Origin of the sequence: Lactobacillus sp. ESL0228 (assembly GCF_003692825.1) — a bacterium.
Taxonomy (GTDB): domain Bacteria; phylum Bacillota; class Bacilli; order Lactobacillales; family Lactobacillaceae; genus Lactobacillus.
The window spans coordinates 113898-171568 of sequence record NZ_REHJ01000007.1; the positions used below are offsets into that span (position 1 = coordinate 113898).

Consider the following 57671-nt stretch of genomic DNA (forward strand, 5'->3'; position numbering starts at 1 on the left):
AACGGATGGAAGACTATCTTTTAAGTGGATTATTAGAGCTAAAAGACTATGCATCACTTCGAAATAAGAGATTAATGCAGCAAGAAGATAATACGTTGATTTATCAATTCGAAGTCTGGGGAAGATTCTATCCAGACAAAAAGGACGAAATTAAATTACAAAATCAAGAAGTGAAAGGAAATATTAAATGAGTTGGAAAACACAGAACAAACGCCGTCCTGGTGCCTACATTAATGTTGTGGGTAAAGGCAATAACAATAATGGCGCAGATATTGGGCGGACATTGCTACCAGTTAGCACACAACTAAACTGGGGCGCAAAAGGCATTATCAAGCTAAATAGTGATTCAAACTTTAAGGCACTGCTTGGCCATGATATTGACGAACCAGAACTGCAAACACTCCACGAGGTGCTCAAGGGTGCCAATACAGTCCTATTGCTAAATAACAATGATGGTACTGCTGCTAAGGCAACGGAGGCTACACTACCATGGACAATGACTGCTAAGTATCCTGGTACGCTAGGCAACAACTTGCATGTAACTGTTAAAAAAAATGATAGTAAGGTGACTGTATCAACACTTTTTGGCACAAAAGTGGTTGACCAACAAGTAATTAGCGTTGATAAGCCTAATACGCTATTTGACAATGATTATGTCAGTTTTAAGTTGACTAGTGAAATGACACCGCAGCCACCATCATCAGGCAGTGATAGTGGTGATAGCAACGGTAGTGATGGTGGTAAAACTACTAGAGCAAGCAAAGCACCAGTAGTAATGGCGTCTAAGTTAGACCAGTTATCAAGTGACGTAACTGTTGATTTGACAGGTGGAACAACTACGTCAGTTAAGATTAGCGACTTACTTAACGATGTACTTGAAACAGAAGACTATGACGTAGCTACTACGGCAGGTTTTCCAGTTGATAGTCCACTACACAAGCAATTAGTTGATGAGATTAAGCATCTGCGTGAGGACAACGACATCAAAGTACGTGGTGTTATTCCATATACCGGCGACAAGGTTAATTATGAAGGTATTTCAACCGTGGCGAACGGTGTTGTGTTGGGCGATGGTACCGAATTAGATGCCACAGTAGCTGCAGGTTTCTTTGCAGGTGCTTCAAGCTCAGCTGATGCAGCTAAATCACTTACTTATGTAGAATACCCAGATGCGATTAGCGCTTATCCGAAGTTTAGCAACGACAGAACGATTGAAGCTTTAGAAAATGGTGAAATTGTCTTTACGACCAAACGCAACGAAACGGTTGTAATTGAACAGGATATTAATTCCTTAACTAAAGTCACTGCAGAAAAGCCAGTCTTCTTCAGCAAAAACCGTGTAGTTAGAACAATGGACACAGTTGTTACATATGCTAAACGAACTTTTGAAGATATGTTTATTGGAAAAATCACTAATAATGCAGCTGGACGTGATTTGTTCAAGGCAAACATAGTCAGTTATTTGCAGGGGTTGTCAAGTTCTGGTGTAATCACTGACTTTAAGGAAGATGACATTTTTGTAGAAACAGGTAATGACCGCGACTCAATCGTTGTTAACTTAGCAATTACTCCATTAGATTCGATGGAAAAATTATATATGACAATGGTCGTTCAATAATAGGAGGTAAAGTAAATGGCAGATGAAACAGTAAGCACAGTTGGCAGTTTTTTAAATGGTCGAGACACCATTTCGACTAAAGACGCCAAAGTATATGTCACGATTGAAGGCAAAGTTATTCCGCTCATTGAATGTAAAAAATTTAGTGCAAAGTTGGAAAAGAACAAAGAGGATGTTCAGACATTGGGTAGTCGTTGGAAGCATAAGAAAGTAACTTCGGTAGAAGGTACTGGAACACTTGGAGGTTACCTAATTAGTTCAAATTGGACTAAATACGCCCTGCCTTATATTAATGGTGGTAAAGATTTATACTTTGAAATCACGCTAACAATCAACGATCCAACTAGCCGTGCAGGAACACAAACACTACATTTTGGCGAGGTAAATTTAGATGACATACCATTTGCAGATTTTGAAGCAGATGATGGAGTAATGGATTGGGAATCAGACTTTACTTTTGAACAGGTAAACCTAGTAACACCATTTGATGGATTTAAAATTTAACACAGGAGATAAAATAACATGGCATATAATGTTGAAGACTTTTTAGCAGAAAACGTAAAGAGCAAGGTTGAGACTAAGGATGTAAAATTCAATGGCTTTAAATCGCCGTTCGTTATTAAAGCACTAACTGCGGATGAGTTTAGTGACTTACAAAAACAAGCCACTACAAGTTACATCAATAAGAAAACGCACCAACGGGTGCAAGAGTCAGATCAAAATAAACTAGTAGATCTAATGATGTCAAAAGCAGTTATTCAGCCAGATTTAAATGATGAGAAACTGCAAAAATCTTGGGGATGTATTGCCGACCCAGCTGGTGTTTTGAAAAAAATGTTAAATGCTGGTCAATATACTGAATTAGGTAATGCTATCCAAGAGCTATCAGGATTTGATATTGATAGCATTGATAATTATGTAGAACAAGCAAAAAACTAATTGAAGAGTCTTATGGTGACTTCAGCATTTATTACTATTGTCTTAATGAATACCATTGGACTCCAAGAGAGTATGCTAATTTAACAATTAAGGAAAAGGCACTAGTAATAGCTTCAATTCAAATTCGTCAAAACGAAGAAAAGAAGCAAGAACGTGAAGCTAAACGTAAAGCTAGGTCTAAACATATATAGAAAGGAGGTAACACGTGGCAACAGTTAGTGGGACACTACGCATTAATGATGCATTCAGCAACATGCTTAGCCGCTTTAACGCTGGTGTGACTCGTGCATCAGAAATGACAGGACGTCTTAAAGCGGCAATGTCTGGTGGGTCTAGCAGCATTAACTCACTTAACAAAGGGCTGGGTTCCGCTCATGTGGGCATGAAAGAGTTGATTGCAGGTTCAGCCATTGGTGGGATGATTAGTTCCGCAATGGGTGTTGCTGGCACAGGTGTCCGTGCTTTTGTGGGCGAATTAAACGAGTCTACTAAGGCATGGTCAACATTCGAAGGTAATATGCATCAAATTGGCAAAAGTCCAGCTGCTATTGCTAGTGCAAAAAAATCACTACAGCAATTCGCTCAGGACACCATTTACTCATCCTCAGATATGGCTCAAACATATAGCCAATTGGCTGCTGTTGGTACCAAAAATACCACAAAATTAGTTAAGGGTTTTGGTGGATTAGCAGCAGCAGCGACTGACCCACAACAAGCCATGAAAACCTTGTCGGAGCAGGCTACGCAGATGGCTGCTAAGCCCATGGTGCAATGGCAAGATTTCAAATTAATGCTTGAACAAACACCAGCAGGTATGGCTGCAGTCGGCAAGACCATGGGTATGAATACTAAGCAATTAGTTAAAGCAGTACAAGATGGCAAAATCAAGACTGAGGACTTCTTATCAGCCATTGCTAAAACTGGTACTAATGCCAATTTTAGCAAAATGGCAACGCAATATAAGACTATCGGTCAAGCAATGGATGGGCTTAAAGAAACTATTGCTAACAAAGTTCAACCCCAGTTCAAGAAGTTGAGCGACATTGGAATAAAAGCTATTAGCGGAATTACTGACAAACTAGGTAATGTCAACTTTAAACCATTCTCTGACAGATTATTGAACACAGTTAATTACGTCAAGCCTATTTTGGACAAAGTAAAACTAGGTATTCAGGACGTTGTAGACGGCTTTAATTCTACGGGTACAGGTACTGAAATCAGTCAAATGTTTCAGCAAATCGCAGATTCAGCAAGTAATTTAACCGATACATTTAGCGGGAGTGGTATCTATTCATCGATTGGCACGACTATAGGCAATATTGCTGGAGGACTAGCAAAATTTATTGGAACACTGGCAAGTGTTACAGGTAAGCTTGATCCAGGCGCTTTGAAAGCTCTAGGAGCTGCATTATTAGTTCTAAAAGCAGGAACTAAAGGTCTGGTATTAACAGCAGTTGTTGTTGGGCTTAAGGCATTAAATAAGTTAAATCCAAGTCAATTACAATCGCTTGCAAAAGCAGTGACAGCTTTAGCGATTGCCTTTGCTGCATTCAAGGTTCTGAAAGGCATTAAAGATGTTTTCAGTAGCCTAAAAGGACTAGGTGCTCTGGGTAAAATATTTAAACGTACACCTAAAACTCCTAATTTGCCGGCATTGCCTGAAGCTCCAAAATCGGGTGGCAACGCTGCCTCAACATTTGCAACAATGGGAAGTGCAATGCTTAAACTAGGTGCAGCGGCTCTTACAGCTGGTGCCGGTTTTGCTTTACTTGAATACGGCATTAAAACCATTGCACAGGGTGGTTCAACAGCAATAGGTGTCTTAATAGGTGTAGGCGTAGCAATTATCGTGATATTAGTGGCAATTGCTGCACTTTCAAAGCCATTAGATGTTGCAGCGGTTGGACTTTTTGCAATCGGTGTTGCAGCGCTTTTGGCTCGTGTCGGAATATTGGCAGCAACCTTTGGCATGTCGTTATTAGCTAAAGAGTTGCCAACAATAGCACAATATGGGCTCCAAGCAGCATTTAATATCTTGGTATTGTCAGCAGCAATGGCTGTCTTTGCTTTGGGTGCAATAATTGCTACAGTTGGTTTGATTGCATTGGCAGTTGGCCTAGTAGTATTAGCGGTTGGCATGGGAGTCGCAGCAATCGGTGGACTGCTATTTGCAGCTGCATTAATTGCTATTGCTATCGGTGCAACAATCGCCACGGTGGGCGTTGCACTGTTAGCTGTAGGTGTAATGATTTTGGCCGCGTCATCCATAGTTGCAGCAATAGGCTTGATTATGATGGCTGTCGGTATAACTTTAATTGCAGCAGTTGGAATAATAGCCGCACTGGGCTTAATGCTCTTTGCAGTTGCATTAATGATAGCAGCTCCATTGATGATGATTGCCGCAGTTGGTGCATTACTATTAGGTGTAGCTGCAATTATCCTAGGCGCAGGATTATTGGTAGTTGGTGCTGCTTTGTTAGTTGTTGCAGGTGGTTTGATAGCTGTAGGTGTAGCTGTGATGGTACTGGTAACCATGTTTATCATGGCGGGAACCATGATGGTTACAGCTATCACTAGTGCAATGAGTAATGTTGTAAGTAGCGTTAGAAATGGTGTCTCAAATGCAGTCAATGCTGCTAGAAGCTTTGCAGGGGCTTTAGTAAGTGTAGGACGTGACCTAATTCAAGGATTAGTCAATGGTATCAAATCTATGGTTGGCGCAGCAGTTAATGCTGTGTCAAGTGTAGCAAGCAGAGTTGTAGGCGCAGCTAAGAGCATACTGCATATTGGCTCACTATCTAAACTATTTAACCAATACGGTCGCTGGATTGACCAGGGGCTAGCAATTGGATTGGCCCATGATGCTGATTTGGCAAGTAATGCTTCTGCCGAAATGGCAGCGGGAGTTGTAGCAGCAGCTTCAGATATGACGCCAACACTTAACCCTTTATCAATTGGCAAAACTAATGTAGGTGACTTGCTTGCAAATGGTTTTGATAGAGCAGCAACAGCTGTAAATAGCGTTGCCAATGCGCTAAGTGGATTGGATGGCACTACAGCAGGAATTGGTATTAATGAACAAGATCAATTTGATGCTTCAATCAGTAGCAATGACGCTAATGGTTCGAATTTAATTGGAACTAAATTCGGCGGTAGCAGCGCAAATAATGACAATCGGAGTTCAACTGTCACAATTGAAAGTGGCGCTATCCAGATTAACAGCACAGGCAATACTGACTATGATGCTGATATGCTTTTAGAAGCAATTGAAAACAGAATAATGTCTCAAAGCGAGAAAGCTCTGAGTTAAAAGATAGAAGGTGATATTAATGGATGGTTTTGGTATTTTCTTGACAGATTATAAGACGAGTAAAACTATCCAGTTGCCGGTTAACCCGGCTGAATTAAAGCTCAAATACGAAGGAGACAACTCTAGTCAGTCAGTTGTTAATTTGGGTGAGATTAATCGGCTGGGCAACTTAAAGTTGGTTGGTACAACAATAGAAAGCACACTTCCATGTGATACAACAACATATTTGGCAGATGATAATTTGCAAGAGCCACAATTCTATATCGACTACATTGAGAAAGTTCAAAAAGCAAAGGGTCATATGCAGTTTGTAGTTGCTAATACAAAAATCAGCATGCCAATGACGGTTGAGAGTTTCGAATATGGTTTTGCTGATGGATATGACGAAGAGTATGTCTACACATTGGATTTAAAGCAATATCGAGAGTTTTCAGCTGTTAAAGTTTCTAAATCAAAAAAGAAAAAGAAGAAGAAATCTAAAAAAGGTAAAAAGCGGATTTCTCCACCCAAGAAATTTGGAGTTGGTTCAAATGTTGTGGTTAACGGCAGATTGTATATGGATTCTAACGGAAATGGACCAGGTGCTTACGAAAAAAACGCTAAGCGTAAAGTAATCAACATTGCAACGGGACACAAATATCCTATCCGTGTTGGCGTTAACGGTGCTGCACGTGGTTGGGTTAAGAAATCGGATGTGAAGAAAGCATGAAAGCTACTACTTTTGAATTAGTTCGCCGAAGTAATATGTATCGTAAATCTAAGAAAAACGGTAAGGGAACCACTTATGATTTGCGAGAAGTTGTGACAAACATTAAATGGACAACTGATTTAAATTTTAGCGCTGGTGAATTATCTTTTGACTTAATCCAAAATGCTCATCCGATTATCCCTTACACTGGAGACATCATTAAGTTCAAGTGGGATAAGCACAAAATCTTTTATGGTTATGTATTTAAATACGAAGTAAAAGAAGACAATACGGTTAGCGTGACCTGTTACGACAAGGAACGCTACTTAAAGAACCAAGACTCAATAGTCTGGCAGTCTGGTACCATTGCTGACCGTTTTAACAATGTCTGCAAACGTGCTGGTATTAAGCATAAAGTGGTTAATAAACCTAAGCACAAAGTATCTGCTGAAGTCTGCGACGGTAAAACTTACTTTGACATGCTCAAGAGTGCTATTACTAAGACAAAAACAGCAACAAAGCACATGTATTATGTGTATTGTAATTACGATACTGTAGAGCTTCGTAGGGCACCGTATAAGAAACTGAAAATCATAATTGGTAGTAAGTCCGCAATGACGGGCTTTTCTTATGCCGTTGACATTAACAACACGGCAAATGTGGTTAAAGTTATTCAGAAAGACACAAAAAAATCCAAGTCAAAATCAGCCACTGCTAAGCAAGACGACCCTAAACGTACCAGTTTTAAATCAACTAGTGCAAAAGGGAAGTCCACTGAACAATGGGGCAAATTGCAGGTTACAGTAAACAAGAAAAACAAAGCTAATCATGCCCAAATGGTTAAGCAAGCTAAGGATGAGCTACGTAAGCGCAATAGAGCTAATAAGACATTGACCATTGACTGTATTGGCAATGTTGACCTTGTTGCAGGTAATGCCGTTACTATTAAAATTAACGATATTAATAAGACGTTGAAGAATTGTCCAATATTAAAGGCAGAACATAATTTTGGTACAGATTATAGTTGTCATCTAACAATGAAAGTAGGTGCAGAATGGCTGGAGAACTAATAATTGAAATGCTAAAAAACCGCGGTGGCAAAGATAGTGATTATGCTGACGTTGTTTATGGCGAAGTAATCAGTGCCAAGCAATTAAAAGTGCAACTATCTAATAATATGGTTATTGATGATAATTTTATCGTTGTTGGTCGAAATATTGGAAAGTACAAGGTAACTGGTAAAGGCGAAGTCAATGGCCAGAAGATTAGTTTTAAAGGGCTAGAAATTGACAACAGTTTAAAAAAGAACGACAAGGTGACCATGATACGCATGGACGGTGGCCAGCAATTTTATTTATTTGAACGAGAGGAGGGATAAAGATGGACGACGACAGTAATATCATCGTTACTGAAGATGATGATAACGATGCCGAACTAGAAGACAATGATGTTGATACCGAAGAAGATGACGATGAAGTCCTGGAAGATGAGCCAACTTTAACGTTTAAGGTTGAAAATGGTCGTATTAGGGGCAAGGTTGACGAACAAGCAGCTATGGTTCAAGCAATTGACAAAATACTGCAAACTGAACGTTTAGTCTATCCGATTTACTCTGAACAGTATGGCAATGACTTTAATGACCTAATTGGGAAAAATATGGGTTATGCCAAAGTTGAAGTTGACCGAATGCTGAAAGAGGCATTATTAGCTGACGACCGTATTACTGATGTTCAAATTGATGAAATAGAACAGATTAGCCGTGATACTTTGCAAGTTAAAGGTACATGTTTCACTGTTTTTGGGAAAATCAATATAGATAGTGAGGTGAGCGTTGATGAATCCTGATGAATTAGCTACTAATTATGTGGCGCAAGATTTTGAATATTGGCTTAATCTGATGCTAGATAATGTACCAGATGATATTGATCAACGAGAGGGCTCGATTATATATGATGCAGTTGCTCCAGCAGCTATGGTAATGGCGCAACAGTCACTGTCGTTAGCAAATATTGTCAAGCAAACTTATATCAAGACAGCTCAAGTCCAATTTCTTGACTACAGAGCAGCTGAACACGGCACAGCCAGATATGCAGCAACCCAAACGGAAGTTAAGGTTAAATTCTTAGATTCAGACGGTAATCCAATTAATAACGTACAGATGGGCGACCAATTCGCAAGCATTGGTGAAACGCCTATTTTTTATACCGTGAAAAAAATCAATGATGATTTAACAGGCGAATTAACTGCCGATGATCCAGGGACTGCAGCAAACTCATATATCGGGCAAATACTGCCGGTAACCAGTAACGACAGCCTATCATGGGCTGAAATCACTGAAATAGTGGCTCCTGCTCGTGATGAAGAAACAGATGACCACTTGCGTGACCGTTGTTAAGAGCAGATGACTGGATTGCCTACGGTGGTAATATTACTGATTACTTAGCTATGCTTGCAAAAATAAGCGAAGTTGGCGCTGAACAGGTTTATCCAGTCTGGAATGGTGCGGGCACTGTTAAGCTTGTTATTGTTGACAATAATCTAATGCCTGCTAGTGCCGACTTAGTTAAAAAGGTTAAAAACATAATTGATCCTACTGACAATGAAAGTCAAGGTTATGGTCTAGCGCCAATCGACCATCAAGTAACTGTAGTTGCACCAACACCATTGACAGTTAGCATAGCAGCAACAGTCAACATTGATGGCACGCATGGGGCAGACATAGTTAAAGCTAAGATTAAGACCGCCATCGAAGAGTATTTCAAGTTGCTAAGACAGAGTTGGAACAACATTGATGCAAAAACTGGGCGAGGATATTCTCAGACTATTTATCGCTCCAAAATCCTATCTCAAATAATGATGGTTGATGGAGTAATCAATGCGTCTGTACCAACTTTGAATGGTGCCGACCAAGACATTACGCTTGTGTTTAACAATCAAACATCACAGCTGCCAGTTCTAGGGGAGGTAAAGTTAGATGGTTAATAATTTAATGGACTATCTGCCCGAATATTACAGTGATGTTTACGAGATGCAGGCAATCATGCATGCACAAGGAGAAGTGCTTGATAAAGCTGAAAGTGAACAGTTTCGACTGCTTTTAAATCAGTTCGTCACACAAACAGATGCAAAAGGAATTTCCGTTTTCGAAGATCAAGTAGGAATTAAGCCTGCTCCAAATGATGATTTGGAGACAAGGCAAAACAAGGTACTAATGCGTTTATTGCCACCAAGACCAATTACTATTGGCTACTTGCGTGACTTATTTGCAACTTTGAAGATACCTGCGACAATCACAGTTATTCAGAGGGATACAATAGTAGAAGCTAATAGTGCCGAAATTGATAGTAGCCAAATTGAAAACATTAAGTATCTACTTAACATCTATCTGCCAGCGAATATGATCTACGAGATTAGAGTGGCATTGAACAAAGCAAAAATATCAAGCGACATAAAAATTGGCATTGTCATGTGGTCTAAAGCAACAACTACAGCGCAAGCCAATGTATCTCAATTTGTTAATTAGAAAGGAGAGGCAATTTGTCAAAATATAATAAGACGATATTAACCAATGCAGGGCTTGATTTAGCTGCTAGAGCCAGTTCTGGAAAAGCAAAGTTCACAATTACACGAGCTGCAACTTCAACCGAAAAGTTAGCAGATAAGAGTATTAGTGAGCTGCAAAAACTTACCACACTGCCTAGCCTGATGCAATATGGCGAGATTAACAATGTAGCTGATTCTGCCCAAGATAAAAATATTGTCATTGGTACAGAGTTGATTTTTAACAATAAAGATTTGACCACGAGTTACAATGTCAACACTATTGGGCTTTTTGCTAAAGAAGATGGCAGCGACAAAGAGATTCTTTACGCATTAACTACTGCAGTTGAGCCTGAAACGATGCCTGATTTCAAAGATAAGGTATTGTTCAAATTCAACATGACAATGTTTGTGGTAGTTGGCCAAACTGATAACGTATCAGTTAATGTTACAGATAATGGTGTAGTTACACAGCAACAGTTGTCCGATATTGTTGCTAAGTTATCGACTAAAGACGATTTAGCAAAAGTTCGTAAGGATAGCAATGATTTAGCGGTGCTTACAAATCCCGATAGCATAGTATCCAATCAGACAATCAACTTAGATACCTTTACCACAAAAGGTATAACTAAGTTTCAAAATGCACAGTTGTCGTCAGCTGGTTACATGCAGGCTTTTGACCAGTCAACCACTGGGTTAAATGGCTGGATTTTTAACATATATAGCAATGACGCTGCTAGCTATATCCAGATTGTGCATATTACTAATACTACGTATAACCAAGGTGCTATGTACTTTTTAAGGACCAAGGCTAATGGAACGAGTACAGAGGATTTCGCTCGATTGTCGACTGTAAAAGATCACGCTCAATTCTTTCCCTTAACGCAAAGGGACGCTAAAGAGGTTATTGCAAGGGACGAAAACAAGAGCTTTAATCCAGACAATGTAGTGGGGTCAGGTGTCCACAGAATATCTAGCACTAAAATTATTGCTAAGTATGATGTTACTGATCCTAAAGACCCCAACAGTGGTTATAGCTTTTCAGGTTATTATTGGGGTTGGTTATTCAACTTTAATTTTGACGACACGCCGGATAGCAATGCAGTCTATCAACTGTTATTGGTAAACAGTGGTATGTATTATCGTGAAATTTCAGTAAAAACAGGTGATTTTCCAGCTTTCAATAGTTTCAGTTTTGCCAAAGACATTGCCAAGCTTCAAACAGCGATTGCTAATGCCGGTTCGATTAAAACTATTGGTGACAAGAAGCCTGATGATAAAGGTAACATTAATTTGTCTTCATTCGAGAATCCCGACTTCGTTTACAAATACAAAGACACGCTTGACGTTGATAAAGCCACTACACCAGGTATCTATTCGTTGATGGATACTACATTGACATGCTCAATTAACACTAATGCGCTAAGTGCAGTTCCAAGAAACACAGACGGTACAACATATACAGGATATTTGGTTGTCTATAAGCACGATGCTGCCAACATTACGCAAGAGTTACGGATCTATACAGGACGGACAGTTCCAGATTTTACTATTAGTACAAGAGGCATCTATGGCAATGGTAAATATCGTCCTAACTTTCAACGATTAGCAGCTACACCTGATTTGCAAAACTTGCAAAGCCAGATAACTACTAATTATCAAAACACAATGAAAACATGGGTAGGAACCTTAGAGCAGTATCAGTCAATGGCAACTCATGAACCTATGACGGTCTACTATATAATCAGTGATTACGAGGTGGTTGTTAAGTGACACAATTAAACAATATTTTTATAGGTAAAAAAGTCGTTAAGCAGGCCTTTTTAAATGATGCAGTAATATATCAAAGCAAGGGCTGGGAGCCAACTCCTAGTACAATGCAACAGGTTTTTACAAAAAGTTATACGGAAATTCCTGATCCGGGTAGCACGGTTAGTGTAAAAGTGGACTCTAAAGGTAATATTGTTATTGCAGGAACAAGGGTAGTCTATAAAACCGATTCAGATGGGAAACTGTTGTGGCAAAAAACAATATTTACTAGTAACTCTAATTTTCGGATTACTTCAATGATTGTAGCTAAAAATGACAATATTTTTTACAGTGCATCTGATACTTCTTTCGCGCAAATTGATTCAAATAGTGGAGAAATCGTTAAAAAAGTAGATTTAAGTAGTAAGTATAATATTAAAAGTATATCAGTAATGTCAGCTGATAATAATCAAATATATGCTATGGCTGGTCCACCCATTAACTTCTTAGATATAGACTTTAATGGAAATATTGTTAGAGTTACTCCTTGGAATAGTACTGATAATAATTTAACCCTAAGGTCAATGGCTACAGGAGATTCCAAATATAATTATGTTGTGATGTATGACGCAGGATATACAAATAACGCTTACGCATTTAAATTAGATAAAAGCAATCCAAACAGCTATGTGAATATAGTTTATAACAAAAGTGCGTCGTCTTCGTCTGAAATTGCTGTTGATTCACTAGGCAATGTTTATATAACTTACACTGGCGGGCTGTACAAATATCTATCAGAGTCTGGTTCGGGCCCCGTTTGGGGAGTTGAATCGCCATTTTCAAATCATGGTGGATATTTTGAACAGTTGGCAGTTGATCAGCAGGATAATGTTTATGCTTTCGACCGATACAATATATAAATACAGTTCTGATGGCACATTTCTTTGGAAAAGCAGCGTAAACCCTGGTGTTTCGGAAATGGTGTGCGATAAAAACAACCTTATCACATCAGGTGGTAATTTGACTAAATTTTTAAGTCTAGTAAAGAAATCGTAATAGAAAAGAGGTACAAAATGGGAAATGAAGTAATTAACAGCCAAAACAGTAGTGGTACTAACCAAGTAACTGATAATGATGAAAAGGGCTTTGTACAAGTCTACAAATCAACTGATGAAGTACCGTGCGAGGTATGGTTTGCGCCTAAAGATGCGCAGATTAACAGACCTTTTACACAAATACCACCAGATCCAAGCTTAAAAAATCCAAAGTTCGATTTTATTAATTTTAAATGGATTGATTTAAATGGAGCAACACAGGCTCAAAAGCTGGGTGAAATATCGGATAAAGTAAAGATTTTGCAGCAAAAGCTTGATAATGGTACAGCATCCAAGGAGGACATTGACAGCATTAATGAGCAACTTGGTACATTAACTGATTTAGTTTCGGCAGTGGCTGGTGTTGAAACCGGGGAAGAGGGTATCAGCAATGAACAAGGCTAAGATTTTCGAAAAACTGTACAGCTACCTATATACTGTTGGTACTTACGACAAAGCGAAAGTTGCTAGTTTTGTTGGAAAGACAATTGATGCCGCTGCTTACAAAAGGATTACAGGTGATGAATATGTCAAAACGACTGAAGCAGCTAACTAAAAATGCTGACAACAACTTCAACCAAATGCTAATAGGGGTGCTAATCATATTGATTGGCATTTTTTGGTGGGCTGATAAGAATTACTTTTTCTGGCCACCGCAACTTCGTCCACTAATGAACAGCGAATGGTCGGATATCATCTTTATCATTTTAGGCATATGTTTGCTATTTACTGCTTTAACTGGCAATCGTAGCAGGCGGTTTCAAAGCATCTTGCTGATAGTCGCAAGTGCAGCTGTGGCCATGCTGCTGGTTGAGCAGGTTTGGCATGTGTTATTTGCACATAAAATTGAAATGATAATGGCTGTAATCTTAGACGCAGGATTATTAGTAATGCTTATCAGGTGCGCATACGAGAATTAAGGGGGCGATCACTTGCACAGTTCAAATGAGTGGATACAAGTGTTCGCTGGCGCAATTAGTACGTTAATAGCTGTTGTTGCGGTGTCTCACAAGACCAACAGGGCAGACTATGATGCAATAATCAATGAACATAAATCTGAAAGAGATGAACTCAAAAAAAGCTATTATGAAGAGCGAGAATTGAGAATTAAAGCTGAAACCGAAGCTTTGGAATATAAAACAAAATGCAAAATTCTATCTAAAGAGCTAAAACAAAAAAATGAGCACTAAGACAATGTCTGAGTGCTTTTTTATTGAAAGGAATATAAAATGAACCAATTAACTAGTATTTTTAACAGCGTATTACCATACGTAACAGTAATTGCAATTATCTTTGTAGCAGTATATCCGACTATTAAGCAGCGTAATCCAAGTATTGCCGAAAAAACGGAATGGCTCTATAAGTTAGCACAGTCACTTGTCATTAATCAAAATACAAATGATGCTCCTGGTAAAGAAAAGAAAGCAGAAGCAACTAAGCAATTACTTGATCAAGCAAAAGCATCTAAGACCAAACTGACTAAGAGCGCAGCAGAAGCAATGATTGAAGACGCCTACAATAGTAATGTTAATGGCCAAAAAGATAGCAGCCAAATTTCCGACCTGCAAGGTTTCGCGGAAGAAGATGATGAAGCAGACCAGGTAACTAATAACATGGCTAATGAACCAGATGATGCAGAAGAAAACGGAGCTGATAACGATGACACAGTTGCCTAGTAGAAGCTACTTAACTGACATTTCGGAATTTCAGGGTGATAACGCGGCATATCCGTATTCAAGAGGTACGATTGTTAAGCTAATGCAGTATAACTACCCTAGCTATAACTATGCTCGAGCTAGGGCACAGATTGCATCAAGTAAAGCTCATGGTCTAATGACGATGGGCTATTTTTATGCGACTTTTTCTAACAACGCTGCTCAAGCTAAAACTGAAGCAGAGTTTGCTTGCAAGAAAGCAGATGAACTAGGTTTGTCTAAAGGTACCTATTTAGCAGTTGACTGGGAAAATGGTAGTGGCAATAACATTTATTGCGGTGTATCAAGTAGCACGTCTGCTGTTTTAGCTGCAATGGCCGTGATTAAAGCACATGGCTATCAACCACTGTTTTACTCAGGTGCTTCAGCAATGCACAACAACATTGATACCAAGAGTATTGTTAAGGATTATGGTAATTGTCTATGGGTTGCTAGTTATTCAACTATGGAAGCAGTCAACACTGCTAACATGGCTTACTTCCCGTCAATTGATGGTGTAGCCATTTGGCAATTTACTGACAACTATCGTGGATTACACGTTGACGGTAATATTTCTGTTTTGCCATTAAAGACTGGTAGTTCGGCAACTAAATCAAAAAAGAAAGGTAGTGGTGACATGAGCTTACACCCAGTGGCCAAGTATGATGTTGAGCGTGTTTTTGTAGTAACAAATAAAAAGGGATGTGGGCTATACGATAGTGCAAATCTAAGCAATAAAATCAGAACGTTAAAAACTGGCAGTATGTTCAAAGTGCTAGACGAAAAAAACGGTGCTCTTAAGCTTGGTAAAAACCAGTATGTAGACGGTCGTGCAGGCTACACAAAGTCAAATCCGATTGCCACACGAGACAATGTTGGTGGCCGAGTTAAGATTGTGCTGCCACACACGCATGCATTATATGGTGCCAAGGCAGATGCCAAAAAGGCATACGAGCTAACGACTAATAAAATCTATCGAATCGTAGGACGAAAGGGGAGATTTTTGCAGCTAAAGGATAAATATAAAGGCAAGACAGTATATGTAACAGGTAACAGAGCATACGTAGTGCTCTAATTTTAAGTAAACAATATTATTAACGATCTTTTTTCTATAAAAATAGCCACTCTAGATTAATTTCTGGAGTGGCTTATTTTTGTGCAAAAAAGACAGAATATTTTTAATAATTAGTTGACATTACACTTACGTAAGTGTATTATATAATATGTAAGGAGGTGAGAGAAATGAAGAAAAGAAAGCACAAAAAAAGTTCTAAAGCGTCAACTTTAGAACTTATAGGAGCAGGTGCATCAATTATATCAGCAATCATAGCACTGCTCGAATACTTAGGCATTAAACCTTAGTAGCAAGGGGAATCGGAAGATTCCCTTATTGCTATACTATAAAACAGTATGGAGGAAATATCAATGAGTAAACGTACCGCATGGATTATAATTTTAGTATGTGCAGTTATAGTTATTGTTTTAAGAACGCTAATGATGCTGAAAGGATAATTATGGTTACTGAAGCAAAAAAACGTGCAAACAAAAAGTGGAATGATAAAAATAAAGATAAAATGACTTACTTTCGGAGAAAGTCCGATTCTAAAAATTTCATTTTGAAGTATGCTACTGAAGAAGATTTAGACAAGACCCTAGAGTATATTCAGCAGCGAAGGGATGAATTAAAAAGCTAAACCATAAAAATTGCTTTTTAATTGCTCTGGTTTTACAATTATACCAAACTAATGTTTGGGTGATGTGCAATGACCAAAGAATTTGACAAACGATTAGATGATTTTTTTAGAACATACCAAGATCGTGGCATGAAAAAATGGCAGGGATTTATGCTAAGCGACTTTACTTCTAAAGTTGGTAAGATTGACAAGGAACGCGCACAGGTTTATGAAAAAAAGAAACCAATGTCTCTTGAATCAATCAGTGAAATATTGATGATTGCTTATTATTTAGCTAAAAATAAATCCTTTGAAAATCCTATCTCAGCATCTGCTGTTTCGTTATCAGCTGTTTTTATTATGCTCGCTATTAATGTTAGTCTAACACCTTTAAATTCCCAAAAGCCGGTCACCGTAACAGGAGCAGTATTGTATTCTCAAGTGGGTACAACCGGTATGTTTGCAGGAATTATTATTGGGTTACTTGCAACAGAAATTTATATGAAGTTATCGAGTATTAAAGCTTTAAAAATAAATTTGGGTGATCAAGTCCCTCCAGCAGTTGGACAAAGCTTTTCTTCATTGCTACCATCATTATTGACGCTTAGTATATTTGGAATTTTAGCTGCGATTTTTGCTTACTTTAAGACAGATTTAGTAACTTTAATTTCAAGATTAATTCAAGAGCCTCTACGGGCAGTTAATACGTCTTTGCCAGGGTTTTTATTGATCTATTCAACTGGCAATTTCTTATATACTTTAGGAATACACCAGACCGTTATAAATGGATCATTGCTCGATCCGCTAAATTTAGTCAACATGAATGAAAATATGGCAGTAGTTGCAGCCGGAAAGCAACCAATGCATATCATAAATACTGATTTTGTAACTGTGTATTCTCAAATGGGTGGTACCGGACTAACGATTTCGTTAATTTTAGCTGTATTATTAGTATCTCATTACAAGCCTTATAGAGATGTAGTTAAATTGGCAGCATTTCCAGGTATTTTTGAAATTAATGAACCGATTATTTTTGGTTTTCCAATTGTATTTAATATTCCGATGATTATCCCATTTGTTTTAAGCCCAGTAATAGGTTCATTGATCGGTTATTTTGCAACAGTAATTGGTTTTGTTAAGCCGCTAAGTGTCTTGGTACCGTGGACAACGCCGCCTATATTAAGTGGTATTTTAGCTAGTGCAGGAGATTGGAAAGTTGTTATAGTTCAAATTGTTATTTTAGCAGTCTGTACACTATTTTATATTCCTTTTATTAAAATTTCGGAAAGAGTAGCTATAAAACAAGCACAATTGTCACAAGATTAAAATAAATAGCTTATATTTCGTAAAAAACCTGTTAATCAAGTTGTTTAATATTGATTAACAGGTTTTTTAGATATTAGTTAACCCTTAACGTTAGGATCATCATGACCATAAGAATTTTTTAGATTAATTTGGCCATTTCTTTTTTGGCTAATCAATTCACTTTTTTCTTCTTGGGCTCTATTTTTAGCATATTTTAAAGCATCTTCTTTGCGATCAAATAATTTTGAAGGCTTTTTATTGCCTTCTAAGCGCACTCCCCATTGTTCTCCATGGGTTACTACCCAAACATTTTTACCAATTTTTTCTTCACTCATAGTGTTACCTCTTTTCGTAATATTTAAGATAATTATACAACCATCTTTTAGAAAGCGGTAACATTTGAGCGCGGTAGTGTATTTTATGTTGACGAATACTTCATAATAAATAAAATCACAATCAAAACTAACCGAGATTTTGTTTGTTCAAAACTAAAAACTAGGCAAAGACATCTGATTACGATTAATACACTACATACTAATAAAATAATACTAACTTTTATTTGCTTACCAACCTTGCTTTTCACCTTAAATTAAACCATATTGACTTGTTTTTTGACTAGTAAATCTTTAAAATCTAATTGGAGGTTTTTATGAATAAAATAAAGGTAATGTCGGTTTTTGGTACTAGGCCAGAGGCAATTAAAATGTCTCCCTTAGTGTTGAAATTGCAGTCTGATGATCGTTTTGAAGCTGTGACAGTTGTTAGTGCACAACATCGAGAAATGTTAGATCAGGTTCTTGATATTTTTAAAATTACCCCAGACTATGATTTTAATATTATGAAGAAAAACCAAACTCTTGAGGAAATTACTGCTAAGGTAATGATAGATCTGGCTACTGTAATAAAAAAAGAAAATCCGAATATTGTATTAGTTCATGGCGATACGACAACGAGTTTTGCAGCTAGTTTAGCGAGTTTTTATGAGCAATGCAGAATTGGGCATGTTGAAGCTGGATTGAGGACATGGAATAAATATTCACCATTTCCTGAAGAAATGAATCGACAAATGACGGATGATCTTAGTGACCTTTATTTTGCTCCAACCCAAACTAGTAAGGAAAATTTGTTGCGCGAAAATCATCAAGCAAAAAATATTTTTGTTACTGGTAATACAGCAATTGATGCACTTGAACAGACGGTGCAAAAAAACTATCATCATAAGGTCTTGGATTTAATTCAGCCTGGTAACCGAATAATTTTGGTAACCATGCATCGACGAGAAAATCAAGGTGCCCCCATGCGTCGCGTTTTTAAGGTTATGAAAGAGATTGTTGATAGCCATGAAAACGTGGAAATTGTTTACCCAGTTCATTTGTCACCTAAGGTTCAACGGGTTGCGCACGAAATTTTAAGTAACCATCCCCGGATTCACTTAATTGCTCCTCTAGATGTAGTTGATTTTCATAATCTTGCTAAGCGTAGTTATTTTATTATGACAGATTCCGGTGGTGTACAAGAAGAGGCGCCAGCACTAAATAAACCGGTTTTAGTCTTAAGAGACACCACTGAACGACCAGAAGGCGTTAAGGCTGGAACCCTAAAATTAGTTGGTACCGAGGTTGCTGAAGTTCGCAAAGCGATGCTTGAATTACTGGACAACAAACAAATATATGACCAAATGTCACATGCCCAAAATCCTTATGGAGATGGGCACGCTTGTGACAGAATAATTGACGATATAGCATATTACTTTGCTAAAGATAAAATGATTAGACCTGCTGATTTTAGTTAAAAATTGGTTTGGATGTAAATATAATGGTCAAAAGTTCACGTAAAAAGCCCGGAGAAACAAGTTCTTCGGGCTTTTTACTAATCGTTATTTTTCTTATACGACTTAATTTTTCTTTTAGCTTTTTCAATCATTGATGTTTCCTGTGCTTGGAAAACGGATCTAGTAGTCAAATAGTTGAAAATACCAATTAAGAGTTGATCGATTATTTTTACCCATAAAGCATTAAGATGCAACCAGGAAAGTCCCACTAACATAATTAAACTATCAGGAATTAAGCTGATGATTCTATATGTAAAGAAAACAATTAGCTTCTGCCAAGTTGAATGTTCATGATCAACATTATTTGTAAAAACTGCAGTTTGATTAAAATAAAATGATGCTAAATTTGAAGTCACAAATGCAATCGTATTAGAAACCAAAACGACACTGTGCCACCACTTGTGTAGAACCATAAAAACAACGGTATTGATTAGGGCAGCAATAAAGCCAAAAATCATATACACAAATAAATTTCTGTGACGCTTAACCAAGTTTTGAGCTAAGTGATGAATTTTAGGATCAGAGGTTGAGTCAAATTGGTTGAAATCGTTTTTGTTTTTAATCATTTAATTGTTCAGCCATTTCTTTAGCAGCGTGGTCAATCATGGTAATAGCATCATCATCGGGTGCATTCTCAATTGTAACCGATTTGGTAATTTCTTTAGCACCTATTTGTTTAAATATTTTTTCAAAATCAAAGACATTTTCACAAAAATGATCCGCATAAACTTTATCACCACTACCCATAACTGCAAAATATTTCCCAGTTAAGTCCAAATCCTTTAATTGATCATAAAAGTCCAATAGATCATCGGTCATATTGCCCTCACCATATGTATAAGTGACAAATACACACAAATCACTTGCTAAATAATCACTGGCATCAGTAAATTCGGCTTCACTTGTTTCAACGTCAAAGCCATAATCTTGCAGATCTTCTTCTAAGATTTCTGCTATATCTGCATCATTGCCTGTCATGCTTGCGTAGACAATTCTCGCATTCATACTATCCATACCTTTCACATATTGGTTTATCATAATATTATACATAAATTCATAAGGTTGATAAAATTTTTTGGTAAACTTTTAAAAAATGCAATAAAAAAGATATAATTAAGAAAAAAATTATTTTACAAGAGGAGAAGTTAAATTTGATTACAATTAAATCTGTTCGGGAACTTAAAGGAATGCAAGCTTCGGGACGACTTTTAGCATCAATGTTTGAAGGACTTCGTGATGTAATTAAGCCGAAAATAACCACTTGGGAAATTGAAGAATTTTGTCAAAAATTCGTTAAAAGCCGAGGTGGGCGATTATCCGAACAAGGATTTGAAGGATACAAATATGGTACTTGTATTTCAGTTAATGATCAGATTGCCCATGCTACGCCACGCAAGGATACTATTTTAAATGAAGGTGATTTGGTAAAAGTTGACGTCACCTGTAATTTAAATGGTTTTGAAACGGATTCGTGTACAACATATGCGGTGGGTGACATTTCTGATGAAGATCGTGATCTAATGGAAACGACAAAGAAAGCGATGTATCTTGGGATCGATCAGGCGGTTTTAGGCAACAGAATTGGAGATATTGGAGCTGCAATTCAACATTACGTTGAACAAGTGCATCATTATGGTGATGTTAAGGAATTAGTTGGTCATGGAATTCAACCAAGTATTCATGAAGACCCAGAAGTGCCTCACTGGGGTAAAGCTGGTCATGGATTACGTCTTCGTGAAGGAATGACTATTACCTGTGAACCAATGGTTGAAGCTGGCGGGGATTGGCGAATTGAGCAAAAAAGTGTGAATGATCCAAATGATGATTGGGTATTTTATGCCACACCAGATGGTTCTAAATCGGCCCAATTTGAGCATACATTTGCAATTACAAAGGATGGTCCTAAAATTTTGACTTTACAAAAACCATATGATGGTTATGAAAAATATTTACCGCATTTTGATGAAATGGATGACTAAAGTGAATGGTTAAAAAAGCTGGGTCAGCTAAGTCTAGAATAGTTTTATTTTACAAAACGGTTTCACAGAAATTTACTCAAGGAGAAGTTCTAACAAGTGCAATTGCAATTGCTTACTATGTTTTGTTTTCAATATTTCCTTTAATTATTATTATTGGAAATATTTTGCCATTATTTCATATTGATACAGGACCAATCGCAAGTTACCTAAAGCTGATTTTTCCTGATAGAATTGCTAAATTTATCATGCCAATTATTAATTCACTACTAAAAAACAAATCTACGGGTTATATTTCATTTGGTATTGTTTTAGCACTCTGGTCAGTTTCTTCATTAGTTAATGCAATTCGAATAGGAATGAATCGAATTTATGGTGTTCGGATGGTTGAATTACAACAAAAGTTACTAATTACTGTTTGGACGCGCTCAATTACCATTATTTTGACCAATCTAATGATTATTAGTTTTACTTTGCTTAGTTTAACCTTCATTTTTGGTCAACAGACTTTGGAATTTTTACGTCCGATTTTTTCGATTTCAATTGGTGATTTAGAAAAAGTATTTAATTATCGTTATCCGGTAGTAATTATTACTATGCTTGGTGCTTTATATTATTTGAACTATTTTTTGCCTAATATTAAGTTGAAGAAAAGGGTAATCTGGCCAGGAGTTTTTACTACATTAATTGGGTGGCTGTTATTATCATGGCTTTTTGGATTTTATCTTCATCATTTTCATATTAGTTGGGAAAATTATGGCATTATTGGTACCTTTATTATCTTTATGTTATGGTTAAATATCTCTTCGATTTTATTTTTAATTGGAACATGTGTTAATGCGGCTATCGTAACACTTAATTATGGTGAAGTTCAGTATTCAGTTGGTCATTTAGCTGAATATATTCAAAAAAAACGCAGAACTTAGTACTGGAACCAGATAAATAAATTTTGTATATTAAAGAATAAAAGTATAAAAGAAAGTGTATAAAGTATGAAAGTAAGGAAAGCCATTATTCCGGCTGCCGGGCTTGGTACAAGATTTATGCCGGTTACTAAGGCAATGCCCAAAGAAATGTTGCCGATTGTTGATAAACCAACAATTCAGTTTATTGTTGAGGAAGCTAAAAAATCGGGAATTGAAGATATTTTAATTATAACTGGAAAAAATAAGCGCCCAATTGAAGATCATTTTGATTCAAATCCTGAACTGGAGCAAAATTTGCAGGAAAAGGGCAAGACGGGGTTGTTGAAAATGTCACGGGAAATCACCCATTTAGGCATTAATATTTATTATACTAGGCAGCCTTATCCTGCGGGGCTAGGTGATGCGATAGCCCGTGGTCGAAGTTTTGTTGGTGATGAGCCATTTGTTGTGATGCTCGGTGATGACTTAATGATGGATGAAGTTCCACTAACAAAGCAGCTGATTAATCGCTATAATAAAACTCATGCTTCAACAATTGCGGTTATGAAAGTGCCTCACGATGAAGTGTCGAAGTATGGAGTAATTGAACCAGCAAGTGAAATTATGTCGGGCTTAATTAATGTAAAATCATTTGTAGAAAAACCGGATATTGATAAAGCTCCAAGTGATTATGCGATTATTGGAAGATATTTATTAACTCCAGAGATTTTTGGGATTTTGGCCAATCAAAAACCTGACAAGGGTGGCGAGATTCAATTAACTGATGCAATTGACACTATGAACAAAACACAGCGTGTTTTTGCTCATGTTTTTGAAGGGACACGTCATGATGTTGGTAATAAGGAAAGTTATCTAGAAACATCAATTGAATATGGGTTGAAACATCCCGAAACACGTGATGCATTGCGTAAATACATTATTGAGTTAGGAAAGAAATTACAGTCTGATAAGCATAAGAATAGTTAATTTGATATTCGATGCAAGGGAATCATAAGAAGTGATTTCTTTTTTTGTGTAAATTTTTCTAAATCTCGGTTTAATTACTATTATCAGAGATTGAAATTCGGTAAGATGCAGTTAAATTATTTTGCTAGGAGAAAATTTAATGAAAGATATCTTTGTCGTTGCGGCTAAACGAACACCATTTGGACGATATAATGGCATTTGGTCTAGTCAAAATGCTATTGAACTGGGTCAGTTGGCGCTGACTGAAACACTAAAAAGTATTGAATTAGATGCTAATGAGCTTGATGCATTAGTAATGGGAAATGTATTAGGAGTAACTTTGGGGCAAAATATGGCAAGGCAGGTTGCTCTAGGCGTAGGAATGAGAAAAACGAGCAGCAGCGTTACGATCAATGAAGTTTGTGGTTCCAGTTTGAAAGCATTAAGGCTTGCTCAGGGTCAAATGGAATTAGGAGACTTTAAGCTAGTTGCAGTTGGGGGCGCAGAAAGTATGACTAATGCGGCATATTTTTCTTCGGATAAAAATGGCCAAAATATTCAAAGTGAAATGATTGCCAATGGACTAACGGACGCTTTTTCAAAAATGCATATGGGTTTGACAGCCGAACAAGTCGCGCATAAATATCATGTTTTGCGAAAACAAATGGATGAATATAGCATTAGTTCACATCAAAAAGCTGCATCTGCAATGCACCAAGGTTTATTTAATGATGAAATTATTCCGATAAAACGTGGTAAACAAATTATTACCCATGATGAAAATATTCGTGAAAATACCAACTTAGCCGCTTTAAGTAAATTAAAGCCCGCATTTAAAGAAAATGGCCTGATAACAGCAGGTAATTCTTCACCTTTAAGTGATGGCGCAAGTATGGTAATTTTAGCAACTGCTGATAAGGTAAAAGAGTTAAATTTACAGCCTTTAGCGCGTTTAGGTGCATATGTAGAATCTGGTAACGATCCATCTTATATGGGCTATGCCCCATACTATGCTGTCCAAAAGTTACTTAAGCAAAATGATAGACAAGTTAATGATTATGATGTAATTGAAGTTAATGAGGCTTTTGCAGCACCAAGCGTTGCTTTGGCAAGAGATTTGGCAATTCCAACTGATAAGCTTAATATTTTGGGCGGTGCAATTGCTTTAGGCCATCCTTTGGCAGCTACGGGTACGCGGTTAGTTTCTTCAGCAATTACAGCAATGAAATATGTTAATGGGTATAGAGCACTAGTTACTTTGTGCATTGGCGGTGGCCAAGCAATTGCTTGTGAATTAATTAGAGATTTTTAAATGAAGTTTTACGAATTATCGCCTCAAAAAAGACGATTGTGGCTTGAAAACCAGGGAATTAAACTTGATTGGATTGATTCCGAAGTTTTATCTAGTCTTAATCAATTAAGTGAAAATGTTGTTGGTCAACTACGTTTACCTGTTGGACTGATTAAAAATTTAATAGTTAATGAACATCATTATATTGTCCCGTTAGCAACAGAAGAGCCTTCGGTGGTGGCTGCTGCTAATCATGGAGCAAGCCTCTTTGCTCAAAGTGATGGTGTTAGAGCAAAGAGTTATCGTGATGGGATTTATGGTCAAATTGTGATGCAAGTTACACCAGACTTTCATCTTCATCAATTAACTGCTAACTTGTCTGAAATAATTGAAAAAACTAATCAGCATTTTCTGAATTTAGTTAATCATGGTGGAGGAGTAAGAAAAATTATTGCCAAACACCAACAAGAATTACTTTATCTAAAAGTCTTAATTGATCCTGCTGAAGCAATGGGAGCTAATCGTGCAAATACAATATTAGAATTTATGGCAATCGAACTAGTCAAATTTTCAACGATTCAGCAAAAATTATTTGCAATCCTATCGAATTATCCAAGTCAACTGACAACAGCAAAAGTCAAACTTGGGGTTGATCAAATTGGAGGTAAGGCAATTGCCAAGCGAATTGCCTTATTAAGTCAAATAGGGCAAACCGATGTTTTTCGTGCCGTGACAAATAATAAGGGAATTATGAATGGAATTGATGGGGTATTATTGGCGACTGGAAATGATACTAGAGCAGTTGAAGCTGCTTGTGGTGTTTGGGCAAGTCAGAATGGGACTTATACAAGTCTAAGTCAGTGGCAAATTAAAGATGATAACTTAATAGGAGAGCTTACTGTACCTTTAGCTATAGGAACAGTTGGTGGCTCAATTAAAGTTAGAAATGATATTCGTCAGAATTACCGCATTTTAGGTAAGGAAATTACTAGTGCGGAGTTGGCGGAAGTAATTGCAGCAACGGGATTAGCTAACAACTTAGCAGCACTTTTAGCTATTGCGACAACAGGCATTCAACAAGGACACATGAAATTGCAGGCAAGAAATATTGTTGCTGAACTAAATGCAACCGAGGATGAAAAAAAGATTGTTTTGCAACAAATGGTGCAATTACAACAATATTCGCAAACTGAGGCGCTTAAGTTACTGAACAAAATTAGAGAGGGAAAATAATGCAAGTAGGAATTGATCAGATTGGCTTTTATACACCTAACAAATATGTTGATATGGTAGATTTAGCTACTGCGCGCGGGGAAGATCCTAATAAGTATCTTATTGGAATTGGTCAAAAAAGAATGAGTGTAGCTGATTCATCTCAAGATGCAGTATCAATGGGAATTAATGCTACGCTAAGCTATATTGATCAGGTTGATTGTGATCAGGTTGGATTGCTTTTAATGGGAACTGAAAGTGGGGTCGATCAATCAAAATCTGCATCTTTGTTTGTCAAGAGTGCCTTGAAATTGAGGCCAGAAGTACGTACATTTGAAATTAAAGAAGCTTGTTTCGGGATGACTGCAGGTATTATGACAGCATGTGATTATATTCGGGCACATCCTGATCGTAGTGCAATTGTAATTGGCAGTGATATTGCAAAATATGGCGTGGGTAGTGCGGGAGAAGTTACTCAAGGTGCAGGAAGTGTCAGTGTCTTATTAAAAGCAAATCCGCGTATTTTAAGTATTAATTCTGGCTATAGTGCTTATAGCGCTGACGTTAATGATTTTTGGCGACCGAATAATTCACCTATTGCACTCGTTGATGGCAAGTATTCTAAAGAAGTATATCTTGACTTTTTTACTCGAACATTTGCTGCTTATCAACGACAAATGAATTATCAAGTTAGTGATTTTGCAGCTCTTGTTTATCACTTACCATTTGTCAAAATGGGATATAAAGCCAATCAATTAGCTATAGCAAATCAAAATGAGATTGTTCAAAAAAGGTTAGAGCAAAATTTTGGTTTATCTTCTTATTATAGTCGTAATGTGGGGAATATTTATACTGCTTCACTATATTTGAGTTTGCTTAGCTTATTGGAACAAGGTAAACTTAATTCAGATTCTTTAATTGGCTTTTTCTCTTATGGCTCAGGAGCAATGGGAGAATTTTATTCAGGCAAAATTGTGTCTGGTTATGAAAAAATGCTTACTCCAAATACTAATAAGCAAATGCTTGCGCGCAGAAAAAAAATAAGCATTACCGAATATGAACAAATCTTTAATCAATCGTTAGTACTGCCCCAAGATAATCACTTCTTAGATAGCGATGAAGAAAATGGCTACTGGTATTTTGCGGGTACAAATCAACATATCCGTCAATATAAACAAAAATAAAGTTGCATTTAGAATATCTGCAATTTTACATTAATATGATTGAGTTGCTTTCAGGCAAAATTCGGATCCCATATATAGGGATCTTTATTTGATTATTTAAAAAATATATAGGAAGTTCATGGTCATGCAAATGTTGGATTAAATTATTTAATTTTTTCTTAGTCATTGGCTTGTTACCGGAATAAAGTAGGCATTCGCTTTGAGAAATTTTCAACTTTGCTAGTGGTTGGGGATGGCTTTGAGCTGTCAAATAAATGGTTGTTTGTGGATTTAAATCATTGGTTAATTGTAATAATTCAGTTAGTCTCATATTTATACTCTATACAATTCAAAAAAAATGTTATACTATTCGATATTTGAATTAGAAGGCGGTTTATCATTGAAACACTTAAAGCATCGAAAAATTTGTTTTTCATTAATTAGTCTTGCATTAGTAACACTGCTACTTTTCATTGGTGCGGGTTTTTATTTTTTTAAACTTGCTTGTGTTCCGGGACCTAAAAGTTTTCTAAACTCAACTAGTAAAACCATTAAAAAATCGGATCCACTATATCGAGAAAAAACTTGGTTTAAAAAAGTTCATAAGCAAAAATGGTATATAAGTTCGGCCGATCATCGATATCGGTTAGATGCTAATTATATCCCAAGCAATAGTTCTTATAAGACCGCGGTTATTTTGCCAGGCTATATGGATACTAAGGAAGATATGGGTGAATATGACGCACTTTTTCATCAAATGGGTTATAACACCTTAACTCCGGATCCTCGTTCTCAAGGTAAGAGTGAAGGAAAATATATTGGTTATGGGTGGCCAGAAAAAGATGATGTCAAAAAGTGGATCAATCTGTTAATTAAAAAAGATGGTTCTAAGCAACAAATTGTCGTGTATGGTTTGAGCGCGGGAGCGGCAACAACAATGATGGTTAGTGGACTTAAATTGCCCAAACAGGTAAAAGCCTTTGTGGAAGATTGTGGTTATACAAGTGTTAAAGATGAAATAGAACATGAAGCTCAAGTTCTTTATCATATGCCAGCTTTTCCCCGTTTTCCGTTAGTCGAAATTTTGAGTGGCATTAATAAACTTAAGGTAGGCTACTTTATGAAAGATGGATCTAGTGTCAATCAACTGCATAAAAATCATCGTCCAATGTTGTTTATTCATGGAAATTGCGATACTTTTGTTCCGACAGATATGGTTTACACTAACTATCAAGCGACAAAGGGGCCCAAAGAATTATGGGTGACGTCTAAAGCTAAACATGCGAAGTCGTTTGCCGATCACCCACGAGCTTACCGTAAACATATTGAAACTTTTTTGGATAAGTATATCAAATAAAGGCTAAAACAATTGCAAATGTTCACCTAAAATTGATATGAAGAATTGTGGTAAAGGTAATATTGATATCAATAATTTTTATCTTTATAATTTATCTTGCCAAAAATGTAAAGCTCCAAGCATTTTGCTTGAAGCTTTTTAGTAATAATAGTTTTTAAACTAGGACTATTATTACTTGATCAAATCATCTTAAAGTTAACTTGACGATGCATTCACAACGTGGTGTTTGTGGCAACATGTCAATGTTTTCAATTAAACGAACATCGTAACTATCGCTTAATAAAACAAGATCTTGTGCTAGTGTTGAAGGATTGCAAGAAATGTAAACAAAAGTTTTGGGTTTGATTTTAAGCAAAGTCTTGATTAAACTTTTAGCTAGACCAGTTCTTGGTGGATCAACAATTAAAGCATCAACCACAATACCATTATGTTCAAGTTCTGGCAGAATTTTTTCAACGCTTCCTTGAATATAATTAGCATTCTTAATATGGTTCAGTTCAACATTGTGATTAGCATCTGCAACGGCTTCCGGAATGGATTCGATTCCAATGACTTGTTTAACACGCTCAGCAGCCAGAATACCTAGCGTACCAACCCCACTATATGCGTCAATTAAAGTATCATCGGCGGATAAATCTAAAAACTTTAAAGCGTGAGAGTACAAGGTAGCAGTTTGAATGGGATTTAATTGAAAAAACGCTCGCGGAGAAAGCGCAAATTTTTTGCCTAAAATTTCATCGATAATTTGATTTTTTCCCGCTAGTTTAACAGTTTTATTACCCCAGACTTGAGGGTTATGCCAATTTGTTTCATTTTGATAAACACTAACAACATCGGTTAGATTCATGATTTGCTTACTTAAGGCTGGCAAATTTTTAATAACATGACCGATAGTAATTAAAGTAACTTGAATTTCTTTGGTGGATTGCGCCTGACGGACAACAACTGTTTTTATACCATCTAAATGGCGAAAAGGATCGGCGATTGGCACATGCAGTTTTTCAATTAAATGCTTAATTTGCCGCTCGGTTTTCTGAGTTATTTCACTTTGTGTCGGCATTAATGGTAAATCTTGCAGTTTATGAGTATTGGGTGTAAATAACCCGAGACTGATTTGATGATGGTGCTGCTCAATTTGATATTGAGCTTTGTTACGGTAGCCCCATTCATCTGGAGCTGGAATGGTGGGTTTTACTTTATATTTGTTATATCCTCGAGGATGAAATTTTTTAAGCGCTTCGAGAAGATTATCACGTTTAAATTCAAGTTGTTTAGCGTAAGAGAGGTGTGCTAATTCTAAACCTCCTGTTGCTGGATTAACACCTTGAGGAAATGGTACTCGATCTGGACTCTTTTCTTTGATACGCACTAATTCGGCTTGAATATAGTGTGGAAATTCTTTAATAATTTTGGCAACAACCACTTCGTTAGGTAGTGCTCCAGGAATAAAAATTATTTTTTTGCGATAGTAACCGATTCCTTCACCATTAATTCCAAGGCGCTTAACTGTAATAATAACGTCTTTTTCTTTTGTTTCTTTTCGATTTAATTTGTTAGACATAATAATTCTTTCTACAATAAATGTTAATGTTAATAATTAATTGTACTACTCAAGAAAACTTTTTAGCAAGAAGTAGAGAAATTTGCTAGCATGTAAATAAACAAAAAAGAAAGGTGAACCGTAATGGCAATTATTACTAAAGTAAGCAATCAGAAAAAGCCTGGTAGATATAATATCTTTTTAGATGGTCAATATGCCTTTTCTGCAAGCGAGCAGACTGTTGCAAAATTCTTACTGCTAAAGGGGCAGGAATTAGTACCAGAAAAAATACACCAAGTTAAGCAATATGATCTTGACGCTAAGGCAACAAATTTAGCATCAAAGTATTTGAGTTATGAACCACGTACAATTTATGAGGTTTTACAATATTTAAGTAAACACAATATTGATGAAGAATCTGCTCAAAATGCAGTTAATCAACTCAGTGAAATGGGATTTTTGGATGATCAAAAATATGTTGCACTAGCTTTGAGTCAAAATTTGTGTATTGGAACCGATGGTCCCGCCAGTTTTTCGCAAAAGATGCTTCAAAAAGGAATTACCTCAGAAATTGTTCAGTTACAATTGACCAAAATTAGCGATGACCAGTGGCTAGATGCTGGTACACGGGTTATTAAATCAATGAAAAATCAGGTAGGTAAGTTAGCACAGCGTGAATTAGAAAGGAAAATGCGTACCAAACTATTTAGTCACGGCTTTTCGAGTTCATTGGCTGACAGTATCATTTCTAAAATGAATTTACAACTAGACCAGTGCCAACAACTTGAAGCTTTAAAGAAGCAAGGTATAAAAGCTTATAAACGCTTTCGACGTTTATCGCAAAAAGAACGTGAAATTAAAATGCGCAATTACCTTTATACTCATGGCTTTAGCAGTAATGAAATAGAATCTTTTATTGCTGGCGAAATTATTCCGCTATCTGAGCTTGCTAAATATTAGGAGAAAAAATGAAAAAATCACAAGAAAAAATTATTTTTATTGGCCGTCCATTTGCAGATCAATTAATGGATGAGCAGCGAACTTATACCCAATCTAATATAGAAATGGAACAAGATGAGGTCTTTCAAGAATTTTTGGCTATAAATCAACTAACAAATAATCGTAGTAATTTAATAATTTTTGGTCCTGAAAATTTTATGTATTGGTATGGTGTAACTGTTACTAATCAAGTGGAGGTTCCACAAGGACTAATGCAGTTTGTTCTTCCCCAAGCTGAAGTTGCAATCGAAGAAATTCCTGATCAAAATTTGTCGTACTTTAGTCAACCATTAAATTCAATTTTACCGCTATTTTTTCAAAAGATTAGTAATCAGGGAATTCCAATTTATGAAAATCCAGGAGATAGTAGTACGCCCTATTTTCTTCAAGAACTAAATCTTATTACAAAAAAACTGACCCAGATGATGTATCTTAAGGCCAGTAATTAAAATTTAATGTTGGTTAGGATCAATTGAAAGGTTATCGTATTCTACATAGGCACCTAAACAAGTCGATAAAAGCATGATTAAAAATACAATACCAACAGATTTGCCAACAATTTGATCCAAAGTCAGAAAGTGGCGAATGACAAATGTCGCCATATAACATAAGATAAAGTCCAAAATCATATTAGCGAAGAGCAAAAAATAGCGCCGGCGAATGCTAAAAAAGCGTAACAATTGCTTAAATATACCGTCATTTACTTCTACAGCAAGTAGGTCAACGGGACGCTGAATTGTGGCTTTAATTGCAAACATAATCAGTGCGCCAACAAATGCCCCAATTGCGGTTCGAAATAGATCACCCGAATGCAAAACTAAGGCATTATAACCAATGCCGATGATTGTTAGACTGCATATATAAGGAATTAACAATAAAAAAGTAAAAACAAGTAAAACATGACTTTTTTTCATGGAGAAACCTCATTTCTTACGAGCTATTGTAACATATATGATATGTACATGATATAATGTTATTACTTAACGTGTTATTTTGAGAAAGAGAGAAACAATTATGGCAAGCGACCCTGCTAAGGGGAATTTATTTCGACGATTTAAGAATAAATTTTCCCCTTCAAGCGATGAAGAAACTAAAGAACATTTAACAAAAGAAATAAAAATTTTACATGATCATCAAAAAATTAGTGATGCAGAATTTTCAATGTTAGATGGAGTTTTGGATTTTCAGGGACGGGTAGTCCGTGAAGTAATGGTACCCCGAATCGATGCCTTTATGGTAGATTGCTGTGAGAGCTTTCAAACTAACTTGAAAGAAATTTTACGTGAGCCATACTCAAGGATACCGGTTTATAATCAAGATAAAGATAAAATAGTTGGTGTAATTCATATTAGAACAGTTTTACGTAAGGGCTGGGAAAAAGGCTTTGATAAATTAACTTATGAGGATGTCATGAATCCCCCCTTATTTGCACCAGAAACAACCGATTTAGGTGAATTGTTAGTTGAAATGCAACAAAGTCAGCAACAACTTGCTATTTTAACGGATGAGTATGGAGGAATTGTGGGTCTAGCAACCATTGAAGACTTGATTGAAGAAATAGTTGGCAATATTGATGATGAGGTTGACCATACGGAAGTGTTGTTTAATCAGGTAGCTCCTGACAAGTATGTTATATATGGTAAAATGCCTCTAGATGAATTTAATGAACAATTTGGTACTGAACTTCAAATGGAGAATGTTGATACAGTAGCGGGATTTGTAATTACTAAATTGGGCATTATTCCGGCAAAAGGTGAAAAATTATCTGTTAAACTAGATAACGGTATGATTCTAACCACCAGAAGAATGATTCGTTCAAGATTACAGACGGTCTTATTAACAATACCAGAAAAAACGAATAAGGAAGAAGAGCAAAAGAGTTAATGAGTGAACAGCTTTTAGATAATGTTAAAAAAAGAAGAACATTTGCAATTATTTCTCACCCGGATGCAGGAAAAACAACAATAACTGAGCAAATGCTTCTTTTCGGTGGTGTGATTCGTAATGCCGGTACTGTTAAGGCGCGAAAAACTGGTCATTATGCAACTAGTGATTGGATGGAGATTGAAAAACAACGTGGGATCTCGGTCACTAGTTCTGTGATGCAATTTGAATATCAAGGAAAGAGAATAAACATTCTTGATACTCCAGGACATGAAGATTTTTCTGAAGATACTTATCGGACATTAATGGCTGTCGATTCTGCAGTAATGGTAATTGATTCTGCTAAGGGAATTGAACCGCAAACAAAAAAATTATTTAAGGTCGTTAAGCAGCGTGGCATTCCAATCTTTACTTTTATGAATAAACTAGATCGAGATGGGCGCCCGCCTTTAGATCTAATTGCTGAGTTAGAAGATTTATTGGGAATTGAGGGCGTAGCTATGAATTGGCCAATTGGTTCTGGTCAAACCCTCCAAGGATTATACGATATTGCAAATAATCAAGTTGAACTGTATCATCGAGAAGGTAAACAGCGTTTCTTAAAGCTGAATAATGACGGAACACTGCCAGTTAGTGAAGCTTTCGCGCAAAATCCTCAGTTTCAGGATACATTGGGTGAGATTGAACTGATCAAAGAAGCTGGTAATGTTTTTAACTTGGATAAAATTCTGGCTGGTAATCAAACTCCCGTATTCTTTGGCTCGGCATTAACTAATTTTGGTGTTGAAACTTTTTTGAAGAGTTTTGTTAAGTTAGCGCCAGCACCAGAAAGCCATCAAATTAATGATGGTCAGACACTTAAGCCTGAAGATGAAGAATTTTCAGGCTTTGTTTTCAAGATTCAGGCGAATATGAATCCTCATCATCGTGATCGTATTGCTTTTATCAGAGTAGGTAGTGGTGAATTTCAAAAAGGTTTAGACGTTACTTTGGCAAGAACTGGTAAGCAAATTCGTCTTAACAATGCTACTGAGTTTATGTCGAGTGAACGTGTACAAGTTTCTGACGCTGTTGCAGGTGATATCGTCGGCTTATATGATACTGGTAATTTTCAAATTGGAGATAGTATCTATGCAGGAAAAAGTAAAATTGTCTATCAACCTCTTCCTGAATTCACTCCCGAATTATTTGTTCGGGTTAATGCTAAAAATGTTATGAAACAAAAATCATTTCACAAAGGAATGACTCAATTAGTCCAAGAAGGTGCAGTACAGCTTTATCGTAATTATCAAACTGATGAATATATTTTGGGTGCAGTTGGTCAATTGCAATTCGAAGTATTCAAATTTAGAATGAAGAACGAATATAATTCAGAAATTGAAATGACAAATATCGGTCATCGAGTAGCGAGATGGATTGATCCCAAGCAGTTGGATCCGGCAATGTCAAGCAGTCGAAATCTTCTTGTGAAAGATCGCTATGATCAACCACTATTCTTATTTGAAAATCAATTTGCTGAAAGATTTTTTCAAGATAAGTATCCTAATATTAAGCTGACCGAAAAATTATAATAAAAAAGGCTGGAAAATTTTAGTATAGGAATTTAACCATCTTAAATTTGGTTGCTTTTGCTTTAAAGCATAAAATCACACATAATTTTTGATGTATATTACTGTTTCTAAATGGGTATATGTACAAAAATAAGTAAATGATTATTATTTAGTAAAGATATAAGTATTTACTCTATTATAAGTTATTATTAGTATAAAAGTGAAAGAAGCTGAAGAGCCCAAGAAATATTGTAAAATGTTATTCTATTCAAAAAAAGGTAATACAAATTAAAAATATACGATAATACTTTAAGTCTACAAAAAATAAGCCATGAAGTTTAAACAACTTTCATGGCTTATTTTAAAATATGTCAACAATTTACTTGTCAATATGAACTTCGATTACTCGCTGGCTTTTATCACAAGTCAAGGTATATGACACAGGTTTTTCTTTTACTAAACGCTTGATAACAAATTCGGTTTCTTCTTTACGTACTCGGCGAGAGTGGTTTTCCAAGACAACCCCAATTGCATCATCGCTTTCGGTATATATAACTGAGGTATTGCCTAGAGAATAAACCTTTACATAGTTGACATTAGTAGAATTAAGTTGACTATGTACTAATTCTCGATAACTATTGGTTACATCTATTAAGTGCATGGCATTCACCTGTTTCTTCTGATAGTTTTCTTTTTGCTATAATTACACCACCTATTTTAACATTTTTCTCTAATAAAAAACATCTCAATATTAGCTAATTTACTTATCGTAGATTATTTTGCTGTTTCTTTTTGATCAGTAATGACAATATTATTGTTTTCAATGCTTGCTAAAAGATTTTTAGCAGTAGGGTGATCAAGTTTAAAGTCAGCTACTTTGTCTTCTATTTCTTCCTGAATGGTTCGACGCAGAGGTCGAGCACCCATAGCTGGATTGTAACCGTCATCAACCAGTTTCTTTTTGGCATCATCAGTAACAGTAATTTGTAATCCTTGATTTTTAACCATACTGTTAACATCATTTAGCATTAAGTTGACGATTTTGACTAAATTGTCAACTGATAACTCATTAAATTCAATGACATCGTCTAACCGGTTTAGAAATTCAGGTTTAAAAAATTGACTCATTGAGTTTCGAGCTGATTCGGGTTTATTACTATCATTTTCAGCCGTAAAGCCCACGCTTGTGTTTTTAATTCCTTGTCCAGCGTTTGAAGTCATAATAATAATTGTATCTTTAAAGGAAACCATCCTACCTTGCGAATCAGTTAATCGACCATCATCTAAAATCTGTAAAAATAAATTCATTACAGAAGGATCTGCTTTTTCGATTTCATCCAAGAGAATCAAACTATACGGATTACGCCGAACTCGTTCGGTTAATTGTCCAGCTTCTTCATATCCAACATATCCAGGAGCTGAACCGATTAATTTAGATACTGAATATGATTCCATATATTCCGACATGTCAAAACGAATCATTGCGTCTTCTGAACCAAACATTTGCTTGGCCAATTGTTTAGCCAATTCGGTTTTACCTACACCAGTTGGTCCAACGAAAAGAAATGAGCCAATTGGTCGACCAGATTTATTAAAACCAATTCGATTTCGACGAATAGCACGAGCTAATTTATCGACAGCTTGATCTTGACCAATTACATTAGCCTTTAAGTTAGCAGCTAAATTTTGAAGTTGGTTTTCTTCTTGCTTTTGTAAATCTCCAACTGGTATACCAGTTTTTTCTTCCACAATTTTATTCATGATTTTGCTTGTGATAATAGGAGATTTATCAGGATCAACATTTTGATTCTTCATTTTATTGTATTTTTCAATTTGATCACGGTAGTAAGCAGCTTTTTCGTAGTCCTCATTTTTAAGTGAATCTTGCTTTAATTCTTGGGCTGCTGCGATACGTTCTTGCATTTTTTCTTTATCAACATAAGGAATGGTAAGATTCATTCGAGAGCCGGCTTCATCGAGCAAGTCTATGGCTTTATCAGGTAAAAAGCGATCTTGAATATAGCGTTCGGATAATTCTGCAGCTGCTTTAATAGCATCATCAGTGTAATGAACATGGTGATAATCCTCATAACGTTTTTGAATTCCTTGCAGAATTCGGATAGTTTCTTTAACAGAAGGTTCCTTAACGTCAACTGGTTGAAAACGCCGTGCTAGAGCGGAATCTTTCTCAATTTCACGATATTCTTTTAAGGTTGTAGCACCAACTAATTGTAAATCACCACGAGCAAGGGCAGGCTTAATAATGTTGCCTGCATCCATTCCGCCTTCAGCATTTCCCGCTCCAACAATTTCATGTATCTCGTCGATAAACAAAATAATATCTTTATGACTTTGTAATTCTTTAATCAGCTGCTGCATTCTTTGTTCAAATTGACCGCGGATTCCAGTTCCTTGAACTAATGAAACAACATTCAATGAAACAATACGTTTATCCTGTAATTTAGCTGGAACGGAGCCATCAACTATTTGTTGGGCCAAACCTTCAACAACTGCTGTTTTTCCGACACCGGCTTCGCCGATTAATACTGGGTTATTCTTAGTTCTTCTATTTAATATTTCAATTACGCGGGCAATTTCTTTATCTCGTCCAATGACGGGATCAATTTTCCCTTTCTTAGCGAGTGCTGTTAAATCTGTACCATATTGATCTAGTAATGAACGACCACCAGCGCCATTATTAGAATTTCCCTTGTCCATAGTTGGTTCATCAGCGTTTTGACCGTTAGGATTATTAAAATTATTAAATGGATCACCAAAATCAGAGAATAAACCATTGATATTATTATTCATATTGATGTTTCCTTGTTGCTCTAGTTTTTGATAACATTGGCCACATAAATTAATTTCACGGCTCTGTCCATTAACCTTTGCAAAAAGGTGAATAGAAGCAGGTCGTTTTTGACAATTCTGACAAAGCAAATATATTACCGCCTTTCGCTTTAATTTACGTTTTCTAAATTATATAATTAGCACTCTTAATAATCAAGTGCTAAAGACTGAGACTTAATCCTAAGAAGTTGAAATATGCTACAATATTTTTAAACGGTACAGTAAAATTTATTATGATTTGCTAAGAAAATGTTAAATTAAAAGAAACACGGTGGTATACTTGGATTACCAAAAAATTCTTGAGCAGTTAGCCGATGGACAACTTGAAAACTACAAAGTAGAGCCCAAGGAAGCCTTTGCCTTTCATTCTGCGCTAAGATCTTTTGGCAAAAGACAGAACATAACAGGAAAAGCCTTGAGAGGTGGGGGAATAATCTATACTTGTAAAAAGATAGAATTTTAATGATGTAAACTGTTACATTTAAGTTGTTTAATTTACCAAAAAATGATAGGCTAGTTACGGACAATAGGTATTTATTACCAATTTTATTTTTTAAAATTAAAGGAGATAATCATAATGGAAAAACGCGATTTTCATGTTATTGCTGAAACGGGAATTCATGCTCGTCCAGCCACTTTATTAGTACAAGCAGCTTCTAAGTTTGGTTCAGATATCAATTTGGAATACAACGGTAAATCCGTTAACTTGAAGTCAATTATGGGAGTTATGTCTCTTGGAGTTGGAAAAAATGCTGATGTAACGATTAGTGCTGATGGTGATGATGAAAAAGATGCCATTAATGCTATTTCGGAAACAATGAAAAAAGAAGGCTTAGCTGAATAATGACCAAGAAATTAACGGGAATTGCTGCTAGTGATGGTATTGCTGTAGCACCAGCCTATCTCTTGGTAGAACCAGATCTTTCGTTTTCTAAGACTAGTGTCAGTGATGTTGAAAGTGAACTTGCTCGTTTTAAAGATGCAATTAAGGTATCAACTGCCGAAGTTGAAAAGATACGTGATAGTGCAAAAAAGAGTTTAGGTGAGGATGAAGCGCAAGTTTTTGAAGCTCACTTAATGATTTTAAATGATCCTGAATTCACCGGTGCAATTGAAACCGAAATTAAGGACAAAAAGATTAATAGTGAAGCTGCGCTTGATGGAACCGCTCAAAAATTTATTGCGATTTTTGAAGGTATGACGGACAACGCTTATATGCAACAACGTGCTGCTGACGTACGTGACGTTTCTAAAAGGATCATGGCGCATTTGCTAGGTAAGGAATTACCTAATCCTGCAACAATTGATCATGAAGTAATTGTAGTTGCACATGATTTGACACCGAGTGACACTGCTCAATTAAACAAAAAATTTGTCAAGGGATTTGTGACTGATATTGGGGGACGAACAGCTCACTCAGCAATTATGGCACGATCTCTTGAATTACCAGCGGTTGTCGGTACTGAATCAATTACAAAAGATGTTGTAAATGGTCAGACACTAGTTGTTGACGGCTTGAATGGTGATGCTGTCATTAAACCGAGTGATGAACAGATTGCTGATTATAAGCAAAAGAGTGAAGCCTTTTTAAAGCAAAAAGCTGAATGGGATAAATTAAAGAATGAACCATCAGTAACTGCAGACGGTAAACAGTTTACTATTGCTGCAAATATTGGTACACCAGCTGATATGCAAGGGGTTAATGAAAATGGTGCGGAGGCTGTTGGATTATATCGGACTGAATTCTTGTATATGAATTCTAAGGATTTTCCAACTGAGGAAGACCAATTCGAAGCTTATAAAGAAGTAATTGAAGGGATGAATGGTAAGCAGGTTGTTATCAGAACCATGGATATTGGTGGCGATAAGCACCTTGACTATTGGGATTTACCTGAAGAAATGAATCCATTCTTAGGAGTTCGAGCTATTCGCTTATCATTGCAAAATGAAGAAATATTCCGGACCCAATTACGTGCTCTTCTTCGTGCTTCAGCGTATGGTAAACTAGCGATCATGTTTCCAATGATTGGTACTTTGGGTGAATTGCGTAAAGCAAAGTCTATTTTAAACGAAGAAAAGACCAAATTAACTCAAAAGGGTACTAAAGTTGGTTCTGATTTACAAGTTGGAATGATGATTGAAGTTCCAGCCGCAGCCGTTTTAGCTGATCAATTTGCTAAAGAAGTAGATTTCTTTTCCATCGGTACAAATGATTTAATTCAGTATTCAATGGCTGCTGATAGGGGTAATGATAATGTTTCGTATCTTTATCAACCAGCCAATCCATCAGTTTTGCGTTTAATCAAACATACAATTGATGCAGCGCATGAAAATGGTATTTGGTGTGGTATGTGTGGTGAAGCCGCAGGTGATAACATTATGTTCCCAATTTTACTTTCAATGGGACTTGATGAATATTCAATGAGTGCAACGTCCATTTTACGTATTAGGAGTTTGATGAAGAAACTCAATACTGAAGATATTAAGGAATTAGCTAACAAGGCTTGTTATGTTTCTGAAACAGCGGAAGAAAATGAAAAGTTAGTCAATGACTTAATGAAAGAAGTAAACAAATAAAGTTTTAAAGCGCATCAATATATTGATGCGCTTTTTAATATCTTTAAACTTTCTTGAAAAAAAAGTCATAAATTATTCACGTTTATTGCTTATCATTAAAGCATGACCAATTCACATAATGCTGCTTACTAAAAAGAAGTAGTGTGTTATAATAATACTATGCATAGTATTATTCAAAGGAGCGTGAAATATATGGTAAATTTATATATATCGCCAAGTTGTACCTCATGTCGAAAAGCTAAGGCTTGGTTAAAGAAACATAATATTGATTATAAAGAAAGAAATATTTTTTCAGAGCCTTTAACTAAAGAGGAACTTATCCAAATATTGAGAATGACTGAGAATGGTACAGAGGAAATAATTTCTACACGTTCAAGAGCATTTCAACAGTTAAAAATAAATCTTGATAATTTGTCAATTGATCAATTGTTAGATTTAGTTGAAAAGAATCCAAGCTTATTAAGAAGACCTATTATCATGGATGATCGTCGTTTGCAGGTAGGCTATAATGAAGATGAAATTAGACGCTTTTTACCAAGAAAAGTACGTCGCTTAGAACTCGAAGAAATGCAAAAGATTGCTGATTTATAAGAGAAAAATTTTAATAAAAGCGTTAGTATTTAAACTAACGCTTTTATTTTATCTGTAAAGTACGTTACAATAGATGTAAGTATTCGATGAAGGTGAGAACTCATGCAAGTAGATCATATTGACGAAAATACAATTCGCGTGAGAATTGATAAGGCGGAATTGGCTAGACGCGGACTTAAAGTTTTGGATTTGCTAGGGGATAAAGACCAAATACAGCATTTTTTTTATTCGATTTTGGATGAAATTGATACCGATCACTCTTTTAGCCAGGATGCACCTATTACTTTTCAAGTAATGCCTAATAACGGTGGGCTTGATTTGTTGATCACTAAAGTGACTGATAAAGATCGAGAAAGTTTATCACATCTATTTAATAATGAATCAAATATCAAAAATAAAATGGATCCACGGCGATCTTTTCTTGACTTGGAATCGGACTCAAATGAAGAAAAAATATCCAAAAACGAAGAAAATAACAATTCAACTGCGATAACTAATAGGTATGCTAACAAGCAGGCTTACAGCTTTACAGATCTAGATCAAGTTACTGAATTGGCTAATAGTTTACAGACAAATAATATGACTTCTAGTCTTTATTTTGAACACGGAAAATTTTATCTTGATTTGGCCTTTAAAGATGAAAATAAGGGTGAGTTGGAGCCAAGTGATGCTTGGGCAATTGCTAATGAATATGGTATCAAAATTAAGCCAGGAGAAATGGCTCGTGTTAAAATAATTGGCAAGTGTTTAATTGCTAGTGATGCCTTAATTCAACTGCATCATTATTTTAATGAACGCAAACATTAAGAAATTAATAAGAAAAAGACAAGCGGTATGCTTGTCTTTTTTCTTGCGTATTTAATCATAGGTGATTAAATTGTACACGGCATTATTAAATGATCAATTAGTTTTGGCAAGTAGACAAGCGGCTTTAATTAATAAAACTAACAGTATATTGAAAGCGCCACATTATTACTGCCCTAAATGTCATGAAGAAGTTCAACTGGTGTTAAAAAAAGAACATCCCTATTTTAAACATTGGCCTAAAAAAAATAATATGAAAGGAGAAAGGGTTGAGCATGCCCTTAGTAAGCAACTGCTGCAATGTGCACTAGCAAATGCAAACTTAGATGCCCAAATAGAAGTTCCTTTAGCTGGCGGTAAATTACGAGCTGATGTGCTGGCTAGTCCAAAGTTGGCCTTTGAAGTTCAATGTGCTCCCTTAAGCAGAGCAGAATTTACTCAACGTCATCGTTTGTATTGTCAAATTGGGATTACTGATATTTGGGTGGTTGGTAAACGTCATTTTTTACGAGAAAAAATAAAAAAGTCACAACTTATTTTCTTTCGTAGAAATAAGTTGTGGCATGACTATTATTTGGAAATTGATCCTTATCAGCAGTTTTTATCTTTAAAATATAATATTTTATTGGAGCCTATTACAGAGAAACTTTGTTATCAAACAAGTGTTTTTGACTTAAATGCCAATGGTTTGAAACAGTTATGGCATTTTAGACCGCTACTTAGAAATTATTTGATAAACCCAATATCACAAAAAAGTTATTTACAATTACAAATAATGAGAAAAAGTCGCAAAGGAATGCGTATTGCAGAATTATTGTACAAACTCAATTTAAAGCTTACTGATTTACCTGAGTGGGTTTTTACAAAATATCGAAGAGTGAATACTATTGATAATGCTTTATTGTATCTCACATCAAATGAAGATGATTGGTAGGACAATAACTTTCTTTGATACAACCGTTATTGTTTAAGAGTGAAATCAATTTATCGTGGACCAAATTACCTTCAAGCAGTATCCCATTATAATTGCCATTTTCATTAAATATGATGGTTGTAGGAATATTACGAACATTAAATTTTTTAGCAAGTTCTTTATCTTGACGAATTGAATCATCGATGTAATTGCTAATCCGAGTGTCATTAATTCGATTTAAATTGATTTTTAAATCAAGTAGTACTTTTTCTCCCAATTCATTTGAATATTGATTAAAATTGTTACTTACAGCACATTGTAAATTAATCAAATAAGAACGTGCCTTTTTATTTCCATATTCAAATTTAATTGCATGATAACTGCGTAAAGCTTGATAAGAAGCTATTGTATATTGTGAAATATTGTTAACTTTTTGTCCGCTTTTTTTTCTTCTAATGATATCTTCCTGTATAACTTTCGAGTTAATAATTGGAACAAAATGAAAGCAGGAACTAATATTGAGTTCTTCGAGTGCTTCTTTAATTAAAATCTCCGTATCATAGCAATAAATACCGATGGGATTGATGAAGAGAAAAATCTCAAACATTGCCAAGTTCCTCCTTAATTAACTAAATTAATTAATACTTTAACAAATCTCTAGTTAATAAACAAAAAATATACTTTTATTCTTATATTTTAACACGATGCTTGAAAGCGCGTCCGATTTTTGATTGATTGGTATTTTGCGGAATTTCATTAATGTTATATTCTGATTTTAAATCTTTCAGAACAGTTGCGATTAATTTTGAGTCAGAGTTTTCAATTTCTAATTCAAAATCTTGGTAGCCATCGGGATAAATGTTATTATCAAAGGTTAATTCACAATTTTTGGGACCAACGGCCAGAATCCGCTGTGTCTTACTGTAAGTTTGTACATGTAATTTATAGTTTTTGCCAAAATGGGAATTTAAATAGTTGCCTACGTTTCCTTCAAAAGAAACTAATTGGGTTGCTTTTTTACCTACAGCTATTAAAGATTGACCTTTTGGCAAAGAAAGATAATCATTAATTTCAATTGCCTCGTGAAAATCTTGCTGAATTGGATTAGGGTTAGGTACTTTAAGAGTTTGTTCAGCGCGATCATTAAATAGGCGAACTCGGCAACTAATTCTTTTTGTTTGTAATAAGCCGTTATCTGTATCAAAATAATAGTTTTCTTGAGTAAAATTACTTTTATTAAAAAAATCTTGACATAATTTTTGATAAATTGACTTTGGAATAATAATTTTTGCTTCTATTTCGGTGTTTTCTGACATGAATTTGTTATTTTTCCCTTCAGAAGATTAATTATTACATTTTATATTACTATAATATAAAATGATTTTTTAAGATGTTGTTAGTGTTAACTATTGTCTAACATTGTGCTAGGATAGTCAAAATATCAAGTTTTTTGTTGTTAAAACATTAAGTAAGTAGCAAGTGTGTAACGATAAATTTTAAATTATGAAATTGCTATCATCTATTTTATGTTAAAATGACTATGCTGTTTGAGAAAGGAATTATTTCTATGGATGTTGATTGGGATAATTTTTTATGGCCCTATGAAGAGGCTGTTCGTGAATTAAAGGTGAAATTTCGTTCTCTTAGGCAAAGTTTTTTAACTAAGGGAGAATTGTCACCAATTGAATTTGTTATTGGACGAGTAAAAAGCGTTGATTCAATTAAAGAAAAAATGAGACGCCGAATCATTAGTCCAGATGTGATCGAAACAGATATGCAAGATATAGCGGGAATTAGGATTGTATGTCAATTTGTTGATGACGTCTATAAAGTGGTTGATTTAATTCATGAGCGTGATGATATGGAAGTTATAGAGGAACGTGATTATGTTCAAAATGCTAAGCCATCAGGGTACCGCTCATATCATATGGTGATTTCCTATACTGTATATTTGCCTGAAGGTTCTAAAAAATTATTAGCTGAAATCCAAATTCGGACTTTAGCAATGAATTTTTGGGCGACGGTTGAACATACTCTCAACTACAAGTATCAAGGATCTTATCCAGATGATATTTCTGAAAGGTTAAAGTCAACTGCTGAAACAGCATATAGACTTGATGAAGAAATGTCATTAATTAAGGATGAAGTTCAGGAAGCACAAAAAGTCTTCATCAAAAATAAGGGTAAGGAAAATTAATGCGAATCACAATTGCTCATAATAATAATTCAGAAACATTAAAAGTAGTTGCGCATTTAAAGCAAGCACTAGAAAAGAAAACCGGATATGTTTTTGATGCTAAATATCCAGATGTGGTGATATCTGTTGGTGGCGATGGTACATTAATCAACGCTTTTCATCGTTATGAAAATCAGATTAGCTCTATCAGGTTTATCGGAATTCATACTGGGCACTTAGGTTTTTATACTGATTGGCATGGAGCAGAAATCGAAAAGATGGTTGATGCGCTCTTTTTAAGAGAACCCGAAACAGTTAAATATCCTTTGCTTGAAGTTGAACTTATAACAGAAGCAAATGAACGTAAACGCTATCTAGCACTAAATGAATCTGCAGTTAAGCAAATTTCGCATACGTTAGAAGCAAATGTTTATATTGATGATCAACTATTTGAAAATTTTCGGGGGGATGGTTTGTGTGTTTCAACTCCAACTGGATCAACTGGCTACAATAAATCGCTTGGTGGTGCAGTAATTCACCCTCAGCTCAAAGCTTTACAAATGGCAGAAATTGCATCAATTAATAATCGGGTGTTTCGTAGTTTATCATCACCGATTGTAATTGCACCAGATCAATGGATAACAATTGTTCCTAAGGCAGATAAATTTGTAATGACAGTCGATGGTAACCAAATTAATGTTTGTAATGCTAAAAAAATAATATATAGAATTTCTAACAAAGTAATTAGGTTTGATCGCTTTGGACATACTCATTTTTGGTCACGTGTTCAAAGTGCCTTTATTGGTGATAATGATGCCCCTGTATAAGATTATGGTTCAAAATGAATCGACAATGGAGTTGGGAGCCTTTTTGTTAAAGAACGGGTTTTCAAAACAGGCAATCAATAATGCCAAAAATCGAGGTGGTATGCTTATAGTCAATCACAAAGCAAGATATACTAATTACCGTTTGCATCGAGGTGATGAGGTTATCTTTGTTTCAGGAAGTGAGCTTTCTAATCCCTGGTTAAAGCCTTCTTATGAACGACTTGAGATTGTCAAGGAAACGTCAAATTATCTGATTATTGATAAACCTGCTGGCCTTTTATCAATTCCATCTCGTTTCGACGATAATGCTGTTGTTAACCGAGTTTTGGGATATTTTGAACAACATCAGATGTCTAGCCTTAAGCCTCACGTAATTACGCGTCTTGATCGTGATACCACTGGTTTAGTACTAGTTGGCAAGAATGCAATTGCTCATGGCAGATTTAGCAAACTTAACAAGCAAGATTTTATAAAAAAATATCATGCAATTGTGCATGGCAACTTTGCAAAAAATGAATTAACTGGTGTGATTGAGGCTCCAATTGGTAGGAAAAATAAAGAAGTTAAACGTAGTATTGACTTTGTTCATGGTAAAAAGGCAGTGACTGTCTATCGTGTACTTGAGCAAGTCCCGCAGGCAAGCTTAGTTGAGTTACGTCTTTATACTGGTCGTACTCATCAAATTCGATTACACATGCAATCAATTGGACATCCATTATTTGGTGATCCACTATATGGAATCAATGATCAGTTTGATAGACAAGCATTAAATTGTTGTTTTTTATCTTTTCCTGATCCATTTGTCAAAGGTAAACTTGTAAAAGTAAAAGCTTCTTTAGCAAAAGATATGCTTAAATTGTGGCGTCAACTAAGTTTAAATGATTTTACTGTAAAGTAAGGTTTTGGTAAATTGTAAAATAAAGTTGAACACTCGCCCTAATTAGAAAATGAAAAAAGTCCATAAGTTTCTTCAGGTGAAAAGCAGCAAATAGCTTTAGCTAGGGCTTTATTGTTAACTGACAAGTTTTTGCTATTAGATGAGGCTACTTCTAGCAAAGTTAGAAATTATTTATTTTCCATAAATAGAGGCTTTATAGAAATAGCTCATGAATTAAATGAACAATAAAATTCCAGATATGACCAAGTTATTAATTTAGGTGTATAAAAATGATAATTGATACCAAAAAACTTCAGAAAGAAGTTATAGATAATAAAAAAAGACATAATTTTAATACGACAGATATCAAGTTTGAATTGCTGCTATTGTATGGCGAAGTAAATGAACTTTTTAAGGGATGGCTTAAGCAAGATGCTGACAATATAAACGAAGAATTAGCAGATGTTGATATTTTTTTGCTGGGTATATCCGAAATGTTGGGAAGCGACTTAGGAAAGGATATTGTTGATAAAATCGAAATAAATAAGAACAGGATTTATAAAAACGGAGTAAAGGTAAGTAAAGAATAATATGAAAGCAAAAATCAAGTTAGGTTTTTAACTTGGAACAAATTTTCGATAATGTAGTCACATTAACACCCCATGTTTTTTCTAAAATTTTGAGTCATATCAAAATGCGGCTTATTAATCTAATATATACACTGTGGAAGCGTTTTAAAACAATTTTGACATTGGGGAAAAGCTCCTTGGTCAAGTCCACGTAATGTTATGTTTTTATGTAATTCGTCTAAACTCAATATTTTTAGAGGTCATGTATTTCGGAGCACCCATTTTTTCCATCATAACTGTTGCTATCTCATCGGCAAGAATAAACTTTGTCTACCAATCCTAATTCTACAGCCTTATTGGAACTAATATAGCAATCTCTTTCAATAGCGCGGTCTATTTCTTCAATAGTAAGGTTTGAATTTTTGGAAATTAAATTTGCAATTTTTGTTCTTACTTTTTTAATTTGGTTTGCACCAATTTCTATATCGCTTTGTTGTCCACTCATAGACCCTATTGGCTGATGAATAAGAAGCTGAGTATTTGGCAGGAGCGCTCTGAACTTACGCTCTCCTGCCACTAGTATCAATAATTGAAAATGCACCATTAACACTTCATCCTAAGAAATTAATGTAAATATTTATTGGGGCATCATCTTCAGCGTCCAAATATAAAAGCTGAGTAACCGTTAGTTTGGAAGATTCATATGTTATATCACCTCTTGTTTTATGTTACTTTTCATTTTTTATTTTACGAAATCGCTTGCAATAAAATGCTGACATTATATAATTAAAAGGAATGTTATAATCCAAACTTTCGGGAATAAGAACAATTTACAGCAGATCCTTCTAAAATATCACCTAAGAGTAAAATTGATGTAAAGAAAATAGGATCAAATATATTTACATTTGCTATTCATTTAAAAGATACGAATATAGAAATATTCTATGCATTTCCAATTAAGTTAATAGGGAAAATGGAATGTCTAAATACGTAACTATTAGTTTTAAAATGAATAGAATGGCGTCACTACCGTCAACAGCCATATTAAAGCAGTTTAACAAATATGTGAATGAAGTTAATCCTTTTACAAGTGGTGCAGCTTTAACTCAATTAATTGAAAAAGGTATAGTGAAGACATCAATCAAGAAGATTTTAGAGAGATTATTGATTATTTAAAGACAAGTAGTGGATGGAACAATTCTGATTTTCAAACCTGGAGTCTTTTATTGAAACGTGCATTATCTAGTCTGGGTCATAACCTGCAAGAATTTGTTGAGCTTGAAAAGCAAAGCATGGGCAAGTCTAATTTGGATAAAGAAAAATGATTTGGAAATACTTAAAACGAGTAATCAAAAAAATTGGTATAAGCAAAATTGCATATTTTTCTATGTTTGTACTTTTGGGATATATATTTTATTTTTCGCAACCTTATTTCATTACTAATTTGTTTTCAACAAATAAAAATGAAAGTAACAGATTAGTTAATTTAATAGCTCTGTCAGTTTCACTTATGACAATACCGTTTATTGATTATTTCAACAATACATTTATTCAGGCAGTTAGAAAATATTCTAAACAAGAACTATGGGAAGAGGTTACAAATAAACCTTTCAGCTATTTTTCAAAACATTCTGTAGGTAAAGTCCAAAGCTATATTAAGGACGTCTCTTTTGCCTGTCGCCAGTTGGAACAAAGTAGTTTAAAAATTATAATTCAAATGGCTGTAATGATAGTACTATATACCATCATGATTGGTATCAAAAATATATTACTTGGTTTATTATACTTGGTTTTCTTCTCTGGTTATTTAGCAATCTCTGTGTGGATGGCAAAGCGTAATAGGAAAAACATATCTAATTCATTAAAAAGTGCATCCGTTGTAAACGAGTATATGATTGACTACTATCGAAATATTGAAACAATATCATCTAGTAATTCTGAAGAATATGAAAGTAATTACATGAACAGTATTCTTTCTAATGAGCAAAAATCATATCAATATGTTCAGAGTATTACAAATCAGGCTGCAATAGTGCAACAATTAATAATAGTTATTTTAGCTTGTATAATTGCATTAGTTGGACAACATATATTTGGAAGTAATAAAATTCAATCACTAACAGTCATTCTAATTTTATTATATTCTATTTTGAATTTATCTGGATTTGGTCCACAATATTTAGCTATAGAGGAATTATTAAATCGCATTCGAGCAGGCTTGTCTGAACTCGAATATGATGTGTCATCTGAGCAAAAACCAAATATGATTAAGTTTGATGATAACACGGACGAAGTAATAATAAGAGATATTGACTACTCATATAAAAATGATCAAGTAATTTTTCATAATCTAAACTTAACATTTAAAAAAAATAAAATGAATGCATTAACAGGAGAAAATGGCTCTGGGAAAAGTACACTTTTGAAACTTTTAAGTGGGTTTTTCACACCGAGTAAAGGTGAAATAATTTTCCCATTTCAGAATGCACCAAAATTAATGTATATCGCACAAGATGCTCCTTTATTTAACAGATCAATTTATAAAAATATTTGTTATCCTAGTTTAAAACCTAACATTGAAACAGTTTTGAACCTAGTTAAAGAAATCGGTTTAGATACTTTAATTCAAACTAAAGATGATTTAAATAATAAGACACCAGGAGATTTTAAAAATAAAATCTCCGGCGGTGAAGTCCAAAAAATTTTATTTTTGCGAGCGATTATTACTAAGCCGGATATTTTATTACTTGATGAATTTACAAGTAGTTTAGATGAAAAAGCTATAAATAAAGTCTATTTAATGATTAATAAATACTTAGATAACACAACAATTATAAGTGTCATACATAGGGTAGACGAATTATCTTATTATTCAAATATTGTAAATATAGCTCCAATTAAATAATTTTTTCTTTTTTTCTTAAAATTAATCAACCAAAGTTGCGATTTTATTTTCAATGTTATGATAATTTGATAGCTATAATGGCTCTTTGTAAAATGTTGTTTATAGAATTTTTATAACATCTTGATTACGGCTTGAAGTTTTTATGCTTGATACGAGCCCAAAAATGACTAAAAATGCGGTAGCCGTGAATCTGCTTGATCTGTGGTTGACTCTTTCTAGGCAGCCGTTAGATTGTTTGTCCTGGGTGGCGTGAGCAGGTCAGACAGATTGCCTTTAAATATCTTGATAGGTTCTAAAAAATTGTCTGTAATTTGTTCAAACTCTTTATTCATTTTTTTGCTCCGTGCCAAACGCATGTACGATAAAAATTATATCTTTACTTTACCAAAAAGCTCGACAGGTTCCAAATGTGAAGTTTTTTAATAGCACTTACTAGTCCTATTAGACGAAATGTCCATACTGGCGGTTAAACGAATTTTTACCTTTTCAAAGTTTTTGAACATGACTATTTTTATGCGTTGTAATAAAAAACATCCTCCTTATGGAGCCGATGTGTAATTACTTTGATATATCTGGCAGTAAAAGAAAGTGAGGCAAGAATTATATTTTTTGTCTCTAGTATGCATACTGAAAAAATAAAAGATATTTTACATATTATCATATTATCAATAAATTTAGGACAAGAGAGATAAAGTAATGACAACAATAATAATATACGCACATCCTTACACAAAAAGCTTTAACCATGCAATACTTAATAAAGTTATAAAAGCGATGAGAGATAACAAAGAAGAGTATGTAGTTATAGACCTATATAATGATAAATTCGATCCAACATATTCTGCTAAAGAGTTATCTTTATTTAGTGTTGGAAAAACAATTGATCCTTTAGTTAGTAAGTACCAGAAGATTATTAAAAATACAGATAAAGTTATATTTATTTTCCCAATATGGTGGAATGATACTCCAGCTATTATAAAAGGCTTTATAGATAAGGTAATGAAGAAGAACTTTGCTTACAATGTAGGCAGTACTGGGTTAATAGGAAACCTTAAAAATATAAAAAAGACCTTAATTCTTACAACCTCGACTTCTCCGACATTTTATTTGAAGATATTTTGTGGCAATGCTATTAAAGGAGTTTTTATTAATAGTACGCTTAAGCAGCTTAAATTCAAAAATCGAGTATGGAAAAATTTTGGTAATATTGATCATAGTAGTATGAATAAAAGAAATGAATATTTAGAAAAAATGGCTAACTACGTAAATGAATGGGTAGTGAAAAATAATTGAATAGAGGAGTTGTAACTGGTTTGGAATAATTAAGCTCTTAGGTAATAATGTTACTTCGACTTGGAAAGCAGCTCACCTTTCGTCATACAAGAAAATTTGTTCCGTATATATAATAAACTCATTGGTGAAAGACAATCTTTATCTGATATAGTAGCAATAGTTGCTAAATATTTTTAGGTTCAATATTCAGCAGATGTAAAATTTTAAAGTTGGTAGTTATTTATGGCAGTTTCAATTTTGTGTCTACTGGACATGTTAATTTTCTTGAAACAATTTTCAAAGAATGGAGTCAAGTTTTTGTTTTAATATTGCCAAACAATAATATTTGTAATCCCATTGTTTATCCTGATAAGGATACTAATGATTTTTTGAGCATGTGTAATGATTCTATTCAGAAAAAGAAGTTATTACCAATTGTTGATAGGGTTAATGCACTTTCTTTAGTGATTAAAAATAATCCCAAATTAATAGGTAAGGTACATATTGCGGTATTTTGTAGGCCAGATGATAATATTTCTTTTTTTGATGTATGTTATCCTAAAGAAAATTTTGATATCGTTTTTCTTCTTGATGACTCAACCAAGTGGATTCTTTAAAATATAAGAAATTTATACTGTCAAGCCAGACTTTTTTACTCATAATTCTGAATTATTATAAAGACTGGACGATTTAAAGAACTTTTAGATCCATCAGCTTACGAATATTATGTAAAACATAGAATTGCTTTAAAGTGATATAAATAATTTTAGAAAAATAGTTTATTTAAAATATATTTATGATTTAAAGATATACTATCTAAAAATAATTGTATTTTGTTATCATTATTGGAATATATGGAACTGAAAATTTACTATTTATTAGAATAAGTAGTTTACTAAAATAAATTGAAAGGCAGCGAATTTTGTTATGCGTATTTTAGTTATTGGTGGTGCTGGATATATTGGTTCAGTTGCAGTAAAAAAATTAATTAAAAATGGATATGATGTAGTCGTACTTGACACTCTATATTCAAGTGCAATAGATCATAAGGCAAAGTTTTATCAGGGGGATTTAAAAAACACATTTTTAGTAAGTAAAATTTTGCGTTCAGAGAAAATTGGTGCAGTAATGCATTTTGCAGCATCATCATTGGTTTCTGAATCTGTAAAAAAACCGTTGAAGTATTATGATAATAATGTAACTGGTATGATTTCCTTGCTTCAGGCAATGGTTGATGCACAAGTTAAATATTTAATTTTTTCTTCTACTGCTGCGGTGTATGGTATTCCCAAAGAGGAAAAAATTACTGAAGATACGCCTCTTGAACCTATTAATCCATACGGTGACAGTAAAATGATGATGGAGCGTATTATGTCTTGGGCTGATAAAGCTAATGGCATTAAGTCAATTGCTCTTCGGTACTTTAATGTGGCTGGGGCAGCAGATAATGGTTCTCTCGGAGAAGCGCATGAGCATGAAACACATTTAATCCCAGTACTCTTGAAAAGTGCACTTAAGGATGATGGTAAATTTACAATCTTTGGTGATGATTATAATACAAAAGATGGAACTAATGTTCGTGATTATGTTGAGATTAATGATTTGATTGAAGCTCATATTTTAGCGTTAACTAAATTAGTGAAAACTAACAAGTCTGATGTGTTTAATCTTGGGACATCTCAAGGATACTCGAATCTTGAAATAGTAAAGGCTGCAAGAAAAGTTACTGGCATTGATATTCCATATACTTTTGGTCCAAGACGTGGTGGTGATCCAGATATTTTGGTTGCAGATTCAACTAAAGCGCGCGAAATTTTAGGTTGGAAGCCAAAACATGAGGATATTGAAGATATTATTTCTTCTGCTTGGAAATGGCATAAAAACACAGCTAAAAATTAATTTATTTCCTGTAATGTAGACTAATTGTTAAACTTTAAATCAGAGTTAATTTCTGAATTTATCAAATAAATACTGACGTCAAGAACTAGATATTTACTTGATAAATTGTCTATTTTTTCTTTTACAATTAAAGTTGAGGTCACTAACAGTAGTGGAATCTTTGAATTCATGTGTCAAAAGAGCTCATAAATATTTTTTCTCTTAAGTTAGTTTAGGTCGAGAGTCTCTAAGTTTGAATTGAAAAAATGATAAATCTGGAATAGAAGTTTCTAAAAATATGCTTGATTCAGGTTTTGAAAATAATTATTATAAGTATAAAGAAAAGAATTAAGGACACCTGTAAAGCGTCCTTTTTTGTGAAAAATAAATTTCGAAAATTGCAATTTTAATTTGAACTATATCTGTGAATTCTGAACCATTATCAAACGTGATCGACCTGGATACTTATCAATCGTTTCCGCCGATTACTTTTTTGCTTGGTTTTCTGTTAAGCTTTCATAACCATTTATTTGTTTAAAATTACTCATTTTACTTATCTCCTTTATGTTAAAAAAATCTTAATAACCAAATAATTAAATTTGTTAAGCTGTGACTAAGAATAGACATTTTAATATCTTTGGTTATTAAATATATCAGTGACGATCCTAATCCCCCAACGAATAATTGTACTGTTGCCCATGAAAACATTTCCCCGTGAGCAAAGGCAAAAATTAGGCTAGTTAAGACTATTGCAACCCAGGGATTCATTTTTTTGAAAATTCCCCCCTGTAATCATCCACCTTGAAAAAATAATGTTTCTAAAATAGGACCTGATATAACTAGAGTAAAAAATACAATTACCCCTAATTGAGTATGCAATAATCTGATTAGATCACTATCTGTATTGCCTACATTTACGATATTTCCGATTAACGCTTGGATAAAAACTGAAATCATTGTAATACCCAAGGAAACCAACAAATTTCTAACACGTAGTTTTACTGACAGGATTGGTGTTCCATTAATCTTCTTATAAAAAATATAGACAACTCCAAAACCAACTAGGCAACCTATTATAAGAACAAGCACATGGTGTAAAATATTTACGTTGTTTCTTGTTTCATGATCATTTACTATAGTTGCAAGTGTTGGAGCCTGCATAAAAATAAAAGTAAATAAAAACCAAAAGAAGAAAACAGTTGCTTTTAATAAAAATAAAATGATTTGTCCTAGTTGTTTCATAATGCTATAAAATCCTTTCCTATATCTCCAGAAGCTTAGAAATACTTAATATACATAACTCAACAAGATGGTTGAGAAAGATGTTTGTTGACTTTGTGAATAGCATGACCCACTTCATAACCCAAATTATAATCTGCTTGAGCTTTCCAAGTATCGTTGCTCTTTCTTTATTAGTTAGAACTTTAAAATTCTTGGGTTTAACTTCCATGATCGATTACGTTTCTTTGAAAATTATTTATATGTTAACATATTTTTCGGAAACCAAGTATATAATAAAGTGCTTACTTTGAAATTGGCGTGGACCAATGGAAATTTTTGCAGACTGTTATTTTAACTGGGCAAGTAAATATTTATAGCTATGAAATTACACTAATAAATTTGAAAAGTAGAATCAGACATACGTTAAAAGGACGCATCCCAATTGAATATCGGAATACGACCTTAGCGAATATAAATTAATGTTAACGAACTCTATGAAGTAACTTCAATGTTCTAACTCTTTTTGTTTTTAAAATTTAGTTGCAAAAAAGAACACAAGTACCTTCAGGAACAGATATATTTTTTTGAATAGGGGTTAAGCAACCGCTATTACCGTCTCGAGTATAAAGTGTGGCATTATCAGTATTCTGATTAGCTACAACAACGAATTTTTGTTCATTATCCCAATTAAAATCCCGCGGAAACTCGCCGAAGGTTGAAACTGTTTGGCGTAATTCCAAGGTATGATCATTTTTAACTGCAAATACAGTAATTGAATCATGTCCGCGGTTAGATACATAAACAAATTTTCCATCATTGCTTATTCTAATAGCAGCTGCACCATTATGTGCAGTAAAATCTTCTGGAATGGTCGAATAGGTGGCAATATTGGTAAAGGTCCAGTTTTGTTCATCAAAATGTACAACATTAACCTTGCTTGAAAGTTCACCTACAACGTAGAAATAATTTCCGTCTTTATTGAACACGATATGCCGACTGCCAAAACCAGCTTCATTTTGATATTTTGCTAAATGATTTAAATGGTTATGTTCAAAACTATAAAAATCAACGCAATCATTACCTAAATCGCAACTAACTAGGTTGCCTTGCGGTGTTTGGTCAAAGAAATGTGGGTGCGGTCCGTCTGCTTGTTCTGGACAAGGACCGAGAGTATCAGCTGTGTGTTTAATTGAATCAAGCAATTTTATTTGACCATTAGCTTCGTAAGAAAATACTGCCAAAACTGCGGTATGATAGTTTGCTGTATAAAGCAATTTTTGCTTACGATTGATACCAATATAAGCTGGAGAAGAACCAGTTGTTAAGTATGAATCTTGAGCTAAATAATTGTTATTAGATAATTTGAAAGAGCTAATTCCGCCTTGGTTACCCGTGTTATTGATTGAAAAAATCAAATCATTATCTTGAACAAAGTATGTTGGTCCTCCGATTCGAATTATTTCTTGAGCCTCTCCAAGTTGTAAACTATTATCAGATTTAATTAATGGCAATTGATAGATTCCAGTAGCATTTTTTTTAGTATACCCACCAATTAGTAATTTCATTTTACGCCTCCATTTTGCTTTAATGAGAATAAGTTCAATCATCATTATAGCATGACACACAATTGTAAAGATTTATAGTAACCAATTTTCTTAAATAGTGTTAAAGTATGGTGTCAGAACTGCTAACAAAATAAGCAGTAAAATTTTAATAAGGGGTATACGTGAATGGATGAAAATAAAATTCGAGAGCTTTATGCTAAGAATGAAATTTCAGAAGTTTTTACTAATCTTCACTCGTCTACTACGGGGTTAAGCTCGTCAGAGGCAGCTGATAGACTAAAAAAGTTTGGTTCAAACGAGATTAAAAAATCTCAGGAAGAATCTGAATGGAAAACATTCTTTAAAAACTTTGTCAGTATGATGGCAATATTATTATGGATTTCTGGATTAGTAGCCATTTTCAGTGGAACACCAGAGTTGGGTATTGCTATTTGGATGGTCAACATTATTAATGGATTATTTAGTTTCTGGCAAGAACGAGCAGCTAAACGGGCAACAGATGCATTGAATAGTATGCTCCCTACTTATGTTCAAGTTATTCGTGATGGTAAAAAGATGCAAATTGATTCTAAGGAATTGGTTCCTGGAGATGTTTTTGTTTTGCAAGCAGGTAATGCTATACCAGCAGATGCTCGGTTAATTACGGCTAATTCTATGCAGGTCGATCAAAGTGCATTAAATGGTGAATCTGTTCCTGAATCTAAGACAATTGATTATGCACCCGGTGAAGGTAGCTATGCCGAAACTAATTTAGTATATTCAGGAACAACGGTTGGGTCAGGTACTGCTCGTGCGATTGCATTTGCCACTGGGATGAATACTGAATTTGGTAAAATTGCACAGTTGACCCAAAAACAAACAAAGGTTGATAGCCCATTAACGAGAGAATTAAATCGGTTGACAAAACAATTATCAATAATTGCTGTATCAATTGGAATGATTTTCTTAATTGCAGCAATTTTCTTTGTGAAGTATCCTTTTGCGAAAGCTTTTATTTTCGCTTTGGGGATGATTGTGGCATTTATTCCTGAAGGTTTATTACCAACAGTCACATTAAGCCTTGCTCAAGGTGTTAAGCGAATGGCAAAAAAACATGCTTTAGTTAAAGAACTTAATTCAGTTGAAACTCTGGGAGAGACAACAGTTATTTGCTCTGATAAAACAGGAACATTGACTCAAAACCAAATGACGATTCATTATATCTGGACGCCGCAAAATGAATTTCAGGTTACAGGGAATGGTTATGAGAATAACGGTCAAATTGAACTTAATAAAAAGCAATTATGGTATGAAGAAAATCCCGATTTGCATAAGTTGATACAGATTGCAGCGCTCGATAATGATACTTCTATTCAGCCAAGCAATGTTAAAGGGGAAAAACCCAAAATTTTAGGAACGCCAACCGAAGCTTCATTAATTATAATGGCACAAAAAGCTGGCTTTGATCGTCAAAAAGTGTTGGTCAAATATCCCCGTTTACGAGAACTACCGTTTGATTCAGATCGTAAACGGATGTCGACGATTCATCGCTGGAATGATCATCAGTATATTATTTTTACGAAAGGATCTTTTAGTGATGTAATCAAGCAGTGCGATCAAGTTCAAGTTAATGGACAAGTTCGATCGATGACTGCTGATGATAAAAAAAGAGCCGAAAAATATAATGCTGAATACGCCGCTAAAGGTTTGCGTAGTATGGCGATGGCTTATCGGATTGTTGATAAAGATAATACAGATGTTACTAAGTTAACAATTGAAACCGCAGAAAATCATTTGGTGTTTGTTGGGCTGACGACTATGAGCGATCCACCGCGTCCAGAAATTTATAATGCCGTCAAACGTTGTCATGAAGCAAAAATTAAGATCATTATGGTTACCGGTGATTCAAAATTGACAGCAAAATCTGTCGCAGTGCAAATTGGATTAACCTCTGAGCATGCTCGTGTGATCTCTGGCGATGAATTACAAAAAATGAATGACAGTGAGTTACGTGAAGCATTAAAGGGCGAGGTGATTTTTGCTAGAGTTGCGCCTGAACAAAAATATAAAGTTGTTAAAACATTACAAGAGAATGGCGAAATCGTTGCTTCAACTGGCGATGGTGTCAATGATGCTCCGGCTTTGAAGCAGGCTGACATTGGTATTGCTATGGGGATGACAGGAACTGATGTTGCAAAGGACGCGGCTAATATTATTTTAACTGATGATAATTTTGCCTCAATTGTTGCTGCAATCGAAGAAGGACGAGCTGTATATAGTAATATTCGTAAATTTTTAACTTATATACTAACATCTAATGTTCCTGAAGCTTTTCCATCAATATTGTTTCTATTTTCGGGTGGTTTGATTCCACTACCAATGA

The 57671-nt window shown here is 34.9% G+C and carries 62 protein-coding genes and 2 pseudogenes (2 of these 64 cut by a window edge); 50 read left to right on the plus strand and 14 right to left on the minus strand.

Annotated features, from left to right (window positions below):
* The 21 genes and pseudogenes from F5ESL0228_RS02450 to F5ESL0228_RS02550 all read left to right on the plus strand — a co-directional run.
* Positions 1-191, plus strand: partial view of a DUF6838 family protein gene (locus F5ESL0228_RS02450; protein WP_122022736.1) — the 3' end only. The gene continues 217 nt to the left of window position 1, outside the view; 191 of the gene's 408 nt are visible here — the last part of the coding sequence; the start codon falls outside the window, past its left edge; its stop codon occupies positions 189-191.
* A complete protein-coding gene (locus F5ESL0228_RS02455; protein WP_122022737.1) occupies positions 188-1618 on the plus strand; it encodes a phage tail sheath C-terminal domain-containing protein in 1431 nt (476 codons plus the stop codon). The genes F5ESL0228_RS02450 and F5ESL0228_RS02455 overlap by 4 nt, the downstream gene beginning before the upstream one ends.
* Positions 1619-1633: 15 nt before the next feature.
* A complete protein-coding gene (locus F5ESL0228_RS02460) occupies positions 1634-2122 on the plus strand; it encodes a phage tail tube protein (protein WP_122022738.1) in 489 nt (162 codons plus the stop codon).
* Between the two features lie 18 nt (positions 2123-2140).
* On the plus strand, positions 2141-2557 hold the full coding sequence (locus F5ESL0228_RS02465; protein ID WP_122022739.1) for a hypothetical protein: 417 nt from the start codon (positions 2141-2143) through the stop codon (positions 2555-2557).
* Positions 2558-2762: 205 nt separating this feature from the next.
* Complete coding sequence (locus tag F5ESL0228_RS02470) at positions 2763-5867, plus strand: tape measure protein (protein WP_122022740.1); 3105 nt, start codon at positions 2763-2765, stop codon at positions 5865-5867.
* A gap of 19 nt (positions 5868-5886) precedes the next feature.
* Positions 5887-6576 (plus strand): hypothetical protein, encoded by a 690-nt coding sequence (locus F5ESL0228_RS02475; RefSeq protein ID WP_233553510.1) that lies wholly within the window; start codon positions 5887-5889, stop codon positions 6574-6576.
* Entirely contained in the window at positions 6573-7625 is a 1053-nt protein-coding gene (locus F5ESL0228_RS02480) for a hypothetical protein (RefSeq protein WP_233553512.1), read from the plus strand. Before F5ESL0228_RS02475 ends, F5ESL0228_RS02480 begins: the two co-directional genes overlap by 4 nt.
* Positions 7610-7933 (plus strand): DUF2577 family protein, encoded by a 324-nt coding sequence (locus tag F5ESL0228_RS02485; RefSeq protein ID WP_122022742.1) that lies wholly within the window; start codon positions 7610-7612, stop codon positions 7931-7933. Before F5ESL0228_RS02480 ends, F5ESL0228_RS02485 begins: the two co-directional genes overlap by 16 nt.
* Before the next feature lie 2 nt (positions 7934-7935).
* Entirely contained in the window at positions 7936-8400 is a 465-nt protein-coding gene (locus F5ESL0228_RS02490; RefSeq protein WP_122022743.1) for a DUF2634 domain-containing protein, read from the plus strand.
* Positions 8390-9537: pseudogene (locus F5ESL0228_RS08590) on the plus strand (baseplate J/gp47 family protein). The gene F5ESL0228_RS02490 and the pseudogene F5ESL0228_RS08590 overlap by 11 nt, the downstream one beginning before the upstream one ends.
* Positions 9530-10078 (plus strand): putative phage tail protein, encoded by a 549-nt coding sequence (locus F5ESL0228_RS02500; protein WP_122022744.1) that lies wholly within the window; start codon positions 9530-9532, stop codon positions 10076-10078. The pseudogene F5ESL0228_RS08590 and the gene F5ESL0228_RS02500 overlap by 8 nt, the downstream one beginning before the upstream one ends.
* A 14-nt stretch (positions 10079-10092) precedes the next feature.
* Positions 10093-11868, plus strand: coding sequence for a hypothetical protein (locus F5ESL0228_RS02505; RefSeq protein WP_122022745.1), 1776 nt, complete (start codon positions 10093-10095; stop codon positions 11866-11868).
* Complete coding sequence (locus F5ESL0228_RS02510; protein WP_122022746.1) at positions 11865-12764, plus strand: hypothetical protein; 900 nt, start codon at positions 11865-11867, stop codon at positions 12762-12764. The genes F5ESL0228_RS02505 and F5ESL0228_RS02510 overlap by 4 nt, the downstream gene beginning before the upstream one ends.
* 153 nt (positions 12765-12917) lie before the next feature.
* Positions 12918-13343 (plus strand): hypothetical protein, encoded by a 426-nt coding sequence (locus tag F5ESL0228_RS02515; RefSeq protein ID WP_122022747.1) that lies wholly within the window; start codon positions 12918-12920, stop codon positions 13341-13343.
* On the plus strand, positions 13330-13494 hold the full coding sequence (locus F5ESL0228_RS02520) for an XkdX family protein (protein WP_122022748.1): 165 nt from the start codon (positions 13330-13332) through the stop codon (positions 13492-13494). The genes F5ESL0228_RS02515 and F5ESL0228_RS02520 overlap by 14 nt, the downstream gene beginning before the upstream one ends.
* A complete protein-coding gene (locus tag F5ESL0228_RS02525) occupies positions 13466-13858 on the plus strand; it encodes a hypothetical protein (RefSeq protein WP_147441420.1) in 393 nt (130 codons plus the stop codon). The genes F5ESL0228_RS02520 and F5ESL0228_RS02525 overlap by 29 nt, the downstream gene beginning before the upstream one ends.
* Positions 13859-13870: 12 nt before the next feature.
* The gene (locus tag F5ESL0228_RS02530) at positions 13871-14128 is read left to right on the plus strand and encodes a hypothetical protein (protein WP_122022750.1); all 258 of its coding nucleotides are present in this window, start codon (positions 13871-13873) and stop codon (positions 14126-14128) included.
* A gap of 39 nt (positions 14129-14167) precedes the next feature.
* The gene (locus F5ESL0228_RS02535; RefSeq protein ID WP_122022751.1) at positions 14168-14614 is read left to right on the plus strand and encodes a phage holin, LLH family; all 447 of its coding nucleotides are present in this window, start codon (positions 14168-14170) and stop codon (positions 14612-14614) included.
* The gene (locus tag F5ESL0228_RS02540; RefSeq protein WP_233553513.1) at positions 14598-15707 is read left to right on the plus strand and encodes a GH25 family lysozyme; all 1110 of its coding nucleotides are present in this window, start codon (positions 14598-14600) and stop codon (positions 15705-15707) included. Before F5ESL0228_RS02535 ends, F5ESL0228_RS02540 begins: the two co-directional genes overlap by 17 nt.
* 439 nt (positions 15708-16146) lie before the next feature.
* Positions 16147-16326, plus strand: a complete 180-nt coding sequence (locus F5ESL0228_RS02545) for a hypothetical protein (RefSeq protein WP_233553514.1) — start codon at positions 16147-16149, stop codon at positions 16324-16326.
* A gap of 69 nt (positions 16327-16395) precedes the next feature.
* The gene (locus F5ESL0228_RS02550; RefSeq protein ID WP_122022752.1) at positions 16396-17631 is read left to right on the plus strand and encodes a PTS transporter subunit EIIC; all 1236 of its coding nucleotides are present in this window, start codon (positions 16396-16398) and stop codon (positions 17629-17631) included.
* A 77-nt stretch (positions 17632-17708) separates the two neighbouring features.
* Here the strand turns inward: F5ESL0228_RS02550 and F5ESL0228_RS02555 are convergent, their stop codons facing one another.
* Positions 17709-17945, minus strand: a complete 237-nt coding sequence (locus F5ESL0228_RS02555) for a DUF2188 domain-containing protein (protein WP_233551575.1) — start codon at positions 17943-17945, stop codon at positions 17709-17711.
* Between the two features lie 314 nt (positions 17946-18259).
* Between F5ESL0228_RS02555 and wecB the strand changes: the two genes are divergently transcribed.
* Positions 18260-19402 carry a non-hydrolyzing UDP-N-acetylglucosamine 2-epimerase gene (wecB, locus tag F5ESL0228_RS02560; protein ID WP_122017915.1) on the plus strand — a complete coding sequence of 381 codons (1143 nt, stop codon included), beginning with the start codon at positions 18260-18262 and terminating at the stop codon, positions 19400-19402.
* A 77-nt stretch (positions 19403-19479) separates the two neighbouring features.
* Here the strand turns inward: wecB and F5ESL0228_RS02565 are convergent, their stop codons facing one another.
* Both F5ESL0228_RS02565 and F5ESL0228_RS02570 read right to left on the minus strand, forming a co-directional pair.
* Positions 19480-20007 carry a GtrA family protein gene (locus F5ESL0228_RS02565; RefSeq protein WP_122017916.1) on the minus strand — a complete coding sequence of 176 codons (528 nt, stop codon included), beginning with the start codon at positions 20005-20007 and terminating at the stop codon, positions 19480-19482.
* Positions 20000-20446: a flavodoxin gene (locus F5ESL0228_RS02570; RefSeq protein WP_122022753.1), complete on the minus strand. Its 447-nt coding sequence runs from the start codon at positions 20444-20446 to the stop codon at positions 20000-20002. The genes F5ESL0228_RS02565 and F5ESL0228_RS02570 overlap by 8 nt, the downstream gene beginning before the upstream one ends.
* A 146-nt stretch (positions 20447-20592) precedes the next feature.
* Here F5ESL0228_RS02570 and map point away from each other — a divergent pair, with 146 nt between their 5' ends.
* From map to F5ESL0228_RS02600, 6 genes are all read left to right on the plus strand, one after another.
* On the plus strand, positions 20593-21420 hold the full coding sequence (gene map / locus F5ESL0228_RS02575) for a type I methionyl aminopeptidase (protein WP_122017918.1): 828 nt from the start codon (positions 20593-20595) through the stop codon (positions 21418-21420).
* 5 nt (positions 21421-21425) lie between these two features.
* Positions 21426-22343, plus strand: coding sequence for a YihY/virulence factor BrkB family protein (locus F5ESL0228_RS02580; protein WP_122017919.1), 918 nt, complete (start codon positions 21426-21428; stop codon positions 22341-22343).
* A gap of 66 nt (positions 22344-22409) precedes the next feature.
* Positions 22410-23309: a UTP--glucose-1-phosphate uridylyltransferase GalU gene (gene galU, locus F5ESL0228_RS02585; protein WP_122017920.1), complete on the plus strand. Its 900-nt coding sequence runs from the start codon at positions 22410-22412 to the stop codon at positions 23307-23309.
* Between the two features lie 139 nt (positions 23310-23448).
* Positions 23449-24600, plus strand: coding sequence for a thiolase family protein (locus tag F5ESL0228_RS02590; RefSeq protein WP_122022754.1), 1152 nt, complete (start codon positions 23449-23451; stop codon positions 24598-24600).
* Positions 24601-25812 (plus strand): hydroxymethylglutaryl-CoA reductase, degradative, encoded by a 1212-nt coding sequence (locus tag F5ESL0228_RS02595; RefSeq protein ID WP_122022755.1) that lies wholly within the window; start codon positions 24601-24603, stop codon positions 25810-25812.
* On the plus strand, positions 25812-26975 hold the full coding sequence (locus F5ESL0228_RS02600; protein ID WP_122022756.1) for a hydroxymethylglutaryl-CoA synthase: 1164 nt from the start codon (positions 25812-25814) through the stop codon (positions 26973-26975). The genes F5ESL0228_RS02595 and F5ESL0228_RS02600 overlap by 1 nt, the downstream gene beginning before the upstream one ends.
* 25 nt (positions 26976-27000) lie before the next feature.
* Here F5ESL0228_RS02600 and F5ESL0228_RS02605 read toward each other — a convergent pair whose 3' ends face one another.
* Positions 27001-27285: a hypothetical protein gene (locus F5ESL0228_RS02605; RefSeq protein ID WP_122022757.1), complete on the minus strand. Its 285-nt coding sequence runs from the start codon at positions 27283-27285 to the stop codon at positions 27001-27003.
* Positions 27286-27312: 27 nt separating this feature from the next.
* On the opposite strand from F5ESL0228_RS02605, the gene F5ESL0228_RS02610 reads away from it, so the two are divergent.
* On the plus strand, positions 27313-28311 hold the full coding sequence (locus F5ESL0228_RS02610; RefSeq protein ID WP_122022758.1) for an alpha/beta hydrolase: 999 nt from the start codon (positions 27313-27315) through the stop codon (positions 28309-28311).
* Between the two features lie 184 nt (positions 28312-28495).
* Here F5ESL0228_RS02610 and rlmD read toward each other — a convergent pair whose 3' ends face one another.
* Positions 28496-29872, minus strand: a complete 1377-nt coding sequence (gene rlmD / locus F5ESL0228_RS02615; protein ID WP_122022759.1) for a 23S rRNA (uracil(1939)-C(5))-methyltransferase RlmD — start codon at positions 29870-29872, stop codon at positions 28496-28498.
* A 123-nt stretch (positions 29873-29995) separates the two neighbouring features.
* Here rlmD and recX point away from each other — a divergent pair, with 123 nt between their 5' ends.
* Positions 29996-30811 carry a recombination regulator RecX gene (gene recX, locus F5ESL0228_RS02620; RefSeq protein ID WP_122022760.1) on the plus strand — a complete coding sequence of 272 codons (816 nt, stop codon included), beginning with the start codon at positions 29996-29998 and terminating at the stop codon, positions 30809-30811.
* Between the two features lie 8 nt (positions 30812-30819).
* Entirely contained in the window at positions 30820-31299 is a 480-nt protein-coding gene (locus F5ESL0228_RS02625; RefSeq protein ID WP_122017926.1) for a hypothetical protein, read from the plus strand.
* A 3-nt stretch (positions 31300-31302) separates the two neighbouring features.
* Here the strand turns inward: F5ESL0228_RS02625 and F5ESL0228_RS02630 are convergent, their stop codons facing one another.
* The gene (locus F5ESL0228_RS02630) at positions 31303-31764 is read right to left on the minus strand and encodes a hypothetical protein (RefSeq protein ID WP_122017927.1); all 462 of its coding nucleotides are present in this window, start codon (positions 31762-31764) and stop codon (positions 31303-31305) included.
* A gap of 100 nt (positions 31765-31864) precedes the next feature.
* Between F5ESL0228_RS02630 and F5ESL0228_RS02635 the strand changes: the two genes are divergently transcribed.
* Entirely contained in the window at positions 31865-32734 is an 870-nt protein-coding gene (locus F5ESL0228_RS02635; RefSeq protein WP_122017928.1) for a hemolysin family protein, read from the plus strand.
* The gene (locus tag F5ESL0228_RS02640; RefSeq protein ID WP_122017929.1) at positions 32734-34305 is read left to right on the plus strand and encodes a peptide chain release factor 3; all 1572 of its coding nucleotides are present in this window, start codon (positions 32734-32736) and stop codon (positions 34303-34305) included. The genes F5ESL0228_RS02635 and F5ESL0228_RS02640 overlap by 1 nt, the downstream gene beginning before the upstream one ends.
* Before the next feature lie 358 nt (positions 34306-34663).
* On the opposite strand, the gene F5ESL0228_RS02645 is transcribed toward F5ESL0228_RS02640, so the two are convergent.
* Complete coding sequence (locus tag F5ESL0228_RS02645; RefSeq protein WP_122018168.1) at positions 34664-34945, minus strand: DUF1827 family protein; 282 nt, start codon at positions 34943-34945, stop codon at positions 34664-34666.
* Positions 34946-35058: 113 nt separating this feature from the next.
* Positions 35059-37224 carry an ATP-dependent Clp protease ATP-binding subunit gene (locus F5ESL0228_RS02650; protein ID WP_122022761.1) on the minus strand — a complete coding sequence of 722 codons (2166 nt, stop codon included), beginning with the start codon at positions 37222-37224 and terminating at the stop codon, positions 35059-35061.
* A 190-nt stretch (positions 37225-37414) separates the two neighbouring features.
* Between F5ESL0228_RS02650 and F5ESL0228_RS02655 the strand changes: the two genes are divergently transcribed.
* From F5ESL0228_RS02655 to F5ESL0228_RS02680, 6 genes are all read left to right on the plus strand, one after another.
* Entirely contained in the window at positions 37415-37597 is a 183-nt protein-coding gene (locus F5ESL0228_RS02655; RefSeq protein WP_122018169.1) for a hypothetical protein, read from the plus strand.
* A 114-nt stretch (positions 37598-37711) separates the two neighbouring features.
* A complete protein-coding gene (locus tag F5ESL0228_RS02660) occupies positions 37712-37978 on the plus strand; it encodes a phosphocarrier protein HPr (RefSeq protein WP_046306433.1) in 267 nt (88 codons plus the stop codon).
* Complete coding sequence (ptsP, locus tag F5ESL0228_RS02665) at positions 37978-39711, plus strand: phosphoenolpyruvate--protein phosphotransferase (RefSeq protein ID WP_122017931.1); 1734 nt, start codon at positions 37978-37980, stop codon at positions 39709-39711. The genes F5ESL0228_RS02660 and ptsP overlap by 1 nt, the downstream gene beginning before the upstream one ends.
* Positions 39712-39903: 192 nt before the next feature.
* A complete protein-coding gene (spxA, locus tag F5ESL0228_RS02670) occupies positions 39904-40302 on the plus strand; it encodes a transcriptional regulator SpxA (RefSeq protein WP_122017932.1) in 399 nt (132 codons plus the stop codon).
* A gap of 102 nt (positions 40303-40404) precedes the next feature.
* A complete protein-coding gene (locus tag F5ESL0228_RS02675) occupies positions 40405-41109 on the plus strand; it encodes an adaptor protein MecA (protein WP_122022762.1) in 705 nt (234 codons plus the stop codon).
* A gap of 61 nt (positions 41110-41170) precedes the next feature.
* The gene (locus F5ESL0228_RS02680) at positions 41171-42040 is read left to right on the plus strand and encodes a competence protein CoiA family protein (RefSeq protein ID WP_255409562.1); all 870 of its coding nucleotides are present in this window, start codon (positions 41171-41173) and stop codon (positions 42038-42040) included.
* Here F5ESL0228_RS02680 and F5ESL0228_RS02685 read toward each other — a convergent pair.
* Positions 42015-42626 (minus strand): DsbA family protein, encoded by a 612-nt coding sequence (locus F5ESL0228_RS02685; RefSeq protein WP_122022764.1) that lies wholly within the window; start codon positions 42624-42626, stop codon positions 42015-42017. The genes F5ESL0228_RS02680 and F5ESL0228_RS02685 overlap by 26 nt on opposite strands.
* 82 nt (positions 42627-42708) lie before the next feature.
* Positions 42709-43335, minus strand: coding sequence for a CYTH domain-containing protein (locus F5ESL0228_RS02690; protein WP_122022765.1), 627 nt, complete (start codon positions 43333-43335; stop codon positions 42709-42711).
* A 251-nt stretch (positions 43336-43586) separates the two neighbouring features.
* Between F5ESL0228_RS02690 and F5ESL0228_RS02695 the strand changes: the two genes are divergently transcribed.
* The 5 genes and pseudogenes from F5ESL0228_RS02695 (at position 43587) to F5ESL0228_RS02715 (ending at position 46489) form a co-directional block, all read left to right on the plus strand.
* Positions 43587-44216 carry a GTP pyrophosphokinase family protein gene (locus F5ESL0228_RS02695; RefSeq protein ID WP_122022766.1) on the plus strand — a complete coding sequence of 210 codons (630 nt, stop codon included), beginning with the start codon at positions 43587-43589 and terminating at the stop codon, positions 44214-44216.
* Complete coding sequence (locus F5ESL0228_RS02700) at positions 44216-45022, plus strand: NAD kinase (RefSeq protein ID WP_122022767.1); 807 nt, start codon at positions 44216-44218, stop codon at positions 45020-45022. Before F5ESL0228_RS02695 ends, F5ESL0228_RS02700 begins: the two co-directional genes overlap by 1 nt.
* Positions 45006-45920, plus strand: a complete 915-nt coding sequence (locus F5ESL0228_RS02705) for an RluA family pseudouridine synthase (protein ID WP_122022768.1) — start codon at positions 45006-45008, stop codon at positions 45918-45920. Before F5ESL0228_RS02700 ends, F5ESL0228_RS02705 begins: the two co-directional genes overlap by 17 nt.
* 81 nt (positions 45921-46001) lie before the next feature.
* Positions 46002-46148: pseudogene (locus F5ESL0228_RS08595) on the plus strand (hypothetical protein); the annotation flags it as partial.
* A 41-nt stretch (positions 46149-46189) separates the two neighbouring features.
* The gene (locus tag F5ESL0228_RS02715) at positions 46190-46489 is read left to right on the plus strand and encodes a hypothetical protein (RefSeq protein ID WP_122022769.1); all 300 of its coding nucleotides are present in this window, start codon (positions 46190-46192) and stop codon (positions 46487-46489) included.
* 286 nt (positions 46490-46775) lie between these two features.
* Here F5ESL0228_RS02715 and F5ESL0228_RS02720 read toward each other — a convergent pair whose 3' ends face one another.
* A complete protein-coding gene (locus F5ESL0228_RS02720) occupies positions 46776-47072 on the minus strand; it encodes a ClpP family protease (protein ID WP_122022770.1) in 297 nt (98 codons plus the stop codon).
* A gap of 374 nt (positions 47073-47446) precedes the next feature.
* Here F5ESL0228_RS02720 and F5ESL0228_RS02725 point away from each other — a divergent pair, with 374 nt between their 5' ends.
* From F5ESL0228_RS02725 to galE, 5 genes are all read left to right on the plus strand, one after another.
* Positions 47447-47644 (plus strand): hypothetical protein, encoded by a 198-nt coding sequence (locus tag F5ESL0228_RS02725; protein WP_122022771.1) that lies wholly within the window; start codon positions 47447-47449, stop codon positions 47642-47644.
* 145 nt (positions 47645-47789) lie between these two features.
* Positions 47790-49373, plus strand: coding sequence for an ABC transporter ATP-binding protein (locus F5ESL0228_RS02730; protein ID WP_122022772.1), 1584 nt, complete (start codon positions 47790-47792; stop codon positions 49371-49373).
* Between the two features lie 696 nt (positions 49374-50069).
* A complete protein-coding gene (locus F5ESL0228_RS02735; RefSeq protein WP_122022773.1) occupies positions 50070-50666 on the plus strand; it encodes an NAD(P)H-dependent oxidoreductase in 597 nt (198 codons plus the stop codon).
* 239 nt (positions 50667-50905) lie between these two features.
* Positions 50906-51262, plus strand: a complete 357-nt coding sequence (locus F5ESL0228_RS02740; RefSeq protein WP_147441421.1) for a hypothetical protein — start codon at positions 50906-50908, stop codon at positions 51260-51262.
* Between the two features lie 310 nt (positions 51263-51572).
* Positions 51573-52544: a UDP-glucose 4-epimerase GalE gene (gene galE, locus F5ESL0228_RS02745; protein ID WP_122022775.1), complete on the plus strand. Its 972-nt coding sequence runs from the start codon at positions 51573-51575 to the stop codon at positions 52542-52544.
* A gap of 546 nt (positions 52545-53090) precedes the next feature.
* Here galE and F5ESL0228_RS08600 read toward each other — a convergent pair.
* The 3 genes from F5ESL0228_RS08600 to F5ESL0228_RS02765 form a co-directional block, all read right to left on the minus strand.
* A complete protein-coding gene (locus F5ESL0228_RS08600; protein WP_122022776.1) occupies positions 53091-53291 on the minus strand; it encodes a CPBP family intramembrane glutamic endopeptidase in 201 nt (66 codons plus the stop codon).
* Between the two features lie 24 nt (positions 53292-53315).
* A complete protein-coding gene (locus tag F5ESL0228_RS02755) occupies positions 53316-53765 on the minus strand; it encodes a hypothetical protein (protein ID WP_122022777.1) in 450 nt (149 codons plus the stop codon).
* 515 nt (positions 53766-54280) lie between these two features.
* Positions 54281-55309, minus strand: a complete 1029-nt coding sequence (locus F5ESL0228_RS02765; protein WP_122022778.1) for a lactonase family protein — start codon at positions 55307-55309, stop codon at positions 54281-54283.
* A 165-nt stretch (positions 55310-55474) separates the two neighbouring features.
* Between F5ESL0228_RS02765 and F5ESL0228_RS02770 the strand changes: the two genes are divergently transcribed.
* Positions 55475-57671, plus strand: partial view of a cation-transporting P-type ATPase gene (locus tag F5ESL0228_RS02770; RefSeq protein ID WP_122022779.1) — the 5' portion only. Its footprint extends 560 nt past the window's final position; the window shows 2197 of its 2757 coding nt (coding positions 1-2197); its start codon is at positions 55475-55477; its stop codon lies off the right edge, out of view.

Coding starts and splice junctions, on each gene's coding strand:
- F5ESL0228_RS02545 (WP_233553514.1), top strand. CDS start 16,147: ATGGTTACTGAAGCAAAAAAACGTGCAAACAAAAAGTGGAATGATAAA.
- F5ESL0228_RS02500 (WP_122022744.1), top strand. CDS start 9,530: ATGGTTAATAATTTAATGGACTATCTGCCCGAATATTACAGTGATGTT.
- F5ESL0228_RS02475 (WP_233553510.1), top strand. CDS start 5,887: ATGGATGGTTTTGGTATTTTCTTGACAGATTATAAGACGAGTAAAACT.
- F5ESL0228_RS02675 (WP_122022762.1), top strand. CDS start 40,405: ATGCAAGTAGATCATATTGACGAAAATACAATTCGCGTGAGAATTGAT.
- F5ESL0228_RS02555 (WP_233551575.1), bottom strand. CDS start 17,945: ATGAGTGAAGAAAAAATTGGTAAAAATGTTTGGGTAGTAACCCATGGA.
- F5ESL0228_RS02570 (WP_122022753.1), bottom strand. CDS start 20,446: ATGAATGCGAGAATTGTCTACGCAAGCATGACAGGCAATGATGCAGAT.
- F5ESL0228_RS02700 (WP_122022767.1), top strand. CDS start 44,216: ATGCGAATCACAATTGCTCATAATAATAATTCAGAAACATTAAAAGTA.
- F5ESL0228_RS02550 (WP_122022752.1), top strand. CDS start 16,396: ATGACCAAAGAATTTGACAAACGATTAGATGATTTTTTTAGAACATAC.
- F5ESL0228_RS02640 (WP_122017929.1), top strand. CDS start 32,734: ATGAGTGAACAGCTTTTAGATAATGTTAAAAAAAGAAGAACATTTGCA.
- F5ESL0228_RS02480 (WP_233553512.1), top strand. CDS start 6,573: ATGAAAGCTACTACTTTTGAATTAGTTCGCCGAAGTAATATGTATCGT.
- F5ESL0228_RS02590 (WP_122022754.1), top strand. CDS start 23,449: ATGAAAGATATCTTTGTCGTTGCGGCTAAACGAACACCATTTGGACGA.
- F5ESL0228_RS02595 (WP_122022755.1), top strand. CDS start 24,601: ATGAAGTTTTACGAATTATCGCCTCAAAAAAGACGATTGTGGCTTGAA.
- F5ESL0228_RS02660 (WP_046306433.1), top strand. CDS start 37,712: ATGGAAAAACGCGATTTTCATGTTATTGCTGAAACGGGAATTCATGCT.
- F5ESL0228_RS02535 (WP_122022751.1), top strand. CDS start 14,168: ATGAACCAATTAACTAGTATTTTTAACAGCGTATTACCATACGTAACA.
- F5ESL0228_RS02630 (WP_122017927.1), bottom strand. CDS start 31,764: ATGAAAAAAAGTCATGTTTTACTTGTTTTTACTTTTTTATTGTTAATT.
- F5ESL0228_RS02540 (WP_233553513.1), top strand. CDS start 14,598: ATGACACAGTTGCCTAGTAGAAGCTACTTAACTGACATTTCGGAATTT.
- F5ESL0228_RS02715 (WP_122022769.1), top strand. CDS start 46,190: ATGATAATTGATACCAAAAAACTTCAGAAAGAAGTTATAGATAATAAA.
- F5ESL0228_RS02755 (WP_122022777.1), bottom strand. CDS start 53,765: ATGAAACAACTAGGACAAATCATTTTATTTTTATTAAAAGCAACTGTT.
- F5ESL0228_RS02605 (WP_122022757.1), bottom strand. CDS start 27,285: ATGAGACTAACTGAATTATTACAATTAACCAATGATTTAAATCCACAA.
- rlmD (WP_122022759.1), bottom strand. CDS start 29,872: ATGTCTAACAAATTAAATCGAAAAGAAACAAAAGAAAAAGACGTTATT.
- F5ESL0228_RS02520 (WP_122022748.1), top strand. CDS start 13,330: ATGAACAAGGCTAAGATTTTCGAAAAACTGTACAGCTACCTATATACT.
- F5ESL0228_RS02465 (WP_122022739.1), top strand. CDS start 2,141: ATGGCATATAATGTTGAAGACTTTTTAGCAGAAAACGTAAAGAGCAAG.
- F5ESL0228_RS02485 (WP_122022742.1), top strand. CDS start 7,610: ATGGCTGGAGAACTAATAATTGAAATGCTAAAAAACCGCGGTGGCAAA.
- F5ESL0228_RS02580 (WP_122017919.1), top strand. CDS start 21,426: ATGGTTAAAAAAGCTGGGTCAGCTAAGTCTAGAATAGTTTTATTTTAC.
- F5ESL0228_RS02565 (WP_122017916.1), bottom strand. CDS start 20,007: ATGATTAAAAACAAAAACGATTTCAACCAATTTGACTCAACCTCTGAT.
- F5ESL0228_RS02765 (WP_122022778.1), bottom strand. CDS start 55,309: ATGAAATTACTAATTGGTGGGTATACTAAAAAAAATGCTACTGGAATC.
- F5ESL0228_RS02525 (WP_147441420.1), top strand. CDS start 13,466: ATGTCAAAACGACTGAAGCAGCTAACTAAAAATGCTGACAACAACTTC.
- galE (WP_122022775.1), top strand. CDS start 51,573: ATGCGTATTTTAGTTATTGGTGGTGCTGGATATATTGGTTCAGTTGCA.
- F5ESL0228_RS02610 (WP_122022758.1), top strand. CDS start 27,313: ATGTTATACTATTCGATATTTGAATTAGAAGGCGGTTTATCATTGAAA.
- F5ESL0228_RS02685 (WP_122022764.1), bottom strand. CDS start 42,626: ATGTTTGAGATTTTTCTCTTCATCAATCCCATCGGTATTTATTGCTAT.
- F5ESL0228_RS02490 (WP_122022743.1), top strand. CDS start 7,936: ATGGACGACGACAGTAATATCATCGTTACTGAAGATGATGATAACGAT.
- F5ESL0228_RS02735 (WP_122022773.1), top strand. CDS start 50,070: ATGACAACAATAATAATATACGCACATCCTTACACAAAAAGCTTTAAC.
- F5ESL0228_RS02455 (WP_122022737.1), top strand. CDS start 188: ATGAGTTGGAAAACACAGAACAAACGCCGTCCTGGTGCCTACATTAAT.
- F5ESL0228_RS02695 (WP_122022766.1), top strand. CDS start 43,587: ATGGATGTTGATTGGGATAATTTTTTATGGCCCTATGAAGAGGCTGTT.
- F5ESL0228_RS02705 (WP_122022768.1), top strand. CDS start 45,006: ATGATGCCCCTGTATAAGATTATGGTTCAAAATGAATCGACAATGGAG.
- spxA (WP_122017932.1), top strand. CDS start 39,904: ATGGTAAATTTATATATATCGCCAAGTTGTACCTCATGTCGAAAAGCT.
- F5ESL0228_RS02690 (WP_122022765.1), bottom strand. CDS start 43,335: ATGTCAGAAAACACCGAAATAGAAGCAAAAATTATTATTCCAAAGTCA.
- F5ESL0228_RS02600 (WP_122022756.1), top strand. CDS start 25,812: ATGCAAGTAGGAATTGATCAGATTGGCTTTTATACACCTAACAAATAT.
- F5ESL0228_RS02720 (WP_122022770.1), bottom strand. CDS start 47,072: ATGGTGCATTTTCAATTATTGATACTAGTGGCAGGAGAGCGTAAGTTC.
- F5ESL0228_RS02730 (WP_122022772.1), top strand. CDS start 47,790: ATGATTTGGAAATACTTAAAACGAGTAATCAAAAAAATTGGTATAAGC.
- F5ESL0228_RS02645 (WP_122018168.1), bottom strand. CDS start 34,945: ATGCACTTAATAGATGTAACCAATAGTTATCGAGAATTAGTACATAGT.
- wecB (WP_122017915.1), top strand. CDS start 18,260: ATGAATAAAATAAAGGTAATGTCGGTTTTTGGTACTAGGCCAGAGGCA.
- F5ESL0228_RS02635 (WP_122017928.1), top strand. CDS start 31,865: ATGGCAAGCGACCCTGCTAAGGGGAATTTATTTCGACGATTTAAGAAT.
- F5ESL0228_RS02625 (WP_122017926.1), top strand. CDS start 30,820: ATGAAAAAATCACAAGAAAAAATTATTTTTATTGGCCGTCCATTTGCA.
- F5ESL0228_RS08600 (WP_122022776.1), bottom strand. CDS start 53,291: ATGAATCCCTGGGTTGCAATAGTCTTAACTAGCCTAATTTTTGCCTTT.
- F5ESL0228_RS02725 (WP_122022771.1), top strand. CDS start 47,447: ATGTCTAAATACGTAACTATTAGTTTTAAAATGAATAGAATGGCGTCA.
- F5ESL0228_RS02460 (WP_122022738.1), top strand. CDS start 1,634: ATGGCAGATGAAACAGTAAGCACAGTTGGCAGTTTTTTAAATGGTCGA.
- ptsP (WP_122017931.1), top strand. CDS start 37,978: ATGACCAAGAAATTAACGGGAATTGCTGCTAGTGATGGTATTGCTGTA.
- recX (WP_122022760.1), top strand. CDS start 29,996: ATGGCAATTATTACTAAAGTAAGCAATCAGAAAAAGCCTGGTAGATAT.
- F5ESL0228_RS02515 (WP_122022747.1), top strand. CDS start 12,918: ATGGGAAATGAAGTAATTAACAGCCAAAACAGTAGTGGTACTAACCAA.
- galU (WP_122017920.1), top strand. CDS start 22,410: ATGAAAGTAAGGAAAGCCATTATTCCGGCTGCCGGGCTTGGTACAAGA.